This window comes from Streptomyces sp. V3I8, from assembly GCF_030817535.1.
GTDB lineage: Bacteria > Actinomycetota > Actinomycetes > Streptomycetales > Streptomycetaceae > Streptomyces.
Genome location: NZ_JAUSZL010000002.1, coordinates 5,301,542 through 5,359,212, shown reverse-complemented (window position 1 = coordinate 5,359,212; position 57,671 = coordinate 5,301,542). Strand labels below are relative to the sequence as shown.

40 protein-coding genes, 1 other RNA gene and 4 pseudogenes (2 of these 45 running past the window's edge) are annotated in these 57,671 nt (G+C 69.5%); 10 read left to right on the top strand and 35 right to left on the bottom strand.

Going from position 1 to position 57,671, the window contains the following annotated elements:
- The 8 genes and pseudogenes from QFZ75_RS23850 to QFZ75_RS23815 all read right to left on the bottom strand — a co-directional run.
- Positions 1–304 (bottom strand): annotated as a pseudogene (locus QFZ75_RS23850) (2Fe-2S iron-sulfur cluster-binding protein); it reaches 1,362 nt to the left of the window's first position.
- Positions 301–1,194 carry a xanthine dehydrogenase family protein subunit M gene (locus QFZ75_RS23845; RefSeq protein ID WP_307539961.1) on the bottom strand — a complete coding sequence of 298 codons (894 nt, stop codon included), beginning with the start codon at positions 1,192–1,194 and terminating at the stop codon, positions 301–303. The pseudogene QFZ75_RS23850 and the gene QFZ75_RS23845 overlap by 4 nt, the downstream one beginning before the upstream one ends.
- Positions 1,195–1,449: 255 nt before the next feature.
- Positions 1,450–3,189, bottom strand: a complete 1,740-nt coding sequence (locus QFZ75_RS23840; protein ID WP_373466058.1) for a beta-N-acetylhexosaminidase — start codon at positions 3,187–3,189, stop codon at positions 1,450–1,452.
- A gap of 59 nt (positions 3,190–3,248) precedes the next feature.
- Positions 3,249–4,190, bottom strand: a complete 942-nt coding sequence (locus QFZ75_RS23835) for a carbohydrate ABC transporter permease (RefSeq protein ID WP_307539959.1) — start codon at positions 4,188–4,190, stop codon at positions 3,249–3,251.
- A 5-nt stretch (positions 4,191–4,195) separates the two neighbouring features.
- Complete coding sequence (locus QFZ75_RS23830; protein ID WP_307544732.1) at positions 4,196–5,140, bottom strand: carbohydrate ABC transporter permease; 945 nt, start codon at positions 5,138–5,140, stop codon at positions 4,196–4,198.
- Positions 5,141–5,592: 452 nt separating this feature from the next.
- On the bottom strand, positions 5,593–6,906 hold the full coding sequence (locus QFZ75_RS23825; protein WP_307539957.1) for an extracellular solute-binding protein: 1,314 nt from the start codon (positions 6,904–6,906) through the stop codon (positions 5,593–5,595).
- A gap of 354 nt (positions 6,907–7,260) precedes the next feature.
- Positions 7,261–7,560, bottom strand: coding sequence for a DUF3039 domain-containing protein (locus QFZ75_RS23820; protein ID WP_307539956.1), 300 nt, complete (start codon positions 7,558–7,560; stop codon positions 7,261–7,263).
- Positions 7,561–7,589: 29 nt separating this feature from the next.
- Positions 7,590–8,162, bottom strand: coding sequence for a YqgE/AlgH family protein (locus tag QFZ75_RS23815; protein WP_307539954.1), 573 nt, complete (start codon positions 8,160–8,162; stop codon positions 7,590–7,592).
- A gap of 254 nt (positions 8,163–8,416) precedes the next feature.
- On the opposite strand from QFZ75_RS23815, the gene murA reads away from it, so the two are divergent.
- Positions 8,417–9,763: a UDP-N-acetylglucosamine 1-carboxyvinyltransferase gene (murA, locus tag QFZ75_RS23810; RefSeq protein WP_307539952.1), complete on the top strand. Its 1,347-nt coding sequence runs from the start codon at positions 8,417–8,419 to the stop codon at positions 9,761–9,763.
- A gap of 137 nt (positions 9,764–9,900) precedes the next feature.
- On the opposite strand, the gene QFZ75_RS23805 is transcribed toward murA, so the two are convergent.
- From QFZ75_RS23805 to QFZ75_RS23765, 9 genes and pseudogenes are all read right to left on the bottom strand, one after another.
- The gene (locus tag QFZ75_RS23805; protein WP_007382399.1) at positions 9,901–10,182 is read right to left on the bottom strand and encodes an HU family DNA-binding protein; all 282 of its coding nucleotides are present in this window, start codon (positions 10,180–10,182) and stop codon (positions 9,901–9,903) included.
- Between the two features lie 569 nt (positions 10,183–10,751).
- Positions 10,752–12,168 (bottom strand): annotated as a pseudogene (locus tag QFZ75_RS23800) (NAD-dependent malic enzyme).
- 510 nt (positions 12,169–12,678) lie between these two features.
- Positions 12,679–15,267, bottom strand: coding sequence for a UvrD-helicase domain-containing protein (locus QFZ75_RS23795; RefSeq protein ID WP_307539951.1), 2,589 nt, complete (start codon positions 15,265–15,267; stop codon positions 12,679–12,681).
- A 134-nt stretch (positions 15,268–15,401) separates the two neighbouring features.
- A complete protein-coding gene (locus QFZ75_RS23790; RefSeq protein WP_307539950.1) occupies positions 15,402–16,184 on the bottom strand; it encodes an anti-sigma factor in 783 nt (260 codons plus the stop codon).
- Between the two features lie 38 nt (positions 16,185–16,222).
- A complete protein-coding gene (locus QFZ75_RS23785; protein WP_010039908.1) occupies positions 16,223–16,744 on the bottom strand; it encodes a sigma-70 family RNA polymerase sigma factor in 522 nt (173 codons plus the stop codon).
- Positions 16,745–16,961: 217 nt separating this feature from the next.
- On the bottom strand, positions 16,962–17,555 hold the full coding sequence (locus QFZ75_RS23780) for a CGNR zinc finger domain-containing protein (RefSeq protein ID WP_307539948.1): 594 nt from the start codon (positions 17,553–17,555) through the stop codon (positions 16,962–16,964).
- Positions 17,556–17,928: 373 nt separating this feature from the next.
- Positions 17,929–19,143: a uroporphyrinogen-III synthase gene (locus tag QFZ75_RS23775; RefSeq protein ID WP_307544730.1), complete on the bottom strand. Its 1,215-nt coding sequence runs from the start codon at positions 19,141–19,143 to the stop codon at positions 17,929–17,931.
- 165 nt (positions 19,144–19,308) lie between these two features.
- Entirely contained in the window at positions 19,309–20,691 is a 1,383-nt protein-coding gene (locus QFZ75_RS23770) for a NarK/NasA family nitrate transporter (protein ID WP_307539946.1), read from the bottom strand.
- A gap of 157 nt (positions 20,692–20,848) precedes the next feature.
- Complete coding sequence (locus QFZ75_RS23765; RefSeq protein WP_307539944.1) at positions 20,849–21,313, bottom strand: ATP-binding protein; 465 nt, start codon at positions 21,311–21,313, stop codon at positions 20,849–20,851.
- A 230-nt stretch (positions 21,314–21,543) separates the two neighbouring features.
- Between QFZ75_RS23765 and QFZ75_RS23760 the strand changes: the two genes are divergently transcribed.
- Both QFZ75_RS23760 and QFZ75_RS23755 read left to right on the top strand, forming a co-directional pair.
- On the top strand, positions 21,544–22,395 hold the full coding sequence (locus tag QFZ75_RS23760) for a helix-turn-helix transcriptional regulator (RefSeq protein WP_307539942.1): 852 nt from the start codon (positions 21,544–21,546) through the stop codon (positions 22,393–22,395).
- 9 nt (positions 22,396–22,404) lie between these two features.
- The gene (locus tag QFZ75_RS23755) at positions 22,405–22,599 is read left to right on the top strand and encodes a DUF397 domain-containing protein (protein WP_307539940.1); all 195 of its coding nucleotides are present in this window, start codon (positions 22,405–22,407) and stop codon (positions 22,597–22,599) included.
- A gap of 179 nt (positions 22,600–22,778) precedes the next feature.
- Here QFZ75_RS23755 and QFZ75_RS23750 read toward each other — a convergent pair whose 3' ends face one another.
- The 12 genes and pseudogenes from QFZ75_RS23750 to QFZ75_RS23695 form a co-directional block, all read right to left on the bottom strand.
- Positions 22,779–23,219 (bottom strand): hypothetical protein, encoded by a 441-nt coding sequence (locus QFZ75_RS23750; RefSeq protein WP_307539938.1) that lies wholly within the window; start codon positions 23,217–23,219, stop codon positions 22,779–22,781.
- Positions 23,220–23,338: 119 nt separating this feature from the next.
- Positions 23,339–27,925 carry a DUF6531 domain-containing protein gene (locus tag QFZ75_RS23745; RefSeq protein WP_307539936.1) on the bottom strand — a complete coding sequence of 1,529 codons (4,587 nt, stop codon included), beginning with the start codon at positions 27,923–27,925 and terminating at the stop codon, positions 23,339–23,341.
- Between the two features lie 175 nt (positions 27,926–28,100).
- Positions 28,101–29,141, bottom strand: a complete 1,041-nt coding sequence (locus QFZ75_RS23740; RefSeq protein WP_307544728.1) for a hypothetical protein — start codon at positions 29,139–29,141, stop codon at positions 28,101–28,103.
- Positions 29,129–29,791: a hypothetical protein gene (locus QFZ75_RS23735; RefSeq protein WP_307539935.1), complete on the bottom strand. Its 663-nt coding sequence runs from the start codon at positions 29,789–29,791 to the stop codon at positions 29,129–29,131. The genes QFZ75_RS23740 and QFZ75_RS23735 overlap by 13 nt, the downstream gene beginning before the upstream one ends.
- 692 nt (positions 29,792–30,483) lie before the next feature.
- A complete protein-coding gene (locus QFZ75_RS23730; protein WP_307539934.1) occupies positions 30,484–31,203 on the bottom strand; it encodes a hypothetical protein in 720 nt (239 codons plus the stop codon).
- Between the two features lie 575 nt (positions 31,204–31,778).
- Positions 31,779–32,807: pseudogene (locus QFZ75_RS23725) on the bottom strand (putative T7SS-secreted protein); the annotation flags it as partial.
- Positions 32,808–32,940: 133 nt separating this feature from the next.
- Positions 32,941–33,993, bottom strand: coding sequence for a hypothetical protein (locus QFZ75_RS23720; RefSeq protein WP_307539932.1), 1,053 nt, complete (start codon positions 33,991–33,993; stop codon positions 32,941–32,943).
- Positions 33,981–34,643 carry a hypothetical protein gene (locus QFZ75_RS23715; protein WP_307539930.1) on the bottom strand — a complete coding sequence of 221 codons (663 nt, stop codon included), beginning with the start codon at positions 34,641–34,643 and terminating at the stop codon, positions 33,981–33,983. The genes QFZ75_RS23720 and QFZ75_RS23715 overlap by 13 nt, the downstream gene beginning before the upstream one ends.
- A gap of 218 nt (positions 34,644–34,861) precedes the next feature.
- A complete protein-coding gene (locus QFZ75_RS23710; RefSeq protein WP_307539927.1) occupies positions 34,862–36,262 on the bottom strand; it encodes an acyltransferase in 1,401 nt (466 codons plus the stop codon).
- A 161-nt stretch (positions 36,263–36,423) separates the two neighbouring features.
- Positions 36,424–38,631, bottom strand: a complete 2,208-nt coding sequence (locus tag QFZ75_RS23705; protein WP_307539925.1) for a glycosyltransferase — start codon at positions 38,629–38,631, stop codon at positions 36,424–36,426.
- The gene (locus QFZ75_RS23700; protein WP_307539923.1) at positions 38,631–39,689 is read right to left on the bottom strand and encodes a hypothetical protein; all 1,059 of its coding nucleotides are present in this window, start codon (positions 39,687–39,689) and stop codon (positions 38,631–38,633) included. Before QFZ75_RS23700 ends, QFZ75_RS23705 begins: the two co-directional genes overlap by 1 nt.
- Before the next feature lie 367 nt (positions 39,690–40,056).
- On the bottom strand, positions 40,057–41,046 hold the full coding sequence (locus QFZ75_RS23695) for a LysR family transcriptional regulator (RefSeq protein WP_307539922.1): 990 nt from the start codon (positions 41,044–41,046) through the stop codon (positions 40,057–40,059).
- An 83-nt stretch (positions 41,047–41,129) separates the two neighbouring features.
- Here QFZ75_RS23695 and QFZ75_RS23690 point away from each other — a divergent pair, with 83 nt between their 5' ends.
- The 7 genes from QFZ75_RS23690 to QFZ75_RS23660 all read left to right on the top strand — a co-directional run bounded on the left by QFZ75_RS23690 (position 41,130) and on the right by QFZ75_RS23660 (position 52,378).
- Positions 41,130–42,395 (top strand): MFS transporter, encoded by a 1,266-nt coding sequence (locus QFZ75_RS23690; protein ID WP_307539920.1) that lies wholly within the window; start codon positions 41,130–41,132, stop codon positions 42,393–42,395.
- Between the two features lie 554 nt (positions 42,396–42,949).
- Positions 42,950–44,245, top strand: a complete 1,296-nt coding sequence (locus tag QFZ75_RS23685; RefSeq protein WP_307539918.1) for an ABC transporter substrate-binding protein — start codon at positions 42,950–42,952, stop codon at positions 44,243–44,245.
- Complete coding sequence (locus QFZ75_RS23680) at positions 44,242–45,234, top strand: carbohydrate ABC transporter permease (RefSeq protein ID WP_307539916.1); 993 nt, start codon at positions 44,242–44,244, stop codon at positions 45,232–45,234. The genes QFZ75_RS23685 and QFZ75_RS23680 overlap by 4 nt, the downstream gene beginning before the upstream one ends.
- The gene (locus QFZ75_RS23675; RefSeq protein WP_307539914.1) at positions 45,231–46,052 is read left to right on the top strand and encodes a carbohydrate ABC transporter permease; all 822 of its coding nucleotides are present in this window, start codon (positions 45,231–45,233) and stop codon (positions 46,050–46,052) included. Before QFZ75_RS23680 ends, QFZ75_RS23675 begins: the two co-directional genes overlap by 4 nt.
- Before the next feature lie 11 nt (positions 46,053–46,063).
- Complete coding sequence (gene yicI / locus QFZ75_RS23670; RefSeq protein WP_307539912.1) at positions 46,064–48,403, top strand: alpha-xylosidase; 2,340 nt, start codon at positions 46,064–46,066, stop codon at positions 48,401–48,403.
- 2 nt (positions 48,404–48,405) lie between these two features.
- Positions 48,406–49,410, top strand: a complete 1,005-nt coding sequence (locus QFZ75_RS23665; RefSeq protein WP_307539910.1) for a LacI family DNA-binding transcriptional regulator — start codon at positions 48,406–48,408, stop codon at positions 49,408–49,410.
- Positions 49,411–49,441: 31 nt separating this feature from the next.
- Complete coding sequence (locus QFZ75_RS23660) at positions 49,442–52,378, top strand: glycoside hydrolase family 3 protein (protein ID WP_307539908.1); 2,937 nt, start codon at positions 49,442–49,444, stop codon at positions 52,376–52,378.
- Between the two features lie 58 nt (positions 52,379–52,436).
- Here the strand turns inward: QFZ75_RS23660 and dacB are convergent.
- From dacB to ftsE, 6 genes and pseudogenes are all read right to left on the bottom strand, one after another.
- Positions 52,437–54,039 (bottom strand): annotated as a pseudogene (dacB, locus tag QFZ75_RS23655) (D-alanyl-D-alanine carboxypeptidase/D-alanyl-D-alanine-endopeptidase).
- A gap of 80 nt (positions 54,040–54,119) precedes the next feature.
- Positions 54,120–54,508: a transfer-messenger RNA gene (ssrA, locus tag QFZ75_RS23650) on the bottom strand.
- A 134-nt stretch (positions 54,509–54,642) separates the two neighbouring features.
- Positions 54,643–55,176 (bottom strand): SsrA-binding protein SmpB, encoded by a 534-nt coding sequence (gene smpB, locus QFZ75_RS23645; RefSeq protein WP_307544726.1) that lies wholly within the window; start codon positions 55,174–55,176, stop codon positions 54,643–54,645.
- 105 nt (positions 55,177–55,281) lie between these two features.
- Positions 55,282–56,448 carry a S41 family peptidase gene (locus tag QFZ75_RS23640; RefSeq protein ID WP_307539906.1) on the bottom strand — a complete coding sequence of 389 codons (1,167 nt, stop codon included), beginning with the start codon at positions 56,446–56,448 and terminating at the stop codon, positions 55,282–55,284.
- A gap of 67 nt (positions 56,449–56,515) precedes the next feature.
- Positions 56,516–57,433, bottom strand: coding sequence for a permease-like cell division protein FtsX (gene ftsX, locus QFZ75_RS23635; protein ID WP_307539904.1), 918 nt, complete (start codon positions 57,431–57,433; stop codon positions 56,516–56,518).
- 46 nt (positions 57,434–57,479) lie between these two features.
- Positions 57,480–57,671 carry the 3' portion of a cell division ATP-binding protein FtsE gene (ftsE, locus tag QFZ75_RS23630; protein ID WP_149514170.1) on the bottom strand. The gene runs 498 nt beyond the window's last position, so only the last 192 of its 690 coding nucleotides appear in the window; its start codon lies off the right edge, out of view; its stop codon occupies positions 57,480–57,482.

The following is a 57,671-nucleotide window of genomic DNA, read 5'->3' as shown; positions in this document are numbered from 1 at the left end:
GCACGGCGTCCCGCCGGCCGGGGTCGGCCGTCTCGGGCGGCAGGGCCCAGGAACCGGTGGACGGGTCGGTACCCGTGTCGGCGCCGGGCGCGACCTGTATCGGCGGCGGTACGTAGCCGTGGCCGGGCGCGGCGAGCGGGGAGTCCGCGAGGAGGGCGTCGATGCCCCCTTCGGGGAGCTTGACGAAGGCGGTGGCGCCGTCGTCGTAGTCGCCCTGGGGCAGCGGGTCCCAGCGACTGCCCGCCAGAGGTGTGCCCTCGCCGTGCCGGTCCTCGTGCCGGTCCCCGTGCTGGTCGTCGGTCACGCCAGTGCCCTCCCCAGTGCTCGTCGGGCCAGCGCGGCGACGGTGCGCCGCAGGTGCAGTACGGCGGGCGGCAGCGGCGGTACGGAACCGTCCTCCTCAGGGCCCGGATCGGGGATGCACGCCGCGGCGACGTACTCACCGAAGGCGGCCAGCGCCTCGGGGACGATCGCGCGGTTGTTGTCCCAGTCGATCAGCGAGGCGACCCACTGCTCGGCGTCCAGAGGGCGCAGCGGCATCGGCGCTATGGCGCCCACGGCGCACCGCACCCCGCGCCGGGCGGGGTCGAGGACCAGCGACACGGAGGCGATGGCGCGCCCGGGGCCGGTCCGCCCGGTGGCCTTCAGGAAGACCTGCGGCGCGTGCAGCAGCGGCACGCGCACGTACCCGATGAGTTCGCCGCCGCGGAGCATCTCCATGCCCGCGAGCAGGTGCGAGACGGGGATCTCGCGGCGGACGCCGCCCGGGCCCGCGACGATGAGGGTCGCCTCCAGCGCGGCCAGTACCGGGAGCGCGTCACCGGTCGGGGACGCGGAGGCGATGTTGCCGCCCAGGGTGCCCGCGTTGCGGATCTGCGGCGGCCCCGCGGCTCTGGCGGCGGCCGCGAGAGCGGGGATGAGGGCGGCGAAGTCGGGGCGCCCCATGCGGGCGTGGGTGAGGCCGGCGCCGAGCAGCGCGTGGCCGTCCTGGTACTGCCAGCCGCGGATCTCGCTGATCCGGCCGAGGCCGACGAGGGCGGCGGGCCGCAGCTGCCCGGAGTTGACGGCGGCCATCAGGTCGGTGCCGCCGGCCACGGGAACGGCGGCGGGCATGGCGGCGAGCGCCGCCACGGCCTCGTCCAGCGAGGCGGGCAGTGTCACGGCCTGCGCCGCCTGCGGTGCGTGCGTGGTCAAACCGGATGCCCCTTCCCGCTGCCCCACCTGGTCCCACCTGTGTTGCCGTACGGTACGTGCTGACAGGGCGGACGTGGCAACTCTGGCACATCTTCCCGGTCCCCCGACGCGGGGGTCCGCTAGGAGGCATTCCTACCCGCCACCAGCGGATGGTCCGCTTTCGCACCACATAACCCGTCGGCGCGAATTGGTGGTTTTCGATACCCCTTGGGAGCCTTTCCCGCCCGGCCGGCTCGGGCCGCGCCGAGAGCGGTCTCACACGTTCGGCGGCGGTCCGTCGATCGGGCGGCCCGGCACTCCGGGGCGCCGTTGCCAGGGCAGCGGCCCGGTGGGCGGCCGGTAGGCGACCCCCAGGGCGTCAAGTCGCGGGTAGTGGTCGGTCATCCGCCGCTCGAAGTCGGCGAAGTCGCGGTCGGCGGGGGCCGGCAGTGCGCTCCAGGCGACCTCCGCGAAGGCCACCAGGCGCGGGAAGGCCTGGTAGTCCAGGCGGCCCCGGTCCTCCATCACCTCGGTCCACAGGTTGGCCTGGGTGCCGAGCACGTGCCGCGCCTGACCGGGGGTCAGCTCCGGAGGCACGGGTTCAAAACGGTAGACGTCCTCCAGCGTGCGCACGAAGCCGATGGGCACGGGCTCGTCCGGTCCGCCGGCCTGGCGGTGGTCCAGGTAGACCTGCTGCTCGGGGCACATGACGACGTCGTGGCCCGCCCGCGCGGCCGCGATACCGCCCCGGTAGCCGCGCCACGAGGAGACGGCGGCACCAGGGGCGAGTCCGCCCTCCAGGATCTCGTCCCAGCCGATCAGCCGCCGCCCGCGCGCGGTCAGCCAGGCGTCGAAGTGGCGGACGAACCAGGACTGCAGTTCGTCCTCGTCCGCGAGGCCCAGTTCCGTGATCCGCGCCTGTGCGGCCGGGGACGCCTTCCACTGGTCCTTGGCGCACTCGTCGCCGCCGATGTGGATGAACTCCGAGGGGAACAGGCCGAGGAGTTCCTCGAAGACTCCCTCGTAGAACCGGAGGGCGTTGTCGGTGGGGGCGAGTACGTTTTGGGAGACGCCCCAGGAGTCCCAGACGGAGAGGGAGAGCGTGTCGACGACATCGGTGTTGCCGAGTTCCGGATATGCGGCGATGGCGGCCTGCGAGTGTCCCGGGATGTCGATTTCGGGGACGACCGCGATATGCCGCTCGGCGGCGTACGCGACGATCTCGCGGATGTCGTCCTGGGTGTAGAAGCCCCCGTGCGGCTTCTCCTCCCAGTGCGGTGAGGCGCGGTGGCCGAATTTCGTGCGCGCCCGCCATGATCCGGTCTCCGTGAGCCGCGGATACCGCTTGATCTCGATACGCCAGCCCTGGTCGTCCGTGAGGTGGAAGTGGAAGACGTTCAGTTTGTGCGCGGCCATCAGGTCGAGATGGCGCAGGACACCGTCCTTCGGTGTGAAGTGCCGTGCGACGTCGAGCATGCATCCGCGCCAGCCGAAGCGCGGGGCGTCCTCGATGGTCCGCTGCGGGACGACATGGGTGGTGCCGGGCCGGACGGGGGCCCTGCGGAAGGCGTCCGGGCCGATGAGCTGGCGCAGTGTCTGGGCGCCCCAGAACACTCCGGCGCCGTCGCCGCCCCGGATCTCGATACCGCGTCCGGAATCGACGTCGAGTACGTACGCCTCGGGCGGGAGGGATGCGTCGACACGCAACCGCACGGTGCTCGGGGCGCTCTCCGCACCGGCGGAGTTCTCCGCACCGGCCGCATGCGCGGCACCGGACGCATGCGCGGCACCGGACGCATGCGCGGCACCGGACGCGGTGTCGGTGGCGGGTGCGGTGTCGGTGGCGGGTGGCAGCGCGATGCCGAGCGCAGCGCCGAGGGTGAGGCGCAGCCAGCGTTCGGTGGTGCCCGTACCGGGGCCGGCCCACAGGGTGGTGCGCGCGTCGAGCGGCACACCCGGGCCCCCCGACTCCCGTGCCGCCCGGGGGGCCGGGATCACGCCGGGCGGGCGCGGCACACCCGGTCGGGGGCGGTCGGTCGCCGGCCGGGCCGGTATCGCGTCGCTCACGTCGGTCCTCAGTCCTTCACCGCGCCGCCCAGTCCGGAGACCAGGCGCCGCTGTACGAGTACGAAGAAGATCAGCACCGGAATCGTCATCACCGTGGAACCGGCCATCACGCCGCCCCAGTCCGGGTCGTCGGGCTTGTAGAAGACCAGGAGGGCCATCGGCAGGGTGGACTGCGAGGTGTCGCTGATGATGAACGACTTGGCGAACAGGAAGTCGTTCCAGGCGGAGATGAAGGAGAACACGCTGGTGGCGACGAGCCCCGGAAGGACCAGTGGGAAAAGGATCTGCCACAGGAACCGCGTCCTGCTCGCGCCGTCGATGTAGGCGGCCTCCTCCAGCGCCTCCGGAACGGCCTTCACGAAACCCCGCAGCATCCAGATCGCGAAAGGCAGGGAGAAGGCGATGTGCGGCAGGATCAGCGCGCCCAGGGTGTTCAGCTGGCCGAAGTCCCGCATCTGGAAGAAGAGGGGGATCGTCAGCGCCTCGATCGGCACCATCTGCGCGATCAGGAACATGATCAGCAGCGTGGTCCGGAAGCGGAAGCGGAATCGTGTCACGGCGGTCGCCGCGAGAAACGCGATGAGCGCCGAGACGGCGACCACGGTGACCGCCACGACGAGACTGTTGAGGAAGTACCGGCCGAATTCCTGCTGTCCGAAGACACGGCGGAAGGAATCCAGGGACGGCGAGAGCGTCCAGGGCCGCGGCCGGGTCGACTCGATCTCCCCGGCGGGCTTGAAGGCGCTCAGCACCATCCAGTAGAGGGGGAATGCGACGACCGCCGCGATCAGGAGAGCCGAGACCTCGGCGGCCAGCCGCCAGGGCCGCCGTACGGAACGGCGTACGAGATTCCGTACGGCTCCCGAGCGGTGGGCGGGAGATGCCGCGGGATCCGCGGGAACAGGAGTTCCCGCAGGACTCGTCGCCGACGCGGAATGGGTGGGCGTCATGGAACTCACAGCTCTTCCCCCTGCCTTCGCAGCAGTCTCAGATAGACGAGCGTGACCGCCAGCAGGATCAGCAGCATCACCACTCCGATCGCCGACCCGAGGCTGTACTGGGAGGACGCGAAGGCCTTCTGGTAGGCGTACACGTTCAGGACGAGGTTCTGGCCGGCGATGCCTCCGCCGTTCGTCATGACGTAGATCTGCGTGAAGACCTTGAAGTCCCAGATGACCGACTGGATGGTGACGACCACGAGGATCGGGCGGAGCATCGGGGCCAGCACCGAGCGCCAGATCCGCCACTGGGAGGCGCCGTCGAGGGAGGCGGCCTCCAGCACCTCGGAGGGCACGGCGCGGATGCCGGCGTACACCGTGACCATCACGAACGGGAAGGAGCACCACACCACTTCGAGCAGCACCAGGGCGAAGGCGCTGAAGCGGTCGTACGTCCATGAGTGGTCGCCGAGTCCCAGGACCCGGTTGACCGGGCCGAAGTCGGGGTCGAAGAGCAGCAGCCACACCGTCGAGCCGGTGACCGCGGGGGTCGCCCAGGCGCCGAGTGCGGCGAGCATCAGGGCGAGCCGCGGTACGGCACGGACACGTGTCAGGAGGACGGCGAGCGCGCAGCCGACCGCGAGGGTCGACACGACGCACGCCGCCGCGAACACCACGGTGGCCAGCAGCACCTGCCAGAACTGCTCGTCGCGGAAGAGCGTCGCGTAGTTCCCGAAGCCCTGGAAGGTGGTCGGCTCGCCGCCGCTGACCTGGGCCTGGGTGTACTCCAGGAAGGAGATCAGCCCGAGCTGGTAGACGGGGTAGACGAGCAGCCCGCCGATGACGACGAGGGCGGGGGCGAGGTAGAGCCAGGGCGTCCAGCCACCGCGGGCGAGCGGGGACCTGCGCCCCCGCCCGCCGCCGGGGCCCGTCCGGGGCCCCCGACGGGCCCCGGACGACACGCTCTTCGCCGGCCCGGACCTGGATCCGGTTCCGCCGACCGGGCGAACCACTGCCGCGGCCGAGGCACCCGCCCCGGGAACGGCCGGCCCGGAGGCGCCCTCCCCGGGGACGGCCGGTCCGGAGGCGGCCGGTCCGGAGACAGCCAGCCCGGGGACAGCCAGCCCGGGGACGGCCGGCCCGGAGACGCCCGGCCCGGGGACGGCCAGTCCGGAGACGCCCGCCCCGGGGACGGCCGCTCCGGAGACGGCCGCTCCGGAGACGGCCGCTCCGGAGACGGCCGCTCCGGCGCTCGGGCTCCCGGCCGCCGCTCCCGCTCCCGTCCCCGGGAGCCCGGCCGGTGTCCCGGCTTCCGGACGCCCGGCCGGTGCGGTCACCGCACCGGGTTCTGTCGGTGTCCGCTCGCCGCCGGGCGGTGGGACGGGGCCCGGCAGCGGACGGTTCGTCATGCGGCTCATCCGGCGGAGCTGAAGGCGGCGTTCATCTTCTTGGCCGCGTCCTTGGAGGCGGCCGCCACGCCCTTGCGGCCGCTGACGACCTCCTGGAACATCGTCGGCAGCACCAGGGACGCGTCGATCTGCGACCAGGCCGGTGAGGCCGGGACGAACTTGGCGCCGGCGCCGAGGGTCTTCACGAAGGGCTCGACGAACGGTTCGCGCTTCGCGACGTCCTGGCGCACGTCCGTGAACGTCGGCAGGAAGCCCATCGCGTCGAAGAGCGCGCCCTGCGTCTTCTTCGCCGCGAGCTGTTCCATCAGGTCGACGGCGAGCGTACGGTGCGAGGTGCTCTTGAGGATGCCGAGGTTGTTGCCGCCCGCGAACGCGGGAGCGATGTCACCCGACTTCACTCCGGGCAGCGGCACGACCGCGTACTTGCCCTTGACCTTGCCCGCCTCGATCGCCGCGTGGCTGAAGTCGCCGCCGATGGCCATGCCGGCCTTGCCGGAGGCGAACGCCGTGACGGTGTCGTTGCCGCCCATGCCCGCGCACTTGGCGGCCGGACAGTTGTCGTCGCCGAAGAGCGAGGTGTACGCCTTGATGCCCTTCTGGGCCTGCGCGCTGTCGATCGTCGAGGCGTACGAGCCGCCCTTGCCCTCGGCGATCTCGCCGCCGTTGGACCAGATGAACGGCATCGCGCCGTACGTGTACGCGCCGCCGACCGCGAGGCCGTACAGGTCCGGCTTCGCCTGCCGGATCTTCTTGGCCGTGCTGATGAGTTCGTCCTGGGTCTTCGGTACGTCCAGGCCCAGGTCGTCGAAGACGTCGGTGCGGTAGTAGAGGGCGCGGACGCCGACGAAGTACGGGGCGCCGTAGATTCTGCCGTCGACCGTGACGGACTGCTTGGCGGTCGGGTCGGTGTCCTTGGACTCGCTCCAGTCCGTGAACTCCTCGGTCACGTCCGCGAGTCCGCCGTCCTTGACGTAGCCGGCGGTGTCCGTGTTGCCGTACTCGATGAGGTCGGGCGCGCTCTTCGGGTCGTTGAAGGCGGCCTTGATCTTCTCGGCGCGGGTCTCGACGGGGATGTACTGGACGTCGACCTTCGTGCCCTTGTGGGCCTTCTCGAAGGCGGTGACGACACTGTCGACGACCTTCTCCTTCGGCGCGTTGGTGACCTCCTGGAAGAGCCACACGCGCAGGGTGCCGCTCTTCTCGTCTTTGCCCCCGGAGTTGTCGGAGGACTCCGGGGCGCAGGCGGTCGCCGTGAGCCCGGCGACGACGAGCGCGGCGATCGGGGCGGCCATGCGTGCAGAGAGATGGGCGAGCTTCATGTGGGCGTCCTCCGGGGGAGCGCGTTGCAGCACGTGCAACGGTGGTTCCGCGCTGCACAACACCCGGAGGCTATGGAGTACATGAACACGCCCACAAGAGGTCTCAACCACTCTGTGACCGGCTGAAGCACTCCGTGCAACGGCGGGGCCGGACAAAGGCCCCGGATACGCCGAGAGCACACACGACTCGGCCGCGGCATCCCGCATCGGGGCACCGCGGCCGTTCTCCGTCACACTCCGCCCGGGCGGAGCCCCGCGCCGCACCCCACGCCGTGACACGCCATGACACGCCGTGACAGGGTGCGGGAGGCCGACGGGACCGGCGGGACCGGTGGGACCGCCGGGGAGGCGCTCCTACTTGTCGCCGCCCTTGCCCTTGCCGTCGTCGCCGCCCGAGCCCATGGACTCGTAGATCTCCTTGCACATGGGGCACACGGGGTACTTCTTCGGGTCCCGTCCCGGGACCCACACCTTGCCGCAGAGCGCCACGACGGGGGTGCCGTCGAGCGCGCTCGCCATGATCTTGTCCTTCTGGACGTAGTGGGCGAAGCGCTCGTGGTCCCCGTCGCCGTGCGACGTCTGCGGCGTCGGCTCCACGAGGGTTCCCGTCCCAGTGCCTCGCTGGGGCTGGGTCTCAGGCTCAAGAGTGCTCATGAACGCAAGAGTACTGAAGGCGGGGGGTATCAGTTCAGCGAAGGGTCGTCCGGATACGTGGCCACCATCGCCAGCTCACTGCGCTGGCGCCGCAGCACCTCGCGCCACAGCCGCTCCGGAGCGGGCGAGGAGACGTCACCGGGCTCCGACTCGACGACGTACCAGGCTCCCTCGCCGAGCTCCTCCTCCAGCTGGCCCGGTCCCCAGCCGGCGTACCCGGCGAAAATCCTGAGCGAGCCGAGCGCCGAGGCGAGCAGTTCCGGCGGGGCCTCCAGGTCCACGAGCCCGATCGCGCCGTGCACCCGGCGCCAGCCCAGCGGCGCGCGCTCCCCGGCGCCGCCGCCCGGGATGACCGCGACCCCGAGCGCCGAGTCCAGTGAGACCGGGCCGCCCTGGAACACCACTCCCGGCTCCACCGTCAGTTCCGCCCAGCCCGCGAGGATGTCACCCACGTCCACCGGCGTGGGGCGGTTGAGGACGACGCCCAGGGAGCCCTCCTCGTCGTGGTCGAGGAGCAGCACCACCGCGCGGTCGAAATTGGGGTCCGACAGGGCGGGAGTGGCCACGAGCAGCCGCCCTGTGAGCGAGGACACCTCGGTCATGCGTGACATGATCCCGCATCTTCCCCGTACGGGGGGAGGCAATACCCGTACCGGGGGTATTGCAGCTCAGGGCGTACGGGTGCAGGTGGAGCGCACAGCCGGCACCGGTGACCCCGTGTGCCCGATTAGGCACGGTTCGTGTTGTGGCAAAGCTATGACGTCCCTGAGTGCCCCTCGGGCTTACGGCAGGGGGGTGGGCGGCCATTACGCTTGCGTCTTCGGCCCCTGCCCACCCCAACCGGAACGCGAGATACATGACCGTCAACGGCTCAGACGACGTACTCCTTGTCCACGGCGGAAACCCGCTCGAGGGCGAGATCCGGGTCCGCGGTGCGAAGAACCTCGTACCGAAGGCCATGGTCGCCGCGCTGCTCGGCAGTGCTCCGAGCCGGCTGCGCAACGTCCCGGACATCCGTGACGTGCGGGTCGTACGCGGCCTGCTGCAGCTGCACGGGGTGACGGTCCGTCCGGGTGAGGAGCCGGGCGAGCTGATCATGGACCCGTCGCACGTGGAGAGCGCCAACGTCGCGGACATCGACGCGCACGCGGGTTCGTCGCGCATCCCGATCCTCCTGTGCGGTCCGCTCCTGCACCGCCTCGGGCACGCGTTCATCCCGGGTCTGGGCGGCTGCGACATCGGCGGCCGGCCGATCGACTTCCACTTCGAGGTGCTGCGGCAGTTCGGCGCGACGATCGAGAAACGCGCGGACGGGCAGTACCTGGAGGCTCCGCAGCGGCTGCGCGGCACGAAGATCCAGCTTCCGTACCCGTCGGTCGGCGCGACCGAGCAGGTGCTCCTGACGGCCGTCCTCGCGGAGGGCGTCACGGAGCTCGCGAACGCGGCGGTCGAGCCGGAGATCGAGGACCTGATCTGCGTCCTGCAGAAAATGGGCGCGATCATCGCGATGGACACCGACCGCACCATCCGCGTCACGGGTGTCGACTCGCTCGGCGGCTACACCCACGCGGCCCTGCCGGACCGCCTGGAGGCCGCCTCGTGGGCGTCCGCGGCGCTGGCGACCGAAGGCAACATCTACGTCCGCGGCGCCCAGCAGCGCTCGATGATGACGTTCCTGAACACCTACCGGAAGGTGGGCGGTGCCTTCGAGATCGACGACGAGGGCATCCGCTTCTGGCACCCCGGCGGCCAGCTCAAGTCGATCGCGCTGGAGACGGACGTCCACCCGGGCTTCCAGACGGACTGGCAGCAGCCCCTGGTGGTCGCGCTCACGCAGGCCACCGGCCTCTCCATCGTCCACGAGACGGTGTACGAGTCCCGCCTCGGCTTCACCTCTGCGCTGAACCAGATGGGCGCGCACATCCAGCTGTACCGCGAGTGCCTGGGCGGCTCGCACTGCCGCTTCGGCCAGCGGAACTTCCTGCACTCGGCGGTCGTGTCCGGCCCGACGAAGCTCCAGGGCGCCGACCTGGTCATCCCCGACCTGCGCGGCGGCTTCTCGTACCTCATCGCGGCGCTGGCGGCCCAGGGCACGTCCCGGGTCCACGGCATCGACCTGATCAACCGCGGCTACGAGAACTTCATGGAGAAGCTGGTGGAGCTGGGCGCGAAGGTCGAGCTGCCGGGCAAGGCGCTGGGCTAGGGCAGCACGCCGGCACGGGCCCGGGGCGGCCCTGCCGGGGGCGCGGTACGTACGCGATGGGGCGGTCACCCGGATCGGGTGACCGCCCCATTGGCGTTGCTGCGCCTCGTACGTCCGCGCGGGACGTACAGGAAGGCTTACTTGCCCTTGGCGGCTTCCTTGAGCTTGCTGCCCGCGGAGACCTTCACGCTGTAGCCGGCCGGGATCTGGATCGGGTCGCCGGTCTGCGGGTTGCGCGCGGTGCGAGCGGCACGGTGGGTGCGCTCGAAGGTCAGGAAACCGGGGATGGTGACCTTCTCGTCGCCCTTGGCGACGATCTCGCCGACGGTCTCGGCGAAGGCGGCCAGAACGGCGTCGGCGTCCTTGCGAGTCACCTCGGCACGGTCGGCCAGCGCGGCCACCAGCTCACTGCGGTTCATGTCGTTACTCCCGTGTTCTTCTTGCCGTTGAGGCGTGCCACGCGGCGGAGCCGCATCTCGGGCACGTCGAAGTCGATGCTGCCAGGGTCCTCAGCGGTCCCCGGACCCGGGTCCGTGGCCGGACCCTCGCGCCCGAAGACGCATCCTGCCCCCACCTGCGGCGGGAAAGCCAATCCGATACCCCTGAGAGTCACACGAAAAGCGCCACGGCCTCGAAATGGTGACGCTCCGTTCACTTTCGGCAGCGGACCGCACGACCGGCCGAGACCTGGTGGGCCCGCAGGGACTGAGGCATGGCCGCCACCCTAGAGGCGGCCCGAGGCCCCGCGTCCGGCGACGCGCCGGTCCGGACCCCGGGTGGCAACCGTCACAGTTACCACCCATTGGGTCGCTTTCCCCGCCCGACCGCCCTTACTCGGGGGCCGAGAGGCCGAGAGGCCGAGGAGACTGGAGGGGCTGGGGCTGGGGCTGGGGCTGGGGGCTGGGCAGGCGGGGAAGGCTGGAGGGGCTGGGCAGGCTGGAGCCCGGGGCGCAGCCCCCTCCAGTCCTCCGGCCAGGCGGGACGGGCCTCAGACCGTGACGCCCGCCGCCTTCGCGGCGTCGCGGACCGCCCCCGCCACCGCTCCCGCGACCTTGTCGTTGAAGACGCTGGGGATGATGTAGTTCGCGTTCAGCTCGTCCTCCGTCACCACCTCCGCCAGCGCGGTTGCGGCCGCAAGCATCATGTCGGTGTTGACCGTGCGGGACTGGGCGTCCAGGAGACCGCGGAAGACACCCGGGAAGACCAGCACGTTGTTGATCTGGTTCGGGAAGTCCGAGCGGCCGGTGGCCACGACCGCCGCGGTCTGCCGGGCGATGGCCGGGTCGACCTCGGGGTCGGGGTTCGCGAGCGCGAAGACGATCGCGTCGTCGGCCATGGCGGCCACGTCGTCGCCGTCCAGCACGTTCGGGGCCGAGACGCCGATGAAGACGTCCGCGCCGCGCACGGCCTGCTTGAGCGTGCCCGTGACGCCCTCGGGGTTGGTGTTGTCGGCGATCCACCGCAGCGGCGAGTCGGCGGCGGGCCTCCACCAGGTCCTCGCGGCCCGCGTGCACGACACCGTGGATGTCGGCCACGACGGCGTGCTTGACGCCCGCGGCGATCAGCAGTTTCAGGATGGCAGTACCGGCCGCGCCCGCGCCGGACATGACGACGCGGATGTCGCCGGTCGCCTTGCCGGTCACACGCAGCGCGTTGGTCAGCGCGGCGAGCACGACGATCGCCGTGCCGTGCTGGTCGTCGTGGAAGACGGGGATGTCGAGGGCCTCGCGCAGGCGGGCCTCGATCTCGAAGCAGCGCGGGGCCGAGATGTCTTCCAGGTTGATGCCGGCGAAGCCGGGGGCGATCGCCTTGACGATCTCCACGATCGCGTCGGTGTCCTGGGTGTCCAGGCACAGCGGCCACGCGTCGATGCCCGCGAAGCGCTTGAAGAGGGCCGCCTTGCCCTCCATCACCGGCAGGGCGGCCTTGGGGCCGATGTTGCCGAGGCCCAGGACGGCCGAGCCGTCGGTGACGACCGCGACGGAGTTGCGCTTGATGGTCAGGCGCCGGGCGTCCTCGGGGTTCTCCGCGATCGCCATGCACACCCGGGCCACACCGGGCGTGTAGATCATCGAGAGGTCGTCACGGTTGCGGATGGGGTGCTTGGACGCCATCTCGATCTTGCCGCCGAGGTGCATCAGGAACGTACGGTCGGAGACCTTGCCGAGCGTGACGTCCTCGATGCCGCGCAGCTGCTCGACGATCTCTTCCGAGTGCTTCGTGGACGACGCCGCGATGGTGACGTCGATACGGAGCTTCTCGTGGCCGGAGGCCGTGACGTCGAGGCCCGTCACCGAGCCTCCGCTGGACTCCACGGCGGTGGTGATCTGGGAGACCGCGGTTCCGCTCGCGGGCACCTCCAACCGGACCGTAATCGAGTAGGAGACGCTGGGCGCCGTTGCCATGGCCGACTTCCTCTGCTTTCACCGGGTACTGCGAGCACTGCTGTGCGCGGGTTTGCCGTCCGATCGTCGCACCTACCGCGGAGTACGTGGTAGCCGCCCCGGGTTGCGAACCTTTTGTTCACGGCGGAACGACGGAAGAGGCCCGCGTCACCGGGGTGACGCGGGCCTCTTCCGTGCCGTCGCGGGTGCGGACACCTGCGGCGATATGTTCAATGACACCGACCCGCCATGCTCGCCTCGCGGCAAGTGGTCGCTCGTAGCGACGAAGGTTGGGCCCGGGGGCTTGGATCGGGCCGGTGTCACGTCCAAGGTAACAAACGATCCCCCCAAGGCAATTCCCGCACCGTGGGTTCACAGGAAAGCTTTACGAGGACGGCCCCGGTTCACCGGGACGGGCCCGCCGGTTCACGGCCCCGCCACCGGCCCCGGGCCTCCGGTCTTACCGTCCCCGGGCCCCGCGATCCTCCGGTCTCACCGTCCCCGGGCCCCCGCCGTCCGGTTTCGCGGCCCTCAGTCGCGCAGCAGGTCCGGTACTCCGTCTGCGTCCGGCTCGTCCCGGGCCGCCGAGACGATGGTGAGCTGCTGGGTCGCCCGGGTCAGCGCCACGTACAGCACGCGCAGCCCGGCCGGTGACTCGTCGGCGATCTCGGCGGGCGAGACGACCACCGTGGCGTCGTACTCCAGGCCCTTGGCCTCCAGGCTGCCGAGCGCCACCACGCGGTCCCCGAGTCCGGCGAGCCACCGCGCGGCCTCGGCCCGGCGGTTCATGGCGACGACGACCCCGACCGTGCCGTCGACCTGGTCGAGCAGCCGGGCGGCCTCCTCCCGCACGGTCCTCGCCAGCGCGTCCCGGGCACCGGCGCCCGGCCCGCCCGCCTGCCCTCCTGCCTGTCCGCCTGCCTGTCCTCCCGCCTGTCCTCCCGCCTGTCCGGCCGTCCGGCCGGTCGCCCGGCCGTGTCCTTGGCCGGTCGCCGGGCCGTTCACCGCCGTCACGAAGCGCGGGCGTACGCCCGTGGAGCGGACCGCGGACGGGGACTCGGAGCCCGGCATGGCGAGGGCCAGGACCTTGGCGGCGAGTTCGGCGATCTCGGCCGGGTTGCGGTAGTTCACGGTGAGCGTGAAGCGGCGGCGCGGCCGGCTGCCGAGCGCCTCGTCACGGGCCTCGGCGGCCTCGTCCGGGTCCGACCAGGACGACTGGGCGGGGTCGCCGACCACCGTCCAGGTGGCGTGCCGGCCGCGGCGGCCGATCATGCGCCACTGCATGGGCGTGAGGTCCTGCGCCTCGTCGACGATGACGTGCGCGTACTCGGTGCGCTCCTGGGCCAGCCGCTCGGCCCGCTCGCGCTGCGTCTCCTCGCGCTGGGGCATGAGCTCCTCCAGCCCCGTCAGCTGGTCGAGCGGGTCGAGGTCGCGCTTCCTGCGGGGGCGGGCCGGGGTGCCGACGATCGCCTCCAGCTCGTCCAGCATGGCCACGTCGTGCACGGAGAGCCCGTCCCGCTTGAGGGAGCGGGCCACCCGCCGTACCTCGCCGGGGTTGAGGATCCGCCGCGCCCAGCGCCCGAGCCGCCGCTCGTCGGACATGGCGGCCAGCACGGCGCGCGGGGTCAGCTCGGGCCACCAGGCGTCGAGGAACGCGATGAAGGCGTCCTCGGAGCTGACGTCCTCGTCGAACGACGAGCGCAGTTCGGCGGCCAGCTCGGGGTCCGTGTGCCGGCTGCCGGCGCCGGAGCGCGACCAGAGCGCGTCGAGCAGCAGCTTGCGGGCACGCGGACGCAGCAGGTTGACCGGGGCGGTCCCGGAGAGCGCGTTGTTCCGGATGCGGTCCAGCTCGGGGGCCTCCAGCTCAAGCCGGCGCCCGAAGGCGACGACGCGCAGCCGGGTGGGCGGACCGGCCGGGGGCCGAGTGCCGTGTCGACCGTCGTCCTGCCCGCCCTCCCCGCCGTCCTGCGCCTCGTCGCCGTCCTGCGCCTCGTCGGCGTCCTCGCCGAACGCGAGCTGCCTGGACGGGGCGGAACCGGTCCTGGCGGGGGCGGGCCCCCCGCGGCCGGCGCGCTCGGAGCCGGAGCGCCCTCCGGAGCCGGACCGCCCGCCCTGCTCGTCCACCCCCTCCAGTGCCCCCCGCGCCGCCTTCCGCAGCACCTTCAGCATCCGGTAGGAGCCCTTGGCCCGGGCCACCGCCGGCGCGTCGTACTGCGTGGCCTCGGCGCCGTCGACCAGGGAGCCGACCGCCCGGATGGCGACCTGCCCCTCCTCGCCGAGGGACGGCAGGACGCCTTCGGTGTACGCGACCAGCAGCGGCGTGGGCGAGACGATGAGGATGCCGCCCGCGTACCTCCTGCGGTCCTGGTAGAGCAGGTAGGCGGCCCGGTGCAGGGCGACCGCCGTCTTGCCGGTGCCGGGGCCGCCCTCCACGTAGGTCACGGACGCGGCGGGCGCCCGGATGACCTGGTCCTGCTCGGCCTGGATGGAGGCGACGATGTCCCGCATGGTGTGGCTGCGGGCCTGGCCCAGCGCGGCCATGAGCGCGCCGTCGCCGATCACTGCCAGTTCGTTCCCGGCGAGCGTGGCCTTGAGCTCCGGGCGCATCAGGTCGTCCTCGACCCCGAGGACCTTGCGGCCCTTGGAGCGGATGACCCGGCGGCGTACGACCCGGCCGGGGTCGACCGGGGTGGAGCGGTAGAACGGCGCGGCCGCCGGGGCCCGCCAGTCGATGACCAGCGGCGCGTACTCGGCGTCGAGGACGCCGATACGGCCGATGTGGAGCGTCTCCGCGATGTCGGCGGTGTTGTCGGGCCGGACGGCGCCCTCGGCGGGCTCGACGGCCGTGTAGGCGCCGTCCGGGCCCTTCTTGCCGTCCTTGCCGGGGAGGAGGTCGATCCGTCCGAAGAGGAAGTCCTCGAACTCGTTGTTCAGGCGGTTGAGGTGGATCCCCGCCCGGAACACCTGCGCGTCACGCTCCGCGAGTGCTCCGGGTGTACCGACCTGGCCGCGCTGTGCGGCGTCGTTCATCAGGAACTCCGCCTCGTGGATCTTTTCCTCGAGACGCTGGTACACCCGGTCCAGGTGTTCCTGTTCGACGCCGAGCTCGCGGTCGCGCACGGAGTCGCCTACCGGATCGAGCGCCATTTCCTGCTGAACCTGAGCGGCCACCGGGCCCCCTTCTGACGTGCATGGCAGCCGTCAACCGTACGCGAAGGGGAGCCCGGCGGGCTACGTTTCCGCTCTTGATACGCCTACACGTTCACCTCGGCCAGCTTTTCGCCGTCGAAGGTCACGACCTCGAAGTGGTCGATGTCGGCGCGGGCCATGGCGACGGCGCCCTGCAGGTAGAGCGGGTTGCGGGCCAGCTCGGTGGGGGCGTCCTTGATCCCGTAGCCCCATTTCGGGACGGTCCAGGTGGTCGCCGTCTCCCGCTCGCCGTTCTTGCCCACGGCGACGAGGGAGCACTTCTGCGGGCCCTTGACGTTCTTCAGCTCCATGGTCAGCCCGGTGCCGTAGGGCTTGCTGTCCATCCCGACCGAGGCGCTGACCTGCGTACTCGCGTCGGTGCCCTGGACCTTGTCCTTCGCGTTCGTGTCGGTGAACACCTGCTTGGCGACACTGACCGTCTGCTTGGTCCTGGCCTCGTTGCTTGTCGTGTCACCCCCGCCGGTGGCCGCGATCGCGACGAGCGGGCCGCCGATGATCAGCGAGGCCGCGAGCCCGAAGAGCAGCCGCCTGCTCCTCTTGGCACGGACACGGCGTTCGACGACCTCGCCGACCAGCCGGTCCGAGAGTTCCGTGGTCGGCCGCACGGCCAGGGTCTCGCCGATGGCGGGTGTGCCGCGGGTGCCCGGCAGATCCGCGAGGGCGGCGAGCATCGGCTCCATGCCCGAGAGCTCGTCGAGCTGCTGGCCGCACCACTCGCACGTCGCGAGGTGCTCCTCGAACGCGGTCGCCTCGGCGTCGTCGAGGATGCCCAGCGCGTAGGCACCCACCGTCTCGTGCAGATCGCCCTGCCCTTGCGAACTTTGCATGGAACCAGGACTACCCGTTCCGTATCCCCCGTATGTGCTCATGCCGTCACCCCCCGCTCCTCCAGTGCGAGCTTCATCGAACGCAGGGCATAGAACACCCGTGAGCGCACCGTGCCGCTGGGTATTCCCAGGGTCTCGGCGGCCTCGTTCACGGTACGCCCCTTGAAGTACGTCTCGACCAGTACCTCCCGGTGGGCGGGGGTCAGGTCGTCGAGCGCGTCAGAGAGTGTCATCAGCCACAACGCCTTGTCGATCTCGTCCTCCGCGGGAATGACCTCCAGCGGCGACGGGTCCACCTCCTGCGGCCGGGCCTGCCGGCTGCGGTGCCCGTCGATGACGATGCGCCGGGCGACCGTCACCAGCCAGGGGCGCACCGAACCCGTCGCTCGATTGAGCTGACCGGCGTTCTTCCACGCGCGGATGAGCGTCTCCTGCACGACGTCCTCCGCCCGCTGCCGGTCCCCGGCGACCAGCCGCAGCACATAGGCGAGCAGGGGCCCCGCGTGCTCCCGGTACAGCGCACGCATCAGCTCCTCGTCGGGTTCCGAGGGCTGGGACATGCGATGTCGGGCCCTCGGCGATCGTTCATCGGCCACGGCGGAATCCTTGCGCACGCCTACCTCCGGTGTCCGGGGGATCCCCCAGTCGGTCGCTCATCTCCGGATACGGGTGCGGGCGTTGCGCTGTTCAAAGTGAATGGAAATCTTTGTGAGGAGCATGAGGTTTACGTCTCCTCACGTGCTCCACAAGTCGTTCACTGGGGATCCACGGAGGATCCTAAGCCCGTGCGAGGGCTGCTCTGCGCCGGTGTCTCGCCACCCGTTCGCGGTTTCCGCACACCTCACTGGAGCACCACCTGCGACGACGCCCCCTGGACGTATCCAGGTACACGATCGGGCAGTTGTCTCCCTCACACTGGCGGATGCCCGCCCGGGCCACCGGATCCGTCAGGAGTTCCACGGTGTCCCGGGCGACCGCCGCGAGGAGCGCCGCGCAGGTCGGCGGCGCGCACAGGACGCGGACGAGCGTGCCCCCGGAGTCGCGCACCGCCGAGGGTACGGGCGGTGCGGTACGGGCGAGTTCGTTGACCCGGGCCAGCGCGGCGTCGAAGGACCGGGAGTCCGGGGACGCCTCTCCGCGCATCAACTGCCCTACGCAGTGGCGCAGTTCACAGAAACGCACGACCCAGGAGGAGTCGGCCGACGCGAGGGGCGTGCCCGCCGGGACGAGACCGGATCCGGTGATCCAGGCCTTCAGGGGCTCGGCCGAGCCGATCCGTTCCCCGGGGTGCGTGGTCGCCAGGAGATCGAGGCAGATCCGCCCTGAGTCGAACCGCAGCTCGTACGGGGCCGTGGCCGTGGCCAGTGCCATGTGCCTGTCACCGCCTTGGGGTTGCCGCCAGGAGGGGGCGGCGAGGGTGCGGAAAGCAGAGCGGGAGTCCGTGGAGGGGCCGCGCGGGGCCCGTACCCCCTACAGTGCCCTCCCCCGCGCGCGGCGGGAAGCCCCGCGCCGCCCTGGTACCGGCGGCCCGCGCCGCCGGGCCGGGCGGGACGGTCACGGCGGGGCGGGCGGGACGGTCACGGCAGGGCGGGCCGGTCACGGCGGATCCGGTGGGGCTGGGCTGGGCGGGGCGTCAGGCGTCGCAGGACGTCGGATGGCCGCAGGACATCAGACGGCCGCGGGACCGTCGGATGGGCGCGGGACCGTCAGACGTCGGAGGGACCGTCGGATGGGCGCGGGACCGTCAGACGTCGGCGTACTTGGAATCGGCGGCCGGGTCGAGCGCCAGCCGGTAGCCGCGCTTGACGACGGTCTGGATGAGCTTGGGCGTGCCGAGTGCCGTACGCAGCCGGGTCATCGCGGTCTCGACGGCGTGCTCGTCCTTGCCCGCGCCGGGCAGCGCCCGCAGCAGCTCGGCCCGGGCCACCACCCAGCCGGGCCGCCGGGACAGCGCACGCAGCAGCGACATGCCGGCGGGCGGTACGGGCCGCAGCGCGTCGTCCACCAGCACCGCGTGCCCGCGGATCTCGACCCGGTGTCCGGCGATCGGCAACGTCCGCGCCCTGGACGGCAGCTCCTTGCACAGCACCTGTACGAGGGGTCCGAGCCGGAAGCGTTCCGGCTGGACCGTGTCGACGCCCCTGGCCTGCAGCGGCAGCGCGGTGACGGGGCCGACGCAGGCGGACAGCACGTCGTGGTTGAGGGCGGCGAGCAGTTCGGGCAGCAGGCCGCGGTCCTCGGCACGGCCCAGCAGCGAGGCGGCGGCCGGTGCGCTGGTGAAGGTCAGCGCGTCCAGGCCGCGGGTGACCGTGGCGTCGAGCAGCCGGTCCAGCGGTCCGATGTCCTCCGGGGCCATCCACCGGTACACGGGAACACCGACGACCTCCGCGCCGGCGGCCCGCAGCGACTCGACGAAGCCGGGCAGCGGCTCGCCGTGCAGCTGGACCGCGATCCGGCGCCCCTCGACCCCTTCGTCCAGCAGCCGGTCGAGCACCTCGGCCATGGATTCGGAGGACGGCGACCATTCCTCGGTCAGCCCCTGGGCGCGTACCGCGCCTTTGACCTTGGGTCCGCGGGCGAGCAGCTCGACACTGCGCAGCACGTCGAGCAGCTGCTCCCCCAGCCCCCATCCGTCGGCGGCCTCGACCCAGCCGCGGAACCCGATCGCGGTGGTCGCGATCACGATGTCCGGGGCCTGGCCGATCAGCTGCTTGGTCGCCGCCAGGAGCTCGCTGTCGTCGGCGAGCGGCACGATGCGCAGGGCGGGGGCGTGCAGGACCGCGGCCCCGCGCCGCTGGAGCAGGACGCCGAGCTCGTCGGCACGGCGGGCGGCGGTCACCCCGACGGTGAACCCGGCCAGCGGCCCGTGCTCCTGCCGACCGTGGCGGTCCTGGTGGCCCTGGTGGTCCTGGTGGTCATGCTGATCCGGTTGCTGCGGTTGCTGCGATTCCTCGTACATGGATGGCATGGATGACTCTCGTCCCGCTGGAGTGGTGTTCGTCCGCGTCACCCGCTGGGTTGGGGCGTCCCGCCTGCCCGCCTCACGGCGGACCACCGAGCCTGTCAATCATGCGTGACAGGCTCGGTTCCGCTTGATGTCACCCGTGTTACGTCGCGCCCCGGGTCACACCTCGGCGTAGCTGAGCTGGGCCTTCGCCTCCGAAGTGGTCGCGACGGGCGCCTCGGCGGTGGCCGGGCGGCGAAGGTATACGGCCCAGGTGAGCGCGAAGCAGACCGCGTAGAAGGCGAGGAAGCCGACGAAGGCTCCGGTGCCCGATCCGACGCTGAGGAACGACTGCCGGAAGGCGAGGTTGATACCGAGCCCGCCGACGGCCCCCACGGCACCGATGAGCCCCATCGAGGCCCCGGACAGCCGCCGCCCGTACGACGCGGCCTCCTCGCCGGTCAGCCCGAGGGCGGCGGCCTTGGCCTGGAAGATGCCGGGGATCATCTTGTACGTGGACCCGTTGCCGAGCCCGGTCAGCACGAACAGCACGATGAACGCCGTGGTGAACAGGGCCAGCGACTCCTCCATGGAGGCGACCACGATGACGGCGGTCGCGGCGCCCATGCCGACGAAGTTCCACAGGGTGATGCGGGCGCCGCCGTACGTGTCGGCGAGCCAGCCGCCGACGGGCCGGATCAGCGAGCCGAGCAGCGGCCCGATGAAGGTGACATACGCCGACTCCAGCGGCGTACGCCCGAACTGCGTCTGCAGGACCAGCCCGAACGCGAAGCTGTATCCGATGAACGACCCGAAGGTCCCCACGTAGAGGAGGGACATGATCCAGGTGTGCGGGTCCTTGACGGCCTCGCGGGCGGCACCGGTGTCGTTCCTCACGGACGTGATGTTGTCCATGTAGAGGGCCCCGAGAACGGCGGCGACCACGATGAGCGGGATGTAGATCCCGAGCAGCAGCCGCGGCCCGCCGCTCGCCCCGATGACGGCGAGCCCGACGAGCTGCACGACGGGCACCCCGATGTTGCCGCCGCCGGCGTTGAGCCCGAGGGCCCACCCCTTCTTCCGCAGCGGGAAGAACGAGTTGATGTTGGTCATGGAGGAGGCGAAGTTCCCGCCGCCGACCCCGGCGAGCATGGCGCACACGAGGAAGGTCCCGAAGGACGTCCCCGGCTCCATCACCACGAAGGCGGCGATCGTCGGGACGAGCAGCATGCTGGCCGCGATGATGGTCCAGTTCCGGCCGCCGAACCGGGCGACCGCGAAGGTGTACGGCACCCGCACGATGGCGCCGACCAGCGTGGCCATCGAGATGATGAAGAACTTGTCGGCGGGGGTGAGGCCGTACTCGGGCCCCATGAAAAGGACCATGACCGACCAGAGGGTCCAGATGGAGAACCCGATGTGCTCGGAGAGAACGGAGAAGGCCAGGTTCCGCCGGGCGACCCGCTCCCCCGTCTCCTTCCAGAACACCTCGTCCTCGGGGTCCCACTGCTCGATCCAGCGGCCCCCCTTGCGCGGTGTGATGCTGCTGCTCGGGGCTGTCATCTCACGCCTCCACGATCTCTCCGGGTGGTAACCCCGAAGGTAGGGACGACGCGTTTCCGCCCTGTGGCTGTGGGTGACCACGGGGGAACGTTGCTCTCACCCTCGGCCGGGGGGTGCGGTGAGGGTTCTCACGGGGAAGGGCTTTGCGGCGGGCCCCTCAGACCTCGAACCACAGCAGCTTCCCGGCGCCGCCGCGTCCGGGCGGGCCGCTGCCTTCGCCTTTGCCTTCGCCTTCGCCGAAGGACCAGCCGCCCCACGAGTTCGCGCACTGCCGCAGCAGGAACAGCCCGCGCCCTCCTTCGGCGCCCACCGGGGTGAGCGGCACCCGTGCACCAGGGGGCTCGTCGAAGGGCGCCGGAACATGCGGACTGCTGTCCCACACCCCCACGCGCAACCGCCCGTCCCCCAGCGCGGTCAGCCGCAGCGAGGCGGGCCCTTTCGTGTGCTGGTACGCGTTGGTGACCAACTCGGACGTCAACAGCTCGACAGTGTCGAGAGCTTGAGCCATTCCGTGCCCGCTGAGGGCGGCCCGCACGGTCATACGTGCGACGCGTGCGGCGCGGGGGTCATGGGGCAGCCGAAGGACGTACGTCCAGGTGTCGGGCGGAGCTACGGTGACCATGAGTGCCTCCGGGAGGGAGAGAGGGGAGAGAACGTGGACTCGCTCAACGCCGACGCCGCGCGGTGGCAGTGCCTGGAGGGGTGCGCTTCCGGCTTGGGGACGCAGGCGGTTGGCGGTACGGTCTCAAGTTAGCGCGACCTGGGAGATGAATCTCCCAGGTAGGCGATATTCATCACCTATTACCTCGTGTGGGGTACCTGAGCGCCGCGACGCGGCCGGAAGGAGGCGTCTTGCCGCCCACCAACACCCCCACTCTCCGCCAACGGCGCATGGGCGCCGAACTGCGCAAACTCCGCGAGCGGGCCGGCCTGACCGTCACTGGCGCCGCAGCGCTGCTCGGCGTCAACCAGGGGCGCGTCAGCATGATCGAGACCGGCCGCAGTTCCCTCAGCGCCGACCGGGTGCACGCCCTGGCACGCGCGTACAACTGCGCGGACGAACAACTCGTCGACGCTCTCGCCACCATGACCGGTCGGCGGACGCGCGGATGGTGGGAGGAGTACAGCGATGTACTCCCCTCCGGCCTGTTGGATCTGGCCGAGCTGGAGCACCATGCCCACGCTCTCCGCGTGGCTGTCACGATCCACATGCCCGGCCTGCTGCAGACCGTGGAGCACGCCCGCGCGACGATGCGGGAGGCCGTCCCACCACTTCGGCCGTACGAGATCGAGCACCGCGTCTCCCACCGCGTAAAGCGCCAGGCCGTCCTCTTCGAGGGGGGTAAGACCCCTTACACGGCCATCGTGCATGAGGCAGCGCTGCGCATGGGATTCGGCGGCCCTGAGATCAGCCGGGCGCAACTCGGCCACCTGCTGGAGATGAGCGAGCAGCCCACGATCACCATCGTGGTGATCCCCTTCGGGGAGGCGGGGTTCCCGGCGTCCGGCCAGCCCATCACCTGCGCCGTCGGCCCGACCCCAAGCCTCGACACCGTCGTCCTGGACACCGACCACGGATGCGAATTCCTGGACGCGGACGCACAGTTGGAACGCTACCGCTCGGTGCTGGACCGCATGGAATCACGGGCCCTACCCGAACCGAAGTCCCGAGACCTGATCCAGCGCATCGCACACGATCTCTGAGGAGCCCTCATGTCCGAACTTGTCTGGCAGAAGTCGTCGTACAGCGCCGAAGCGGCCAACTGCCTCTATGTGGCGGCTGCCCCCACGGGCACGGTCCACCTCCGCGAGAGCGACGCCCCCGACGCCGTCCTCATAACAACCCGCCCCCGCCTGCACGCCCTGATACGAACCCTGAAGGCATCTCCGTCTCCACGCACCACCTGAGCATGGGCACGCCATGCCTCATGAAAGGCCGACCGGCATGGATGGACCGTCTGCGGATCACCTCGAAGATGACAGCCATGGACGAGGGCTCCGAACAACCGCTCTTCCCTGGCACCGGTTTCATCACCCTCTCCAAACTGTCCTGGCGGCTTTTCGAATCAGCTTCGAAATTCGTCCACCTACGCGTACGGGTCGGGCGAGAATTCCGGGTGTGGACTTGGGAAATCTTCGGGGAAAATTCGTAGACGAAGAGCTCTCGACAGAAGATCCAAGATCAATCCAGTGGAGCTCTTCAAGCAGACACTGAAGTCGAGCTGGCCCGCCTGAAGAACAATTGTTGGCCAATCTTCGGGGTTTCCGACAGGAACCCAAAGGAGCGAGTCTCCATTGTCTGTCACTCCCCATTGAATCAGTTCCTCCGGAGCACTGCGGAGGTCGGCAAGCGCCTCTCGCAGCGCAGGCAGCTTCTTTTCCCGGAAGGTCACCCTCGCCGCTGCCGTGCGAGAGGAGATGTCGAGATTTTCATTTTCTGCACCCTCTGCAAAAATCCAGAGGAACTCGTCAAAACATCCGGTGCCATACACCTTGACCAGTTCCTCATGCCCGTCAGGTGTCCCCACACAAGTCGAACTGGATCGACCAGCATTCGACGGAGAAGGATTCCGCGGTGGCGGACAGAGGGACATAAGGGCCGACAGTTCAGCCACGTGGTCCGTTCCTGCCATCACTGCACCTCTTTCTACATGTTAGGCAGTCGCCTGGTGAACGACCAGCCGAAGTCGTCCACGGCCTCGATCAGGACATGGCTTGGCACATTTGCACCATGGGCGTATTCCGGGGTGACACTCATGGTCACAGTGTTCCCGGATGATCTGACATGGTCGGCGATCAGGTCTTCGGCATCCGAAATGGGTCCATTGTTCTGCGTGGTGCCCTGAGTGACGATGTTTCGCATGTCACGACCGTCCCCACCAAATTGCTGACCTATCAGATGGCCCCGAGAATGGCCGGCCGGGCCGCCCTGAAAACCTGGAGGAGCATAACGGGAGCCTCGGCCCGGTGGACTGCCGATGAGCCCGTTGGCTGCGTCGTCGAGCGTTTGCGGGGTGACCACCGCGTAGGCAGGGCCCCGCTGTCCGTTCGATGCGATCTCGCTGTAGTACGGGCTCAACCCGAGAGGGTCGACCCCCGTGTGGGGATTGTGGACGTAGGCAACCGGGTTGGGCGCCGGAGCCAACCCCAGCGGATCCGGTGTCAAATAGCGGGCGGAATCGGGATCGTAATAACGAAAGTAGTTGTAATGAAGACCTGTTTCCGGATCGTAGTACTGGCCGGGGAAGCGCAAGGGTGTGTATGCCGTGGCATCGGCGTTCCAAGCGGTCCTCCCCCATAGTGTGGCGCGCGTGCGCCAAGCGACCTTGCCGTCCTCGCCGACAAGCTCTGTTGGCGTTCCGACCAGATCGGTAATGATGGAGAAGAACCGGGAGTCAATTTCTTCTTGAGCCGCTCCCGCTGCAACAATGCGCTCAGTCTGAGCGACCGGATGCAGACCGTCGTAGTCCCACGTCAATGTGACGCGACTACTGGTTGCCGGTACCTCGGTCGTCTGCTCGCACAGGTTGGTGCCGTCCCATGTGAAGTTGATCTGTTCCACGATCGACTGTCCGTCCGCACCGATACGCTGCTTGGCGACGCGGCGCCCCAATGGATCGTAGAGATAACGCCACAGCGTTTCGTCAGGAGTTCTTACTGACACCAATCGGTCTTCCGAATCCCATGCGTAACGCCAAGTGTCGGCCTTTCTTGAAAGGCGCTTTTTCTGACGCAGAATCGTCCGCCCCAGGGCATCGTATTCATACCGGTCAGCGCCTGCGTGGCTGATTCGCGTGCCCGCGTAAGAAAGGTGTCCCCCGCCGAAATCATCGGACCGCCCAGTGGGCCAAGAGGCGTCGGTCAGATTGCCCGCCTCATCGTAGGCGTACCGCTCGCTCCAGCTGTCTGCGTGAACAGCGGTAACCCGACTCGCGCGGTCCAGATCAAATCGTCGGTATCCGGCGCTCTGATCGTCGATGCCGGTGAGGTTACCGTCCTCGCCATACGAATACCCGCGGTGCAGCACACGGTCGGCATCAGCAACGGAGAGGGACTGGGCGGTACGACGCCCCAGACCGTCATAGGCATGTGTGAGCATGGCGTTTTGGCCAATATGACGGCATATCTCTTGACCGGACCAGTCACGGTCGAAGCGAAGTGTGCGGCTTGAGGAATTCAGGTGCCTTCGGTTGCCCGCCTCGTCGTAAATCCAGCGCGCCGAGGCTCCGGACGGCGTGGTCCGATGTGTAACGCGCCCCAGTCGGTCGTACGCGTAGGACGTACGGAGACCATTCACCGTCTCGGACGTGACAAGACCGTTGAGGTCTCGTTCCAGTGTGAGCGCCACTTCAGGCCCGCTTGCAGCTACCAACGCACGGTTGAGGTCGTAAGCGAAGCAGGTGCTGCGGTCTTCACTGACTTTCCGAACTACGTCACCGAGTGTGTCACGCTCGTAGTGCAGCGTGTGACCAAGTGCATTCGTACGTGAGATCAAGCGGCCAGCAGCATCATAGGTGTACCGCAGAACCCGGTCGTCGAAGTCGGACTCCGAGATCAGCCGCCCTTCCGCATCGTGTTCGTACGTCCACATCAGACCCTGCGGATTGGTGACTTCAACCAATCTGAGACTCATGTCATGGACGAACTCGTATCTGACCCCGTCAGGGCCTGTGCGGGCCGATGGCAGGTCGAAATGCGTGTACTCGAAACGTGTGACCGCTCCTGTAGGCGTGGTGTGGCTGACGCAGTTTCCTTCAGCGTCGTACGACCATCTTTCGACGGCCCCGTCTGAGGTGGTACGGCTGAGGAGTTGGCCTTCGACCGTCCAGGTGAGCTGTGTCGTGAGCCCAGCCGGATCGGTGTAGACGACAATTCTGCCGTAACTGTCGCGTTCCCATTCGATGGTGGCACCGAGCGGGTCGGTGACTCCGACCGGAAGCCCAGCCGGGTTGCAGCGAACCGTTCTGGTGTTGCCCAAGGCATCTGTGACTGCCGTTATGTGACCCGCCCTGTCGTAAGTGAACCGTGTGGTCGCCCCGGAGGGATCAGTCATGCCAATACAGTTGCCAAGCGTGTCGTAAACACGTTGCCACATGGCACCGTCGGGTCTGCCGATTGCCGTCAGCTGGCCCTGACCGTCGTAACTGAACTGCATGGACGCGCCGTCCGGACGAACCACTTCGGTAGGGCGACCGCTCTCCTCAAGAACCAGTCGCGTGGTGTGGCCGAGTTCGTCGGTTCGGGACACCACGTGGTGATGGGCGTCGTAGGCGGTGAGTACCGTCCCGCCAAGTGGACCGATTTCAGCGATGACCTGGCTGTTGTCGTTGATGACGAAGCGCGTTACTGCACCTTCGGCGGTAGTCAGGGTGGTGACGCGGCAGCCGGGCCAGTCAGAGTCGACGCCGTCGTAATCCAGCCGGACGGTGATGTGTCCGGCTTCGCCGCCCTCCGCTACACACCGGTCGTGGTCGTCGTACGTGTAGGTGTAACAGCTGTTATTGGTATCGGTCCACGAAGTGACACGTAGGCGTTCGTCATAGGTGAAGCGCAGGGGCAGTCCCGAAGAATTGATCGTTTCTGCCAGGTTGCCGTCGACGTAGTGATAACGCTTGATCGTGACGTCTGAACCGTCCGCAGCGGCGCCGGCCAAAGCCATGGTGACGACACGGCCCTCACTCGTGGTGAACTTCAGGTGATACCCGCCTGTATGCCGTACTGCAAGAGGAGCGCCATAGTCGTCGTAGTCGAAGGTGATCGTGTTGCCGTTCCGGTCCACGATCTTGGAGAGCAGGGCGATTCCCTGGACCGCGTGTGTGAAGTGCCGAGCATTGCCGGTCAGAAGGTCATCGATCCGATAGCCGACGTCCAGCCTGGTCAAGGGCCAGCGAGGACCGCTCTCGGGCAATACCGGCGTCTGCGAGTCGGCGGGGTGCCGATAGGCCAGAAGCAGCCCGTCCTCCGTGACGAAGACGATGCCGTCGTCATCGACCTCCAGGCGCTGATCGACGGTGGATGCCCAGGTAGGACCGAACCACCAGCCGCAGCGGTAGTCGGACGCGACCCGCCGCGTGAAGGCCAGCGGAAGGCTGCCAGGAAGTTCCAGATCGGTCTGCGGCAGATACATGGCACCCGTGGCCATGTCCACCGGGTCACTGCCCTTGGACCGCACCACGCTCTTGAGCCGGTTGTAGGCGCCCTTCGCCCCGTCGGTGAGGGCTCCCCGAGCCGACTTGCCCAGGCCGCGCAACCCTGTGGCCATGCCCTTCAGCCCGGCCTTGAGCCCGTTCATGGTCCTGAGACCCTTCAGACCCTTGGCGAGGCCACCAAGGGTGGTCAGGCCCTTCATGCCGGGTATGCAGTCCAGCGCAGCGAAGGCCACATCCCACAGGGACGCCTGGCCCTTCATATATTTGTTGAGGGTGTCCGCCAGCACGATCAGGGCCGCGATCAGGACGATCGCGCCGAGGATCGGCCCGCCGATGATCAGCGCGATGATCCCCAGGACGGCGACAACGACCTTGCAGACGGCAACGATGGTGTCCCAGTTGTCGACGAACCAGTCCCCCACCTCCTCGTACCACTTACGGTTTTGGATCCCCGCGTCCGAGGCTTCGTCCAGCTTGCGCTTGGCCTCCCCGGCCGCCTCCTCGCGCATCTGGCGGGCATCGGCGGCCATCTTCTTCGCCGCGTCCAGCGCACTCTGCGCAGTCGTGACGTCCGACTGGGCGGCGGTGTGCGCGTCCTTGGCGCTCTGCGCGTCGCGGGTGGCGGCCCGGACCTTCGCCTCGTCGGGCTTGTCGACGTCCTTGCCACCGGTCGGGTCGTCTTTGTATTTGTCGGCCTCTTTGTTGGCCCGGGTGACCCAGGAATCGGCTGTCGTGAGGCGGGACTTGGCCGAGGAGAGGTCGGCCTGGGCTTCGCGCCCCTTGGCCAGCGCCTTGTCCGCCAGGGCCTGGGCACGCTCCAGCTGTGGCCAGTACGCGGCCAGCGCATCGCCGGCCAGGTCGTAGGACTTCTTCAGCTTCTTCAAGTTCTTCGGGACACCCGAGAACTCGTCCCGGAACACCTCAGCCGTCTTGCCCACCATCGACAGGACGGCATCCTCACCCGCCATCCCCTGCACCAGTCGCAGCGCGTCCTGCACATCGTCCGCGAAATCGTGCAGGCTCTTGGCCAGCGACTTCACCCGGACCGGATCCCCCGGCGTCGGATCCCTCTCCAGATCCAGCACATGCCAGTCCGTCGGCCGATACCCCACCACCACGCAACCCCCGTCACGCCAACCTCGTCGACCCCATCGACCACACGTACGCACAAGCGAAGCTATCGCACGACCAGAGACTGTTGGGCTCCGCCTCACCTGGTGAGGCGGAGCCCTGGAACATTGCGTATGCGCACCGTGCCGGTCAGCGGTTGACGGACTGGATCTCCTGGACGATCACGTCCTGGTCGGCTCCGAACTCGCCCGGCGGCAGGTCCTGCGGATCGTTGACACCCGTACCCGTCCAAGAGATCTTCCACGTGACCGTCGCCTGGAGTTTGTACGTACCGTCGCCCGACGAACGCAGGTACTTCACACCGCACGGCGGGGTCTCGTCCGACTTGCCCTTCGCGTACGCCTCACCGATCTGTTTGCCGTTCAGCTCGCACACGCCGGAAGCGGGATACGTCGCCGCGTCGGCTGTACCCGGCTCGATCTTCAGCGAGACCGGCTCCGCCGTCGTCGTCGCCTGGACGTTCAGCAGGGGGACGGACGCCGTCACAGAGACCGGCTTGAAATCCGCCGCATCCAGCCAGGCCCACGTCGGCAGGTTCACCTTGGTCGTGCCTTCTGGAGCGAGGGTCACCTCGGTACCCGGCACACGAATCTCGGCGTACGCGAGTTGGGCGAGCATTTCCGGAGTGATGGCGTTCTCGATCTCAGGCGGTGGGGCATCGCCCGTGTCCACCCAGAACGGGGCTTCCGTGCAGTCGAGCGCGCCGGGGTCGCCTTCCCTGCCCTCGGTGACGTAGGAGTCCCAGAAGTAGCCCTTGCCGGTCTTCTCCTTGTTGAAGTCCTTGTACTCGCCACCGTTGACGTACTTCTCGCGCTGCGTCGCGTCCCACTCGTACCCCGTCGACCCCGCCTCCCAGATCGGCGTCAGGTACTTCTCCAGCTCCTCCGGGGTGTACTTCGGGGCGTAGTAGCAAGCGGGCGGGGTCCAGTTCGACGCCGAGGAAGTGACCGGGCCGGCCGAATTTCCGGAGCCGTTCTTGGAGCGGTCGAAGACGACGGCACCGGCCGTAGAAGTCACCTTCTGGCCCTTCTGACCCCCGTCGACCTGAGTTTCGGCCCCTGTGCCGTTTCCTCCTGGTACGAAGTCCGCCCAAGCGGCAGGACCACTGGCCAGCACCGTGACCGCGGCTATCAGGCTCGCGCCCACGGCAATTCGCCCTACGGCTGGCATTGCGCCGCCCCCCTCGTAGAGATGATCTGAGACGTCTGCCACGTTCCTTCGCTGTTCCTGTCCAGCCGGGTGTTGTAAAGGACGTAGCTGTTCTTCGTGACAGGTGTCTTGTCAGCCTTACCGGTCTTCTTGTCCTTGCTGAAGCCCTTGCTCTCGTCCGCACAGAAGGTGAGCAGGGCTGTGGTCTTGCCCTTCAGCGTCACTTTCCGGTCGTAGTAGCGCGCTTCTCCGGTGAGTGAGGCGTTGGCATCCTTGAACTGCTGAACCCAGGTCAGCGCAGCTTCCCGCGCCTTACCCGTGTTGTAGTAGGCGAGGGCCTCACCCTCGGGATCCGTCCCTGTGATCGCGGCGTCCACGGCACGCATCCGCTCAGCATTGTCGGCGAGAACGGCGTCCTTGACCGCGTCCCCGGTCTTCGTCGTTTCGAAGGTCAGCTTCAAATCAGGCGGAAGCGTGATTTTGGGACGGTCGGAGGAGTCCACCGGACTGGCGCTCGGCGAAGCCGACTTCTCGGTACCCGTGTCGGCGCCCGCGATCTTGTCGTTGGCCTTGTCCTCGTCGCTGTCGCCACCACCACCGCAGGCGGACAGCGTCAAGGCCGCGGCGGCGGTCAGCGTGAGCGCGGCGAGCACAGTGGGGCGGCGGTTCACAGTTATCTCCCAGCGAAGCGAGGGGTCTTCAGCGCAGTCACGCTACCGAGGGGACGGGAGACGACACCAGAGCGAACCGTGCAACGCACAGCCTCGTCGCCGAACTGAGACAGGCTCAGGACCCACTGTCCAGCCAGCTCTGCAAGATGTGACGCGCGGCAAAGGCAGAAAGGAGTAAAAGAGCCATAACCGCCAACCCCTACTCGCTGATTAGCGGTTGGCAACCCTGGCCCGAGGCGGCCTCAACCGCACCAGTAAACACCGTGTATGTAAAGTCGCAGCATGTTTCAGTAATCCGGAAACGGAATGCTCACTCACCAAGGGAATGCTGCGGTCGTTGCTGTCGGTCCGCGAGGTGATGCGATGCGCTCGCCGCACGCGAAGCGCAGTATGTGACCTGATCTGCTGACCACCCTGGCCAGGACCCCGTCGGAGTAGTCGTACCCCTTTACTGTGACATCCGAGTCGTCTTCGTCGGCACCCGCCGGTGGCAGAGCGGCGACCCGTCCTTCATCAATGGCGAGTTTGAGCTCATGACCGCCGGTGTGACGAAGAGCCAAGGGTACGCCGAACTAGTCGTAGCCGAAGGTGATCGCGTTCTCATTGCAGTCGGCGATACGAGTGAGGAGGGCGATGCCGCCACGAAAGGACCGAAGTGGCGGGTGTACCCCTGGCCCTCGTCGCCCGGCTTCTCAGTTCCGGGGCTCGTCGCGTTCGAGCGCGTCGTAGTCGATCGGCCGACAGCCCGGGGCGTAGGCACGCAGGAACGCGGCCGCCTCCGCCGGCAGGGGCGGGGTCGCGATCACCGCGTACTCCAGTACGCGCTTCGGGGCGAAGTACTTCCAGAACTCGTACTCCGGCTCCCCTGCCGCAAGGCCCGGATACCGGTCCGTGACGCCGAGGCCGTCCAGGAGTTCGACGAGCGTGGCATCGGCAAGGTTCGCCATCGGCTCACCCGGAAGCACGATCCGCTCCACACCGGAGTCGAGACGAGGCTGCTTCCCTTGCGCGATGTCCTCCAGCTGGGGCCGGTCCAGCACGTACCAGGGCCCGGCATACTCCTGCACGAGCCAGCTGTCCCGGGTGTCACTGCGGTGGATGGCGCATTCGTCGCCCCGGAAGATCTGCTCGACGTAGCCGAGACCGGGCTGGACCAGGGCCCGGGCCTCGCCGCCCGCCTGATACGTGATCTCCCCTCCGTGTCCTGTCGCGATCTGCGCGAACTCGGCGGCGAACTCCGACCGGACGGGCGACCCACGCAGACAGGAGAAGTGGAGCGAACCGACCACGAACGCGTGTTCCTCCTGCCAGGTCGCCCTCATGAGGCGGTAGGAAGGAATACTGCTGGCCCAGCCGGGGATGTGCAGGACGAACTCCCCGCAGAAGACACACGAAGCGTATTCACTAATCATTACAGCTTTCCCTTTCCGCGGCGCGGTTCATGCCATGGTACGCACATCGGTCATCCCATTCGCACAGGAACGATGAACCCCAATGGATTCACCGGACCACCCTGAGGATACGTTCCCTGCGGCAGGTCACGGATTCCCGCACCGTCGAAGAACCTCAGATTCCCGTCCCTGCTGACAACCACTTCCATATGATCCGACGCCTTGTACTCCAAGTCCCGCGACATGCTGTTGGGAATCCCCTGCGCCTGTTCTATTCGGTTGGGTGGTCCGGGAATTCGGTCTTCCGGGTGCGTATGGGCGATGAAATCGTAATCCTGCCCTCTGAGGTCCCGCGGAATGGAACTCGTCCGCTCCGTCCCTCGGAAGAGACGCAGATCTCCCGCCGGATTCTGGATGATGGCGTGCTCGACCCCGTGGAAGCTCTGGAGTTCGGAGAGATGGGAGACATTCACCTCTCCGGGCCGGATGGGTATGTGCCCGTTCTCGAGCGCCCGGGTGAGCTGCCTGGCCTTCGGGGACAGCGCCCGATAAGGGATCTGGCCACCCGGCATGCGGGCTGCGCCCTTGAAAACGCCGCTCATGCCGCGCACGCCCTCGGCCATGCCCTTCAGCCCGGCCTTGAGCCCGTTCATGGTCCTGAGACCCTTCAGACCCTTGGCGAGGCCGCCGAGGGTGGTGAGCCCCTTCATGCCGGGTATGCAGTCCAGCGCGGCGAAGGCCACATCCCACAGGGAGGCTTGGCCTTTCATGTATTTGTTGAGGGTGTCCGCCAGCACGATCAGGGCGGCGATGAGGACGATCGCGCCGAGGATGGGCCCGCCGATGATGAGGGCGATGATCCCCAGGACGGCGACGACGACCTTGCAGACGGCGACGATGGTGTCCCAGTTGTCGACGAACCAGTCCCCCACCTCCTCGTACCACTTACGGTTCCGAATCCCCGCGTCCGAGGCTTCGTCGAGCTTGCGCTTGGCCTCCCCGGCCGCCTCCTCCCGCATCGCACGGGCATCGACGGCCATCTTCTTCGCCGCATCCAGCGCACTCTGCGCGGTCGTGACGTCCGACTGGGCGGCGGTGTGCGCGTCCTTCGCACTCTGGGCGTCGCGGGTGGCGGCCCGCACCTTCGCCTCATCGGGCTTGTCGACGTCCTTGCCACCGGTCGGATCGTCCTTGTACTTGTCCGCCTCCTTGTTCGCCCGGGTGACCCAAGAATCGGCTGTCGTGAGGCGGGACTTGGCCGAGGAGAGGTCGGCCTGGGCTTCGCGCCCCTTGGCCAGCGCCTTGTCCGCCAGGGCCTGGGCACGCTCCAGCTGTGGCCAGTACGCGGCCAGCGCATCGCCGGCCAGGTCGTAGGACTTCTTCAGCTTCTTCAAGTTCTTCGGGACACCCGAGAACTCGTCCCGGAACACCTCAGCCGTCTTGCCCACCATCGTCAGGACGGCGTCTTCCTCCGCCATCCCTTTGACGAGACGCAGCGCGTCCTGCACATCGTCTGCGAAGTCGTGCAGGCTCTTGGCCAGCGACTTCACCCGGACCGGATCCCCCGGCGTCGGATCCCTCTCCAGATCCAGCACATGCCAGTCCGTCGGCCGATACCCCACCACCACGCAACCCCCGTCACGCCAACCTCATCAAGCACTCGTACGCACAAGCGAAGCTATCGCACAGCAAAAGGCAGCCGGTGCTCCGTCTTACCGCGAGGCGGAGCATCGGCACTGAGCCTTGCCGTCATGACAATCAGCGGTTGACGGACTGGATCTCCTGGACGATCACGTCCTGGTCGGCTCCGAACTCGCCCGGTGGCAGGTCCTGCGGGTCGTTGACACCCGTGCCCGTCCAGGAGATCTTCCACGTGACCGTCGCCTGGAGTTTGTACGTACCGTCGCCCGACGAGCGCAGGTACTTCACGCCGCACGGCGGGGTCTCGTCGGACTTGCCCTTCGCATAGGGCTCGCCGATCTGTTTGCCGTTCAACTCGCATACGCCGGACGCGGGATACGTCGCCGCGTCGGCCGTGCCCGGCTCGATCTTCAGCGAGACCGGTGTGGCCGTCGTCGTCGCCTCGATACCGATCAGGGGTACGGATGCCGTCACAGAAACCGGTTTGAAGTCTGCCGCGTCCAGCCAGGCCCAGGTCGGCAGGTTCACCTTGGTCGTGCCTTCGGGGGCGAGGGTCACCTCGGTGCCGGGCACCCGGATCTCGGCGTACGCGAGTTGGGCCAGTATCTCCGGGGTGATGGCGTTCTCGATCCCGGGCGGCGGTGCGTCACCGGTGTCCACCCAGAACGGAGGCTCCGTGCACTTGTCCCAGCCGGGCGGAAAGCTGTCGTTGACGTACGAGTCCCAGAAGTAGCCCTTGCCGGTCTTTTCCTTGTTGAAGTCCTTGTACTCACCGCCGTTGACATACTTCTCGCGTTGCTCGGCGTCCCACTGATCCCCCGTCGACCCCGCCTCCCAAATCGGCTCCATGTACTTCTGGAGCTGCTCCGGGGTGTACTTCGGGGCATACCAGCAGGCGGGCGGGGTCCAGTTCGTCGTGGGCCTGACAGCCCCGACCGAACCGCCGCTGCCGTTCTTCGAGCGGTCGTAGACGATCTTGCCGCCTGCGACGGAGCTGATGGTGTCGCCGTCGACGCCGCCTGAGGGTCCGTTGCCGGAGTCACCGCCGAACGAGTCGTCACCGCCTGGCGGAACCGGTTCGGCGTTCGCGGAGGGAAGTGAGATCGTGCAGAGGGCACCCGCCACCGCCACGGCTGCTGCCACGCGGAAGAACCGACTCATGGCTGGCACCTGTCAGCCCCTCGCGTGGAGGAAATCTTCATGAGTTCCCACACCCCCTCGTCATTCTTCTCCACTTGGGCGCCATAAGCGACGTAACTCTTCTTGGTGACCTCGGTCTTCTTGATCTCTCCGGTCTTGATGACCTTGCTGAACGCCTTGCTCTCATCCGCGCAGTAGCTGAGCGAAGCGGCGTTCTTGGAACTCACCGTGACCTGGCGGTCGAAGTAGCGCACGCTCCCGGTGACCGTCCAACCGGCGTCCGTGAACGCCTTCACCCACTTCTGGGCGGCTACCGCGCCCTCACCCTCCGTATAGAACTCCAAGGCCGGCAGTCGCGGATCCTGGGCGATGATGGCTGCGTCGAGGGCGCGGACCAGCTCGGCATTGTCCTTCAGGATCGCGTTCTTGACGGTGTCTCCGGACCCGTCCGGGGTGAAACTGTGCTTGAAGTCCGACGGCAGCTCGATCTTCGGGCGTCCGGCGGCAGCCGTCTCCGACGCACTCGGCGAAGCCGACTTCTCGGTGCCCGTGTCGGCGCCCGCGATCTTGTCGTTGGCCTTGTCCTCGTCGCTGTCGCCACCACCACCGCAGGCGGACAGCGTCAAGGCCGCGGCGGCGGTCAGCGTGAGCGCGGCGAGCACAGTGGGGCGGCGGTTCACAGTTGTCTCCCAGTGAAGCGAGGGGTCTTCAGCGCAGTCACGCTACCGAGGTGGCGGGAGACGACGCCAGAGCGAACCGTGGCGGGAGACGGGCTCGTGGCCAAACTGGGACAGGCGTGGGACCGGTCACCCGGTCCTGCCGAGGGCCGGCACGACGCGTGGGCCGAGCGGAAAGCTCGGCCCACGCATACGCAAACAGATAACCGCCGCCGCCCGTCCTACCTCGCCCGGGCCCGGGCCCGAGGCCGGGAATGGGAAGAGGGCTTCGGTCCTGAACCGGGGCCGGACCCGGGGCCGGATCCGGAACCCGAGTGCGTGCCGGACCGGGACGGCTTCTTCGTGCCGTCCGGCCACAGGCGCGGGCTCCGCTTCGCCGCCAGGTCCTCGACCCAGCCGACCGAGAGGATGGCGAGGCCGATCAGCGGCCAGACCAGGACGAACATCCACACCATGTACGTGGTGTCCAGCCAGCCCACCATCCGGTCGTTCATGAACGGGAGTTCGTAGAGCTCGTCGAGGATCGGGACCGTGGCCATGATGAGCAGGTTGTGCCACAGGTAGATCGTCATGGCGCGGCTGTTGGCGAGGGTGACCAGCTTGTCCCAGCGCTTGAGGCGGCCGGGGAGGTCCTGCCAGGACGGGGAGTACTGGAGCAGGATGACCACGAACCCGAAGGACCAGGTGGCCTGGGACAGCGGGATGTCGTTCAGGTCCCAGCCGTCGGGGCCCAGATGGCCGGACGCCCACCACAGGCCGAAGGCCATCAGCAGCGCCGAGCAGGACACCGCCAGGTAGCGCGGGACCTTCTGCAGCATGCCCTCGTGGTGGGCGAAACCGAGGACCCAGCAGCCGCCGTAGACCGCGAAGTCCGAGACCGCGTTGCCCGTCTCACCGGGGATGGTGACGAGGCCCGTACCCACCACGGCCGTCAGGCCGAGAGGGGCCAGCAGCGTCGGCCACGGGGCCCGGCGGAACGCCCACAGGAGCAGCGGGGACGCGAGCACGAACCAGAGGTACGCGCGCAGGTACCAGAGCACGCCCGCCGACTGGACCGCCCAGGTCTGCTCCAGGAGGCCCGACTTGTCGCCGATGCTCCAGGGGAACGGCGGGGCGCCGATCGGTACGACGTAGTTGAAGAGCTCGATCATGCCCCAGGTGCCGCCGTTGTCGGGGTCCTCGGAGATGTTCCAGCCCGCGGCGAACATCATGGCGAGCATGACGGCGCTGAACACCCACAGGGGCGGCAGCAGCCGGCGTATCCGGCCGCGGATCACGCCCAGGGCCGGGCGTTTCAGCGAGCGGGCCATCAGGGAACCGGCGAGGGCGAACATCACGCCCATGGACGGGAAGAGGACCGTCAGCCAGGCCCAGCCGAACAGGTGGTAGACGACGACGCGGACCAGCGCCAGGGTGCGCAGGAGGTCAAGGTAGCGGTCGCGGCCGCCCGCCTTCTTCGGCGCGGAGGCGGGGGCGGAAGGAGAGGGGTCGGGAGCGGGGACGGACGGTGCGCGGGACGCGGCGGACGCGGAGGGGGCCTCGAACGGGGACCCCGGATTCTCCGCCGGGACCTTCGTGCCGAACGTGTCGGGCGCGTTGGACGCATCAGATATATCGGACATAGCTGATGGGCCCGACGTGTCGAACGGGGACATCACCCACCTCGCGTCGTACCCCGGCTCTTCCGGGTGGCTGTCCGGTGCGTCGGCCCGCTGCCGCGGCACCCCGAACGACGGTGTGTGCTCCGGTGGTGTGGCACCCGGATCCGTGGTGTGTCCGTGCGTCATCCGACGGGCCTCCGATCGCTGCCGCTCTGCGTGCGCTGGCGCGGTACGGGGCCGGGGGTGCCGGGCACGCCCGGTGCCGAGCCGACCACGCCGGTGCGCCGCAGTTTCTGCCAGCGCAGGCGGCCGCCGGTGAGGGCGGTGATCCAGGACTGGAGCAGGACGACGTACATGAGCTGGCGGTAGAGGATCTGCTGCAGCGGCAGCGAGATCAGGTGGGTCATGCGTTCCTTGTCCAGCCGGAAGGCGTACGCGGCACACACCGCCTGGATCGCGAGGACGCCCAGCCAGGCGCCGACCGTCTTCTCGGTGGGGCCGAACACGATCCCGTACAGCAGGAACACGTCGATCAGGGGGGCCAGGAGCGGGGCCAGGACCATGAAGAAGGAGATCAGGGGCAGGCCGACGCGGCCGAAGCGGCCGGAGGGGCCGCGTTCGATCAGGGCCCGGCGGTGCTTCCAGATCGCCTGCATGGTGCCGTACGACCAGCGGTAGCGCTGGGACCACAGCTGCTGGACGGACTCCGGGGCCTCGGTCCACGCGCGCGCGTTCTCCGCGTAGACGACCCGCCAGCCGTCGCGGTGCATCGCCATCGTGATGTCGGTGTCCTCGGCGAGGGTGTCCTCGCTCATGCCGCCGACGCGCTCGAGCGCCGAGCGGCGGAAGGCTCCGACGGCGCCCGGGATGGTGGGCATGCAGCGCAGCATGTCGTACATGCGGCGGTCGAGGTTGAAGCCCATCACGTACTCGATGTGCTGCCAGGCGCCGATCAGCGAGTCGCGGTTGCCGACCTTGGCGTTGCCCGCGACGGCGCCCACGCTCGGGTCGCCGAAGGGCTGCACCAGTTCACGCACGGTGGCCGGCTCGAAGACGGTGTCGCCGTCCATCATCACGATGAGGTCGTGCCGGGCGTTGGCTATGCCGCGGTTGAGGGCGGCGGGCTTGCCCGCGTTGAGCTGGCGCACGACGCGGACGTTCGGCAGCCGCATGTCCTCGACGATGCGGGCGGTGCCGTCGCTCGAACCGTCGTCGATGACGACGACCTCGATGGGCTGTTCGCTCGCCATCAGCGAGTGCACGGTGTTCTCGATGCACTTGGCCTCGTTGTACGCCGGTACCAGCACCGAGACCGGTTCGGTGACCGGCCGGCCCCAGCGGAAGTTCCTGCGGCGCACGCGCCGGGCGTGGGCCATGGAGAGCGCGAGCATCAGGCCGAAGCGGGTGATGACCAGGGTGCCGACGACGGCGAGGCCGACCACGAGGACGTCGGTGGCCTTCTCGGAGGCCTGCACCGCCCAGGTCCAGGCCTTGCCCTTCCACAGGTCGACTCCGGTGACCTGGGTGTGCGCGCTGGGTGCGCCGAGCGCGCCGGTGAGGTTGTCGAACTCGTAGCCCTTCTTCTGCAGGTCGGGCAGGAAGCGGTCGAGCGCCTCGACGGTCTGGTGGCGGTCGCCGCCGGAGTCGTGCATGAGGACGATGGCGCCCTCGCCGCCCTTGGGGGTGGCGCGGCGGATGATCTCGTCGACGCCCGGCTTCTTCCAGTCCTCGCTGTCGGTGTTGTTGACGACGGTGAGGTAGCCGCGGCTGCCGATGTACCGGGTCACCGGCCAGGACTTGTCGTCCATGGCGTCGGCGAACGAGGAGTACGGCGGCCGGAACAGCGACGTACGGATGCCGGCCGCGCCCGCGAGCGCCAGCTGGTTCTGCGACAGCTCCCAGTCGATGCGGCTCTTCGACTGGTAGGAGAGGTCGGGGTGGTTGAAGGTGTGCAGGCCGACCTCGTGGCCCTCGTCGACCATGCGCTGGACGAGGTCCGGGTAGCGCGAGGCCATCGTGCCGGTGACGAAGAACACCGCGTGCGCGTCGTGCTTCTTGAGGACGTCGAGGACCTTGGGGGTCCACTCGGGGTCCGGACCGTCGTCGAAGGTGAGGACGAGGTGGTGCTTCGGCACGCTGAGGCTGGCGGTGCGGCCGCCGCGGGTGTCGATGACCGGCCCGCCGTCGAGGATCTTCTCGGGTACGCGGTCGGTGGCGGCCTCGGGCTGGATGCGGTGGTCGGCGAGTATCTCGCTGTGTACGTACCCGCGCAGCATCAGCATCGCCATCAGGGCGACGAGGATGAGCGAGGGGAGCAGGTAGCGCATGGGCAGTCGTCGGCGCCGAGCGGCGCCCCGGACTGCGCCGCGTTTGCTGGTGCGGGGTGCCATCAGAGGATGTTCTCCGGGGAGGACGGGGTGGGCGGGCTCGGCTCGAGAGGAGTCGGCTCGCCCGTGAGCGGGTCGTCGGCGACGTCGTCGGTGTCGCCTCCGGCGGGAGCCTCCGTGGTGGGGCCGTCCGTGACGCCGGTGTCGGTCGGGTCCGGATCGGGATCCGGTGACGCGGGGACTTCGTCGGTGGGGTCGGGGTCGGCCGTGTTGTTGCCCGTGCCCGTACCCGGCTTGGCGGTCTTGGTGGCCGACGGCTCGGGGTCGGCCGAGTTCTCCGGTGCCGACGCGCTCGCCGACGGGGCGGTGGAGACGCCGGCGTCCGGCGTCGGCACGAGGCCTTCGCTGCCGGAAACGCTCGCCTCGGGCGAGGCGCTCGCCGAGCCGGACGGGTCCGCGGGGTCGGCGGGCAGCGGCGAGGGCTCGACCTTGCCGGCCGGGGAGTCCTGCTGCTGGTCCTTGATGGGCAGCCAGGGGGCGTTCGAGTTGCCCGACACGAGGGTGACGAGGATGACCACGGCGTAGACCGCGCAGGCCAGGCCGACGGCTATGCCGATCCTGCGGTAGCGGCGGCTGCGGCGGCCCGTCTCGTCGACGAAGACCGGGCCGTCCGAGGCGTCCTGGGTGCCGGGGGCGCCCTTGGCCTGCTGGACGAGCCAGTCCTCCAGCTGCCGTCCCACACCGTCCATCTGGACCGTGACCTCGTGCGGGTCGTGGGTGTGCTCGGGGTGCTCGGACTCCTGCCAGGAATCGTGCCCGGCGTCATGTCCGTGCCCGGCGTCGTATCGCGCGTCGTGTCCGTGTCCGGCGTCGTATCGCGCGTCGTGTCCGTGTCCGGCGTCGCGTCCGTGTCCTTGTCCGGCGTCGTCCGTGCCGAACGCGGAGCCGGCCGCGGTGTTCGCGGACCCTGGCCCTGCGGCGCCGGCCGGGCCGAGCGAGCCGGTGGCACCGGTGGTGCCCCAGACTATGCGGCCGGTCTCCAGCCGGGTCACGTCCAGGTCGTCGCCGCGCTGCCGCGGCACCGCCGCGGCCGCCTCCCGGCGGAACCACCCGTCGGACATGCCCGACGCGCCCGATGTACCGAGGACGGGAGCATCGTCCGACTCTCTCCAGGCATCGGCCGAATCGCTGCGGAACGGCTGATCAGGGCCATTTCGGACCGCTCGGCCGACCCCGTCACGGAGTGGCTCCTCGGCCGCGCCCGCATCCGGCTGATCGGAATCGTTCCGACCCGGTTGAGCGTCTTCTGGCCAACTTTTCACGCGCACGTACATCCCCCCACGGGACTCGTTCTGGGGTGGCGCGAGCGACCCGGGTACTCGCACGTCGTCGTCCGGACCGGACCCCCATCCGACCCGAGCGCCCCCTTTATCACACTGCTCCCGGGCCACGAATGTATCGCACGTAGCCATGAGTGAGGGTTCCGTATCAGATCCGGCTCATCATGATGAGTGCATCCGTGGCCGGAATCCACCCCTCTGCGGGGCGCTCCAGCCACCCCTCCTCCGCCGAGAGCCGGGCCGCCGCGGCCCGCAGCGCGTCGAGCCCCCGATGCACAAGTCCCTTCCGCCATACCAGCGATACGGGTGACAGCGGGACGGGGTCGACGAGGGGTCGGAGGGTCGATCCGGGCATGGCCGGAAAGTCCACGGCGGCCAGAACGGGGGTCCGGGTCTTGGCCATGATCCGCCGGAACTCCTCGGTGCCGACGGCGAGCGGCGCGGGCGGGGCGACCTCGATCCCGCGTCCCTCGAAGAGCTGACGGGCCAGGTCGGTCCATTCCAGCGTCCGGGGGTTTCCGGCGCCCGCGTACACCCGCTCCCCCGCCAGCGCGGCGAGCGGTACGGCGTCCAGCGCGGCGAGGCGGTGGTCCTCGGGCAGCACGACGGCCATCGGCTCGTACCGTACGGGCTGCTGTCCGAGGCGGTCGCGCAGCGCCGGGTCCAGGCCCGCGAACCGGCCGAAGGACGCGTCGAGCCGGCCGGCGAGCAGTTCGGCCGCGGCGCCGGTGAGGCCGCTCTCGAAGCGGGCCATCAGCTCGCAGTCGGGAGCGAGCTCCCGGGCCAGCGCCAGGACCCGCCCGGAGACGAGACCCGGACTGTTCACGTCGACGAGCAGGGGACGCCCGGCGCCCGCCCGGCCGGGAGCGTCGGCCCGGCCGAAGGCGGCGAGCAGCTCGTCCTGCGCCTCCAGGGCCCGGCGCGCGTACGGCAGCAGCCGCTCGCCGTCGGGGGTGAGCGCCACCTGCCGGGTGGTGCGTACGAAGAGTTCGGCGCCCAGTTCCCGTTCCAGGCGCCGGATGTCCCGGCTGAGGGCCTGCTGGGCGATGTACAGGCGGCCGGCCGCGCGGGTGAAGTGCAGGTCCTCGGCGACGGCGAGGAAGGCGCGGAGGAGCCGGGGTTCGAGGTGGGCGGGCACCGGGTGAACCTACAACGCGGACGCGTGAATCAGCGCGGAGAAGGTGTTGGACCCCTGGCGAGGGGCCGGGCGAACGTTGATCCATGCCGCTACGGACCGCACGCAATCCCTACCGCCTCCTCTTCCGGATACCGGGCACCAGAGCGTTCACGATCGGGAATCTCGTCGCCCGGCTCCCCATGGGCATGTTCAGCGTGAGCGCCGTCGTCATGATCGCGGGGACGCGGGGTTCGTACGCGCTCGCGGGTGCCGTCACCGCCACCGGTCTTGCGGCGACGGCGGTCGTCGCGCCCTGGACGGCCCGGCTCGTCGACCGGCACGGCCAGGCCAGGATCGCCGTCCCCGCGACGGCGGTCGCGGCGCTCGGCTCGCTCGCGCTGCTGCTCTGCGTCCGCCTCGGGGCACCCGACTGGACGCTGTTCGCCGCGTACGCCGCCACGGCGACCACGCCCAACACCGGGGGCATGTCCCGGGCGCGCTGGGCCCACCTCCTCGACGGGGACCCGGCGCGGCTGCACACCGCGAACTCCTTCGAGCAGGCCGCGGACGAGCTCTGCTTCATGTTCGGTCCGGTGCTGGCCGCGCTCCTGTGCGGGGCGCTGTTCCCGGAGGCGGGCACGCTCGTCGCGGTCGTTCTGCTGGTGACCGGTGTTCTCGTGTTCACCGCCCAGCGGTCCACGGAACCGCCCGTCCGGGGGCGTACGGGCGCCGGTGGGCCGTCCCCGCTCCGGGCGCCCGGCGTTGCGCCGCTGGTGGTCGGGTTCCTCGCGACGGGGGCGGTGTTCGGCTCCATGGAGGTGGTGACGATCGCGTTCGCGGACGCACGGGGGCACCGGTCGGCGGCCGGGGTGGTCCTCGCCCTGCAGGCGGCCGGGTCGTGTGCGGCGGGGCTGCTGTACGGGGCGCTGCGGCCGGCCGGGGCCGTCGAGCGCCGGTTCCTGCTGAGCGTGGCCGCGATGGTGCCGCTCATGTGCCTGCCCCTGCTGGCCGCCGGGCTCGGCGGCGGCGGTCTTGTGGTTCTGGGCCTCGCGCTGCTGCTCGCCGGGATGGCCACCGCTCCGACGATGGTCACGGCGATGACGCTGCTCCAGCACCGGACGCCCGCGGGGCGGCTGAACGAGGGCATGACGCTGGCGGTGACCGGGCTGCTGGGCGGGATCGCCTGTGGGTCCGCGGTCGGCGGGTGGGTGGTCGAGCGGGGGTCGGCTGCCGCGGGCTATGCGGTGCCGGTGGGGGCGGCCGTGACGGCACTGGCGATCGCGCTCGCGACGACAACGGCGACGGGGGTGCGGGCGCGGCGGGTCGCGCCGTTCCCCGCGCCCCCGAAAACCGGGCCGGACGCCGGGTGACCCGTCCGCTCGGGTTGCTCGCGCCGTTCCCCGCGCCCCTGAAAAACAGGCCGGACGCCGGGTGACCCGTCCGCTCGGGTTGCTCGCGCCGTTCCCCGCGCCCCCGAAAAGCAGGCCGGACGCCGGGTGACCCGTCTGCTTCGGTTGCTCGCGCCGTTCCCTGCGCCCCCGAAAACCGGGCCGGACGCCAGGTGACCCGTCCGCTCGGGTTGCTCGCGCAGTTCCCCGCGCCCCTGAAAAGCAGGCCGGGTGTCGGGTGAGCGGTCCGCTTCGGTTGCTCGAGGTGGTCCCCGGGGCCCTGGCGGGGCCGGGGTTTTTAGGGGCGCGGGGAACTGCGCGCTCAGCCCCCGTCAACCGGAGCTGTACGACCCCGCCCCCGTTCGGGGCGTCGAACGGCGGAGCCAATTCGCGCGCAAGGCATTGACTCGCCACGGCCTCCCCCCTACGTTCCCCCGTCGAAGCGCTTCGACGGCACCCGTCGAAACGATTCGACGGGTGCCGCGCGAGTGCGGCGTGAGGTTCCGATGCCCGTCCGACTTCCCTGGAGGCACAGGATGTTGAGCACACGACGGCGTGTGATGGCGGCGGCAGCGGCGGTGGTCAGCACCACCCTGCTGCTGGCCTCCTGCGGTGACTCGGACAGTGGGTCCTCCGACGGGAAGACCCTGAAACTGTGGCACTACGAAGGCCCCGACAGCGCGATGGCGGTGGCCTGGAACGCGGCCATCAAGGAGTTCGAGAAGACCCACCCGGGCGTCAAGGTGAAGTTCGAGGAGAAGGGCTTCGAGCAGATCCAGAAGACCGCCTCGATGGTCCTCAACTCCGATGACGCCCCCGACCTCATGGAGTACAACAAGGGCAACGCGACGGCCGGCCGCCTCTCCCAGCAGGGGCTGCTCACCGATCTGTCCGCGGAGGTGACGAAGCGCGGCTGGGACAAGAAGCTCAGCGCCGGCGTGCGTACCACCAGCCGGTACGACGCCAAGGGCGTGATGGGCTCCGGCAAGTGGTTCGGGGTCCCCAACTACGCCGAGTACACGATGGTCTTCTACAACAAGGACCTCTTCGCCAAGTACAGGATCGCCGAGCCGAAGACGTTCGACGAGCTGACGGCCGCGATGGACACGTTCGTCGACAAGGGCGTCACCCCGCTCGCCAACGCGGGCGCCGAGTACGTGGCCCAGCAGTACCTGTACCAACTGGCGCTGTCGAAGGCGGACCGCGCCTGGGTGGACTCGTACGAACTCTTCAAGGGGAAGCCCGACTTCCACGACACCGCGTGGACCTACGGCGCGCAGACCTTCGCGGACTGGGTGAAGAAGGGGTACATCGGCAAGAAGTCCGTCAGCACGAAGGCCGAGGACGCCGGGCTCTCGTTCATGCAGGGCAAGAGCCCGATCCTGTTCTCCGGCAGCTGGTGGTACGGCCGGTTCGCCGCGGAGAACAAGTTCGACTGGGGCACGTTCCTGTGGCCGGAGTCGAACATGACCCTCGGCTCGGGCGGCAACCTGTGGGTGGTCCCCAAGGGCGCCGGGAACAAGGACCTGGCGTACGACTTCATCGACATCACCATGTCGAAGAAGATCCAGAACCTGCTCGGCAACAAGGGCGGCGTCCCGGTGGCCGCCGATCCCGCCGCCATCACGGATCCGCGGGCCAAAGGGCTCATCGCGAACTTCAACGCCCTCTCGGAGCGGGACGGCCTGGCGTTCTACCCGGACTGGCCCGTCGGCGGTTTCTACGACGTCCTCGTCTCCGAGACGCAGAAACTGATCACGGGGAGCGCGAAGCCGGACGCCTACCTGGACGCGGTGAAGGCCGCGTACGACAAGGGCGTAGCGGACCGGTGACGGTCACCGTCGAAAAGAGCGGCCGGGGCGGCCGGGGCGGCGAGGGCAGCACGGCCGTCGAAGCGCGTCACCGGTCGAGGAGTCCTCGCCGGCCCCGTGACTCGTACGCCCTGTTCCTGCTCCCCGGGGCCCTCGCCTTCTCCGTGATCGTCGTCGTGCCGTTCCTGATGAACACGGGCGTGAGCTTCACCGAGTGGCAGGGCGTCGGCAGCCCCGAGTGGTCCGGGCTCGCCAACTACCGCGAGCTGATGGACGACGCGGAGTTCTGGGCGTCCTTCCGGCACAGCCTGTTCATGGTCGTCGCGATGGCGGTCGTACCGACCGTCCTCGGGCTGGTCCTGGCCGCCGCCCTGTTCGACTTCGTCGGCAAGCACTTCGGCAGCAGGACCGCGGCCGTGCTGCGGGCCTGCTTCTACCTGCCGCAGGTGCTGCCCATCGCGGTCGCGGGCATCGTGTGGAGCTGGATCCTCGCGCCGGAGAACGGCTCGCTGAACGAGCTGCTGAAGGCGGTCGGGCTCGGGAGCCTCCAGCAGGACTGGCTCGGCGATCCCGACCTCGCGCTCTACAGCGTCATGGGCGTGATGGTGTGGGTGCAGCTCGGCTTCCCGCTCGTCATCTTCATGGCGGGACTGCAGCGCGTCGACCCGCAGCTGTACGAGGCCGCCGAGCTGGACGGGGCCGGCTGGTGGCGGCGGTTCTGGCACGTCACGCTGCCGCAGATCAGACCCGAGATCTCCGTCGTGCTGCTGTGGTGCACGATCGCCGCGCTCAAGGTGTTCGGCGCGGTGTACGTGCTCACCAAGGGCGGGCCGGGCGGGGCGACCGACGTGCCCTCGTACTTCTCGTTCACCACGTTCTTCGAGAAGACCCAGGTCGGGTACGGCGCCGCGATCTCGACCGTCCTCACCGTGATCGTCCTGCTGCTCACCCTGGCCGGCCTGAAGCTCCAGACCCGTGCCGAGGACGCCGAACAGGGAGTCATGCGATGACCGCCCTCCGCCGTTACCCCGTGCTGCTCGCCCTGGTCATCGGGGCGCTGTTCATGGTCCTGCCCTTCCTGATCGTCACGGTCAACGCGGTCAAGTCGCCCGCCGAGTACGCGGCGAACGGCCCGCTGAGCCTGCCCGAGGGCGTCTACCTGGACGGGCTGAAGGACTTCTGGGAGCGCGTCGACTTCGGGCAGAAGCTCGCCAACTCGGTGCTGATCAGCGGATCGGTCGCCCTCGGCGCGGTCGTCCTGTCCGTCCTCAACGCGTACGCGATCGGCATCGGGCGGATCAGGGGCCGCACCTGGGTGCTGGCCTTCTTCGTGCTGGCCAACATGCTGCCGCAGGAGGCGCTGGTCTACCCCGTCTACTACCTGAGCAAGGAAGCCGGCCTGTACGACACCCGGCTGAGCGTGATCATCGTCTTCACCGTGATCCAGGCGGCCTTCGGCACGTATCTGCTCTCCGCGGTCCTCGGGCAGTTCCCGCGCGAGATCATCGAGGCCGCCCGCATCGACGGCGCGAACAAGTGGCAGGTGCTGTGGCGGATCGTGGTGCCCGTCAGCCGGCCCACCATCGGCGTGCTCCTGGTCTTCTTCTTCATCTGGACCTGGAACGAGTTCCTGCTCCCCCTGGTGATGCTGATCTCCAACGACAACCAGACCGTGTCGGTGGCCCTCGGCGTCCTCCAGGGCCAGCGCCTGATGGACGCCACGATGACGAACGCCGCCGCGCTCCTGGGCGTCCTGCCCGCCATCGTCTTCTTCCTCGTCTTCCAGCGGACGCTCACCCGCGGCATCGCCGTGGGTGCGGTCAAGTAAGGGGTGCGCGCGTGAAGTTCACCGACGGCTACTGGCTGCTGCGCGAGGGCGTGAGCGCGGCCCACCCGGTCGAGGTCCTCGACGTGAGCGCCGGGTCCGGGGCCCTGGAGATCCACGCGCCGACCCAGCCCATCCGCCACCGCGGCGATCTCCTGAAGGGACCGGTCGTGACCATCGGCGCGCACGCCCCGATGCCCGACGTCATCGGCGTCACGTTCACGCACTTCGAGGGCGAGGAGCCGCGAGGACCGCGGTTCGAGCTCAACAGGCTCGGCAGCGACGAGTTCACGGCCCACGCGGAGTACGACGACGACTGCGCCACCCTCACCGCGGGCGCCCTGTCCGTGCGGGTGAGCCGTACCGGCCCCTGGCACGTGGACTTCCTCGCCGACGGCCGCACCCTCACCGGCAGCGGCCCCAAGGGCATGGGCATCATGCGCGACGCGGGCAGCGGCGACCACTACCTGCGGGAGCAGCTGAACCTCGGCGTGGGCACGCACGTCTTCGGGCTCGGCGAGCGCTTCGGGCCGCTGGTGAAGAACGGCCAGGTCGTCGACATGTGGAACGCCGACGGGGGCACGGCCACCGAACAGGCGTACAAGAACGTGCCGTTCTACCTGACCGACGCGGGGTACGGCGTCTTCGTCGACCATCCGGGCCGGGTGTCGTTCGAGGTCGGCTCGGAGGCGGTGTCGCGGGTCCAGTTCAGCGCCGAGACCCAGCAGCTGACGTACTACGTCATCTACGGGCCGACCCCGAAGGACATCATCCGCAAGTACACGGCGCTCACCGGCCGGCCCGCGCTGCCGCCCGCCTGGTCGTTCGGGCTGTGGCTGTCGACGTCCTTCACCACGTCGTACGACGAGGCCACCGTCAGCTCCTTCATCGACGGCATGAGGGAACGCGAACTGCCGCTGTCCGTCTTCCACTTCGACTGCTTCTGGATGCGCGAGTTCAACTGGTGCGACTTCGAGTGGGACCCGCGGGTCTTCCCCGACCCGGAGGGGATGCTGGCCCGCCTCAAGAAGCGCGGGCTGCACATCAGCGTCTGGATCAACCCGTACATCGCGCAGCGCTCGCCGCTGTTCGCGCAGGGCAAGGCGCTCGGGCACCTGCTGAGACGCCCCGACGGCAGTGTCTGGCAGTGGGACCTGTGGCAGCCGGGCATGGCGCTGGTCGACTTCACCAGTGAGGCCGCCCGCGACTGGTACGCCTCGAAGCTGGAGGCACTGCTCGCGCAGGGCGTCGACTGCTTCAAGACCGACTTCGGGGAGCGGGTCCCGCTCGACGTGGCGTACGCGGACGGCGGCGACCCCGAGCGGATGCACAACTACTACACCTACCTCTACAACCGGACCGTCTTCGACGTGCTGCGCAAGCACCGGGGGGAGGCCGAGGCGGTCGTCTTCGCGCGCTCGGCGACGGCCGGCAGCCAGAAGTTCCCGGTGCACTGGGGCGGCGACTGCGAGGCGACCTACGAGTCGATGGCCGAGTCGCTGCGCGGCGGGCTCTCCCTCGGGCTCTCCGGGTTCGGCTACTGGAGCCACGACATCGGCGGCTTCGAGGGCACCCCGACCCCCGCCCTCTTCAAGCGGTGGCTCGCCTTCGGACTCCTCTCCTCGCACAGCCGGCTGCACGGCAGCTCCTCCTACCGCGTGCCGTGGCTCTTCGACGAGGAGTCCGTGGACGTCCTGCGCCTGTTCACCCGCCTGAAGCTGCGCCTGATGCCGTACCTGTACGAGGCCGCCCGCACCGCGCACGCGCAGGGCGTGCCGATGATGCGGGCGATGGTCCTGGAGTTCCCGGACGATCCCGGCTGCGCGCACCTGGAACGGCAGTACATGCTCGGCCCCGACCTGCTGGTCGCGCCGGTGTTCTCCGACGACGGGGACGTGTCGTACTACGTGCCCGAGGGCACCTGGACGCACTTCCTGACCGGCCGGACGGTGACCGGACCGCGCTGGGTGCGCGAGCGGCACGGCTTCTCCAGCGTGCCGCTCCTCGTCCGGCCGGGCGCGGTGATCGCGGTGGGCGCCGTCGAGGACCGGCCGGACTATCCGTACGCGGACGGGGTCACCCTGCGCGCGTACGGCCTGGCGCGCGGCGCGCAGGTCACGGTGACCGTGGACGGGGTGGTCTTCACCGTCGTGCGGGAGGGCGACACGCTGCGGGCGTCGTCGGGCGATCCGGCGGCGCCCTGGGCCCTGGCGGCGGGCGGGCGGACCGCGCGGGCGGCGGCCGGGACCGGATTCCTGTCCCTGGAACTGGAGCAGGAGCAGGAGCAGGAGCAGGAACTGGAACTGGAGCAGGGGCCCGCGAGCGGCTCGGACCGGGACCGGGAGCGGGGCTGAGCATGGTGAAGATCACCGATGTGGCCCGGCACGCCGGGGTCTCCCCCAGCACCGTCTCGTACGCGCTGAGCGGCAAGCGGCCGATCTCCGAGGAGACCCGGCAGCGCGTCGAGGAGAGCATCCGCGAGCTGGGCTACCGGCCGCACGCGGGCGCCCGGGCCCTGGCCAGCAGCCGGTCGAACGTGCTGGCGCTGGTGGTGCCGCTGCGGGCGGGCATCCACGTGCCGGTGGTGATGCAGTTCGTGGTGTCCGTGGTGACGGCCGCGCGCCGCCACGACCACGACGTGCTGCTGCTCACCCAGGAGGAGGGCGAGGACGGGCTGCGGCGGGTCGCGGACACCGCGCTCGTGGACGCGCTGATCGTGATGGACGTCCAGCTCCACGACGGCCGGCTGCCGTTGCTGCGCAGCCTGGACCGGCCGTCGGTGCTGATCGGCTTCCCGGCCGAGCCCGCCGGGCTGACCTGCATCGACCTGGACTTCGAGGCGGCGGGCGAGCTGTGCGTCGAACATCTGGCGGGCCTCGGGCACCGGGTGATCGCGCTGGTGGGCTCCCCGCCCGAGGTGTACGTGCGGGAGACCGGGTTCGCCCAGCGGGTGGTCCGGGGCTTCACCGCCGCCGCCGACCGCAACGGCATCGCCTCCTCGGTGCACCCCTGCGAGGCGGACCCCGCGGCGGCCCGGCAGGTCGCCGAGCGGCTCCTGCGGGAGCGGCCCGCCCTGACCGGGGTCGTGGTGCACAACGAGCCGGTCCTGGAACCGCTGATCGACGCCTTCGAGTCGCTCGGGTTACGGGTCCCGCAGGACCTGTCGGTGACCGCGATCTGCCCGGACGAACTGGCCGGGCGCGTCCGGGTGCCCGTCACCTCCGTCGCCATACCGGCCGCCGAGGTGGGCGCCGGCTCGGTGGAGCTGCTGATGAAGAAGCTGGGCGGCGCCTCCGTACCGCGGGCCACCCTGCTGCCGCCCCGGCTGACGGTGCGGGCCAGCACGCGGCCCCGCCCCTGACCTGCAAGGCCCCGACCGAAGGAGCCGTGAAGTGAAAGGCAAGAGAAGACCGAGAACCTCGCTCGTCCTGACGCTCACCCTGATCGGCGGCCTCGGCGCCGCCGTACCGGCCGCCGCACCGGCCACCGCGTCGGCCGCGGCCGACGATCCCGCATACCCCTTCCGCGACCCCCGCCTCCCCGTGGAGCGCCGCGTCGGCGACCTGCTCTCCCGGCTCACCCTCGACGAGAAGGTCTCCCTGCTCCACCAGTGGCAGCCCGCGATCCCGCGCCTGGGCATCCGGTCGTTCAGGACCGGCACCGAGGCACTGCACGGGGTGGCCTGGCTGGGCGAGGCCACCGTCTTCCCGCAGGCCGTGGGGCTCGCGTCGACCTGGGACCCCGCCCTGATCCGCGAGGTCGGCTCGGCGGTCGGCGACGAGACACGCGGCTTCCAGCAGGAGCGCCCGGCCGGCTGGGGTCTCAACGTGTGGGCGCCCGTGGCCAACCCGCTGCGCGACCCGCGCTGGGGCCGCAACGAGGAGGGCTACTCCGAGGACCCGTACCTCACCAGCACGATGGCGACCGCCTACGGCACCGGTCTGACCGGCGGTGACCCCGAGCACCTGAAGACGGCCCCTACCCTCAAGCACTTCCTCGGCAACAACAACGAGGCCGACCGCACGACCACCTCCTCCGACCTGCGCCCGCGGGTGCTGAAGGAGTACGAGGAACAGGCGTTCAGGCCGGTGATCGAGGCGGACGCGGCGACGGGCGTGATGTCCTCGTACAACCTCGTCAACGGCCGCCCGGCCACGGTGAACCCGGCGCTCGGCGAGGACGTGCGCTCCTGGACCTCACAGGACCTGCTGAACGTCACCGACGCCTACGCGCCCAACAATCTGACCGGCACGGGCAGCCAGAAGTACTACGACACCCTCGCCGAGGGGAACGCGGCCGCCCTGAAGGCGGGCATCGACAGCTTCACGACCGACGACACGGACTCCGGGCCGACGACCACGGCCGTCAGGTCGGCGCTGGCCGACGGCCTGCTGGAGGAATCCGACGTGGACGAGGCGGCCGGGCACGTCCTCGGCGTCCGGGTCCGGCTCGGCGAGTTCGACCCGGGCGGCGGGAAGTACGGGGCCATCGACAAGTCGGTGGTGAACAGTCCGGCGCACCGCAGGCTCGCCCGGAAGGCGGCGGCCGACGCGGCGGTCCTGCTGAAGAACACGGGCGGCGCCCTGCCGCTGAAGGACTCCGCGAAGGACGTGGCCGTCGTCGGCCCGCTCGCCGACACCCTCTACACCGACTGGTACTCGGGCACGCTGCCGTACGCCGTCACCCCGAAGGCGGGCATCGCCGCACGGCTCGGCGCCCCCGTGGCCGGCAGCGAGGGCGTCGACCGGATCTCGCTGCGGAACACGGAGAGCGGCGCGTACATGACGGCGGGGACGGACGCCGACGGCGAGGCGCTGAAGGAAGCCGCCACGGGAGGGACGGCCGCCCAGTTCGACGTGTTCGACTGGGGCGCCGGCATCGTGACCCTGCGCTCGGCCGCGAACGGAAAGTACGTGGGCTACAACTGGTCGGCCTTCGTCAACGACCAGGTTCAGCCCAATGGCTGGTTCGTCCAGCAGCAGTTCGCGCTGGAGGAGCAGGACGACGGTACGTACCTGCTGCGGTACGCGGGCTACGAGACCCGCGAGCCCTGGTGGTCCAACCCGGTCTACCTCGGCCCCACCGGCTCCGACGGCACCCTCGGCCTGGTCGCGAAGCCGCAGGCCGCGCGCTACGCCAAGGACGTGGTCCGCAGCGGCAGCGCGGAGGCCGTGGCGGCGGTGAAGGGCAAGGACGCGGCGGTCGTGGTGGTCGGTTCGATGCCCGCGATCAACGGCCGCGAGAACGACGACCGCGAGGACATGGGCCTGGCCCCGTCCCAGGAAGCCCTGGTCGAGGCGGTGCGCGAGGCCAACCCGCACACCGTCGTGGTCGTCGAGAACAGCTACCCGACCACCCTCGGCGCCCTCCGGAAGGAGGTCCCGGCGCTCCTGTGGACCACCCACGCGGGCCAGGAGACCGGCAACGCCCTCGCCGACGTCCTCTTCGGCGACGTGAACCCGGCCGGGCGGCTCACGCAGACCTGGTACCGCTCGGAGGCCGACCTGCCCTCGATCCTGGAGTACGACACCATCAAGCACGACCGCACCTACCAGTACTTCAGGGGCGATCCGCTCTACGCGTTCGGCCACGGCCTCTCGTACTCCTCCTTCCGCTACGGGCGGTTGAAGCGCGTCGACGGCGGTTACGAGGTCGCGGTGACCAACACGGGCCGCCGCGCCGGCGACGAGGTCGTGCAGCTCTACACCCATCAGCGGCTCTCGCGCGACAAACAGCCGCTGAAGCAGCTGGAGGCCTTCGAGAGGGTCTCGCTGAAGCCCGGCGAGACGCGGACGGTGAAGCTGGGGCTGCGCGAGAAGGACCTCGCGCACTGGGACGTCACGCGGTCGAGGTGGGTGGTGGAGAGCGGCACGTACGACGTCCTCGTGGGCGCGTCCTCCGAGGACATCCGCTCCCGTGCGTTGCTGCGGGCGGCGGGCGAGAAGATCCCGGCGCGGGACCTGTCCCGGACGACCCGGGCGGAGAACTTCGACGACTACGACGGTGTGCGGCTGGTGGACGAGTCCAGGGCGCGGGGCACCGCCGTGGGGGCCACCCGCGACGGCGCCTGGCTGAAGTTCGCCGACGCGCGGCCGGTCCCCGGCGGCGCGGAGTTCACGGCGCGCGTGGCGGGGGCGGCCGGGAGGGTGGAGGTACGGCTCGGCTCGCCCTCCGGGACGCCCGTCGGCACGGCGACCGTATCCGGCACGGGGTCGGTGTACGCGTACGCCGAGGTGAACGCCCGTCTGTCGGCCGCCGTGAAGGGGCGCCAGGACGTGTACCTGGTGCTGGGGGACGGCATGCGGCTGTCGACGTTCACACTCGGCTGACCTGCGGTGAAGCACGGTCCGGGGCGCCGGTGGGCGCCCCGGGCCGTCGTTCACCCGCTCAGCACTCCGCCGGCTTGCGCCACGAGCACTCCAGATCCGTGTTCCGTCCGGCCGACCGCGCGCCCGGTGCCGGCTTCACCGCCGCGGTCGCGTCGGCGGTGGACCGGGCGAGGGTCACCACGATCGCGTCCTCCAGCGGCTTCACGGACGCGGCGAGGTAATGGTTGAACACGATGCTGTAGACGAGTTCCCGTCCGTCCGCGTCCTTGACGTACCCGGAGAGCGCGGACGCCCCCGTCAACGACCCGGTCTTGCCACGGGCGTTGAGCGCGGCCGGGGTCGCGCACATCCTGGTGCGCAGGGTGCCGCCGACGAAGCGGTCGGGGGCGCAGGCGACCGGCAGGGACTCGTACCAGTCGGCGTACCAGGGCTCGGACCGCACGGCGAGCAGCAGCTTCGCGAACTGCCCGGCGGTGAAGTTGTTCATCCGGGAGAGCCCCGACCCGTCGGCCTGCCGCAGCTTGCCGGTGTCGACGCCGACGCCCTTGAGGTAGCCGCCGACGGCGGCGAGCCCGGCGCTCCAGCTGCCCTCGCCGGAGACCTCGCGCCCCATGGCCTTGGTGAGGATCTCGGCGTGCATGTTGTTGGACAGCTTCATGAACGGGATCAGCAGGTCCTTCAGCGGCATGGAGGCGTGCGAGGCGAGCTGCCGCGCCGCCGCGGGAGTGGCCCGCCCGAGCCGCGTCGGCCCGGTCACCTTCACCCCGTGCGCGGTGAGCGCGGCGCGGAAGACGGCGGCCGCGTACCCGGTGGGCTCCCACACGCTCACCCACTCCTGGGCACCGGAGCCGCCCACCGGCGTCGTACCGCTGACGACGATCGTGTTGCCGCCGTGCTCGCGCTCCACGGCGAGGTCGTCCGCCCCGCCCGCGGCGACGGTCGTGGCCCGTACGTCGACGTCCACGTAGGTCGTCGGCGGGGTGACGGTGACCCGGGGCGCGTCGCCTGCCGCGGTGCCCGGCACCACCCGCACGATCACCGATCCGGTGTCGTAGTCGGTGTCCGGCGCGACGCTCAGCGCGCTGATCTGCGCCGCGTAGTACGCGGACTCGTCGTCGGCGGCCCAGTCGCGCCCGAGGCGGCCGCTGTCGAAGCGGGTGTCGTCGGCGAGGAGCCGCCCGTCGACGCGGGTGACGCCGGAGCCGGCGACGCGGGCCGCCAGGCCGTCGTAGTCCTCGGCCAGCGCGGTCGGGTCGCCGGTGCCGCGCAGGTAGAGGTCGCCGGTCAGGACGGAGCCGTGCCGGCGTCCGGTCGTCAGGACGTCCGTCGTGAACGTGTGGTCGGGGCCGAGGATCTCCATCGCGGGCCGCCGAGGTGGGGAGCTTGGTGTTGGAGGCGGGCATCAGCCGCGAGGTGGGTGCCCGCTGGTAGAGCACGTCCCCGCCGGCGGCCTCCGCGACGACGACGCCCGCCGTGGCGCCCTCCAGGCGGCTGTCGCCGAGGATGGTGTCGATGGCCTCCGGGAGCCCACCGGTACCGGGGTCCGCTCCGGCCGGTGCGGACCAGCCGAGTCCGGCGGCCAGCATCACCGGCACCACGGCCCAGGTCCATGCGCGTCCGCGCGGGCCGCGGGATCTCCTGGTCTCTGCGAGTCGTCTCATGCGACAGCAGCATCCACGACGAAGGCCCCACTGCCTATGGCTGTGGGGCCTTCGTCCTGCTCTTCACTGTAAACATGGGAAAGTGGAGATGGCGGGAATCGAACCCGCGTCCAACGGTGCAGAATCAGGGCTTCTCCGAGCGCAGTTCGCTTAGATTTTCTCAGCCCCGGAGATCACGCGAACAAGTCTCCGACGGGCTCAGTCACTGTTTGATTTCCCGCCTCACCCCGTGACCGGGTCAGACGGTTTAGTTCCCTTGATTATGCCAGGATCCGGGTCGGGAACACTCCCGGGCTGACACCCATTTAGGGTCCTTCAGTCACTGGTTATTAAGCAGCGAGGGCGAAGGACTGGGAATCGCTCTTGGAATTGGCGATTATTGGTTGCGACATATGGTTAACGAGATCATTGCCGCTTCCTCGGCTCGCTTCCCCTGCTTCGACAGCCGCTGTCGAAACCGATCATCCCCATGTTGTTTTTTCAAACCCTCCGAGGAGGGGTACCCGCACCCGCTGTGAGGTGCAGTGCCATCGTACGTGACCAACGCGCCCGGATGCCACCGTATTCCCGGCGGCCGTGCCACCCGCCACGCCACCGGCCACGCTACTGGCCGCGCTCCTTGCGCTTGACCGCCGCGATCGCCCGGTCCGACTCGCGCCGGTCCTGCTTCTCGCGCAGGGTCTGGCGCTTGTCGTACTCCTTCTTGCCGCGGGCGAGCGCGATCTCCGCCTTCGCGCGGCCGTCCTTGAAGTACAGGACGAGCGGCACGATCGTGTGGCCGGTCTCGTCGGACTTCGACGCCAGTTTGTCGATCTCCTCGCGGTGCAGGAGCAGCTTGCGCTTGCGGCGCGCGGAGTGGTTGGTCCAGCTGCCCTGGCTGTACTCGGGGATGTGGGCGTTGTGCAGCCACGCCTCGTTCCCGTCGATCTGGACGAAGCCGTCGGCCAGCGAGGCACGCCCCTGGCGCAACGACTTGACCTCGGTGCCGGTGAGGACGAGCCCGGCCTCGTAGACATCGATGATCGCGTAGTCGTGCCGGGCCTTCTTGTTCTGCGCGACGATCTTGCGCTTGCCGTCCTTCGCCTTGTCCTGGGCCCCACCGCCCTGCTTCGGCTGGGATTCCTTCGGTACGTACATGCCCTTGCTCATAGTGCTGGCCATTTTCGCACTACAGGGGGGCCGGAGGGAAAGCCGATTACGGAAGCCGCGGGACGGCCGCCGCGGCGGCCGTCCGCGTGCTGGTCACGAGGGGTCGCCCAGGCCGCTCAGCACGGTCTCGGCGCGCTCCAGGGCGCCCTCCTCGACCTCCAGGTCGGGGGTGATGCCGCGGCCGTCCACCGTGCGTCCGGAAGGGGTGCGGTAGTGCCCGACGGTCAGCTCGGCGACGGAGCCGTCGGGCAGCCGGCTGGGCATCTGGACCGAGCCCTTGCCGAAGGTCCTGGAGCCCACGACGACCGCGCGGCCGCGGTCCTGCAGGCCGCCCGTGAGCAGCTCGGCCGCGCTCATCGTGCCGCCGTCGACGAGCGCGACCACGGGCCTGGCGGTGTCGCCGCCGGGATCGGCGTGCAGGGCCCGCTGGTCGCCGTTCACGTCGTACGTGGCGACCAGGCCGCCGTCGAGGAAGGCGGAGGCGGCGGTGACGGCCTCGGTGACCAGGCCGCCGGAGTTGCCGCGCAGGTCGAGGACGATGCCCTCGTCCACGGGCACACCGGCCACGGCGGTGCGTACGAGGTCCCCGGACCCCTTGGTGAAGGCCGCGACCTCGATCACGGTCACGCCGTCCGGCAGTTCGCGCACGCTCACGGAGTCGGTGGACAGCCGTGCGCGGCGCAGGGTCTCGCTCCACGCGTGCGTGCCGCGCTGCAGCCCCAAGGCGACGGCGGTGCCGGCGTCGGCGTCGGTGGCGTCGCCCCGCAGCAAGGAGACGACCTCCGTGACGGGCCTGCCGTCCACGCGGTGGCCGTCGATGCTGCGCAGCCGGTCGCCCTTGCGGATGCCGGCGGTCGCGGCGGGCGAGCCGGACCGGACCCGGGTCACCTCGATCCGTCCGTCGCGCTCGCGCCGGGCCCACAGGCCGACGCCGGTGTACTGGCCGTCGAGGGCGTCCTCGAACTCCTCGTACTCGCCCTGGGAGTAGACGGCGCCCCAGCGGTCGCCGCTGCGGCTGACGGCCCGCTCGGCGGCCTCCACGGGCGACTTGCCGTCGGCCATCGCGTCCGCGGCGGCGTCGGCGACGTCCTCCTGGTGGCCGGCCTGGGCGGTGCGGGCCGGCGGGGAGGCGGATTTCCGGCCGGGGGTGTCGAACGAGCCGGTCGCGGCGCCTGCCGCGAGGACACTCGTGAAGACCAACGTCAGGGCCGCCCCGCGGCGGATGCGGCGGGGCTGGCAGAACAGGTCGCGGCCTGACATGCCGGTGAGTCTAGGACAACGAAGAGGGCCGTAGCGGCGGTTGCCGGTACGGCCCTCTTGGCATGTGTCACACCTTCAAGTACTTGCGCAACGCGAAGAACGCGGCCAGCGCGGGCATCAGCAGGCTCGTGGCGAGGATGAGCGGCAGCTTCGTGAGGACGGCGTCCCAGCCGATGAAGTCGATCAGGTTCAGCTTCTCGGACAGGGCCAGGCCGTGGTCGATGATGAAGTACCGCGCGAGCACCAGGAAGGCGCAGGCGACACCGCCGCCGATGAGTCCGGCGACCGCGGCCTCCATGATGAACGGCGCCTGGATGTAGAAGCCGGAGGCGCCCACCAGGCGCATGATCCCGGTCTCACGCCGACGGCTGAACGCGGAGACGCGCACCGTGTTGACGATCAGCATCAGCGCGACGACGAGCATCAGCGCCATCAGCGCCCGGGCCGCCCAGTTCATGCCGTTGAGCAGCTCGAAGAGGTTGTCGAGGATGCTCTTCTGGTCCTGCACGGACTGCACGCCGTCCCGGCCGTCGAAGGCGGTCGCGATGACCTTGTACTTCTCCGGGTCCGTCAGCTTGACGCGGAAGGACTCCTGCATCTGGTCCGGGGTGAGCGAGGCCGCCAGCGGGGAGTCGCCGAACTGCTCCTTGTAGTGCTTGTACGCCTCGTCGCTGGACTCGTGGATGACGTCGTCCACGACCGGCATCTTGGCCAGGTCGGTCTGGATCTGCTTCCGCTGCTCGCTGGTGACCGCCCCCTTGGCGCAGTTGGGGTCGGCCTCCGCGTCGCTCTTGTTGCAGAGGTAGATCGAGACGTTGACCTTGTCGTACCAGTACCCCTTCATCGTGCTCACCTGGTCGCTCATCAGGAGCGAGCCGCCGAACAGGGCGAGGGACAGGGCGACGGAGACGATGACCGCGAAGGTCATCGTCAGATTGCGGCGGAGACCGACACCGATCTCCGACAGAACGAACTGGGCGCGCATGGCGTCTTCTCAGGCCTTTCCGTGGACGGACGCGTGGGACTCGCGGTCAGTGCTGATAGCCGTAGACGCCGCGCGCCTGGTCGCGCACGAGGCGACCCTTCTCCAGCTCGATGACGCGCTTGCGCATCTGGTCCACGATGTTCTGGTCGTGCGTCGCCATCACGACGGTGGTGCCGGTCCGGTTGATCCGGTCGAGCAGCTTCATGATGCCGACGGAGGTCTGCGGGTCCAGGTTTCC

Bases quoted from the DNA above. Each gene is read 5' to 3' on its own strand.
- QFZ75_RS23835 (WP_307539959.1), bottom strand. From the start codon at position 4,190: ATGACGCCCACCCATTCCGCGTCGGCGACGAGTCCTGCGGGAACTCCT.
- QFZ75_RS23825 (WP_307539957.1), bottom strand. From the start codon at position 6,906: ATGAAGCTCGCCCATCTCTCTGCACGCATGGCCGCCCCGATCGCCGCG.
- QFZ75_RS23820 (WP_307539956.1), bottom strand. From the start codon at position 7,560: ATGAGCACTCTTGAGCCTGAGACCCAGCCCCAGCGAGGCACTGGGACG.
- QFZ75_RS23815 (WP_307539954.1), bottom strand. From the start codon at position 8,162: ATGACCGAGGTGTCCTCGCTCACAGGGCGGCTGCTCGTGGCCACTCCC.
- murA (WP_307539952.1), top strand. From the start codon at position 8,417: ATGACCGTCAACGGCTCAGACGACGTACTCCTTGTCCACGGCGGAAAC.
- QFZ75_RS23805 (WP_007382399.1), bottom strand. From the start codon at position 10,182: ATGAACCGCAGTGAGCTGGTGGCCGCGCTGGCCGACCGTGCCGAGGTG.
- QFZ75_RS23790 (WP_307539950.1), bottom strand. From the start codon at position 16,184: ATGCAAAGTTCGCAAGGGCAGGGCGATCTGCACGAGACGGTGGGTGCC.
- QFZ75_RS23785 (WP_010039908.1), bottom strand. From the start codon at position 16,744: ATGTCCCAGCCCTCGGAACCCGACGAGGAGCTGATGCGTGCGCTGTAC.
- QFZ75_RS23780 (WP_307539948.1), bottom strand. From the start codon at position 17,555: ATGGCACTGGCCACGGCCACGGCCCCGTACGAGCTGCGGTTCGACTCA.
- QFZ75_RS23775 (WP_307544730.1), bottom strand. From the start codon at position 19,143: ATGTACGAGGAATCGCAGCAACCGCAGCAACCGGATCAGCATGACCAC.
- QFZ75_RS23770 (WP_307539946.1), bottom strand. From the start codon at position 20,691: ATGACAGCCCCGAGCAGCAGCATCACACCGCGCAAGGGGGGCCGCTGG.
- QFZ75_RS23765 (WP_307539944.1), bottom strand. From the start codon at position 21,313: ATGGTCACCGTAGCTCCGCCCGACACCTGGACGTACGTCCTTCGGCTG.
- QFZ75_RS23755 (WP_307539940.1), top strand. From the start codon at position 22,405: ATGTCCGAACTTGTCTGGCAGAAGTCGTCGTACAGCGCCGAAGCGGCC.
- QFZ75_RS23740 (WP_307544728.1), bottom strand. From the start codon at position 29,141: ATGCCAGCCGTAGGGCGAATTGCCGTGGGCGCGAGCCTGATAGCCGCG.
- QFZ75_RS23730 (WP_307539934.1), bottom strand. From the start codon at position 31,203: ATGATTAGTGAATACGCTTCGTGTGTCTTCTGCGGGGAGTTCGTCCTG.
- QFZ75_RS23710 (WP_307539927.1), bottom strand. From the start codon at position 36,262: ATGTCCGATATATCTGATGCGTCCAACGCGCCCGACACGTTCGGCACG.
- QFZ75_RS23705 (WP_307539925.1), bottom strand. From the start codon at position 38,631: ATGGCACCCCGCACCAGCAAACGCGGCGCAGTCCGGGGCGCCGCTCGG.
- QFZ75_RS23700 (WP_307539923.1), bottom strand. From the start codon at position 39,689: ATGTCCGACGGGTGGTTCCGCCGGGAGGCGGCCGCGGCGGTGCCGCGG.
- QFZ75_RS23690 (WP_307539920.1), top strand. From the start codon at position 41,130: ATGCCGCTACGGACCGCACGCAATCCCTACCGCCTCCTCTTCCGGATA.
- QFZ75_RS23685 (WP_307539918.1), top strand. From the start codon at position 42,950: ATGTTGAGCACACGACGGCGTGTGATGGCGGCGGCAGCGGCGGTGGTC.
- QFZ75_RS23675 (WP_307539914.1), top strand. From the start codon at position 45,231: ATGACCGCCCTCCGCCGTTACCCCGTGCTGCTCGCCCTGGTCATCGGG.
- QFZ75_RS23665 (WP_307539910.1), top strand. From the start codon at position 48,406: ATGGTGAAGATCACCGATGTGGCCCGGCACGCCGGGGTCTCCCCCAGC.
- smpB (WP_307544726.1), bottom strand. From the start codon at position 55,176: ATGTACGTACCGAAGGAATCCCAGCCGAAGCAGGGCGGTGGGGCCCAG.
- QFZ75_RS23640 (WP_307539906.1), bottom strand. From the start codon at position 56,448: ATGTCAGGCCGCGACCTGTTCTGCCAGCCCCGCCGCATCCGCCGCGGG.
- ftsX (WP_307539904.1), bottom strand. From the start codon at position 57,433: ATGCGCGCCCAGTTCGTTCTGTCGGAGATCGGTGTCGGTCTCCGCCGC.